Annotated in this window: 54 protein-coding genes and 1 other RNA gene (2 of these 55 cut by a window edge); 32 read left to right on the top strand and 23 right to left on the bottom strand. The window is 65.2% G+C overall.

Going from position 1 to position 56,526, the window contains the following annotated elements; genetic code table 11:
* Window positions 1–184: the 3' portion of a DUF3553 domain-containing protein gene (locus tag N826_RS45345; RefSeq protein WP_044431684.1), read on the top strand. Its footprint begins 5 nt before the window's first position; 184 of the gene's 189 nt are visible here — the last part of the coding sequence; the start codon falls outside the window, past its left edge; its stop codon occupies window positions 182–184.
* Window positions 185–202: 18 nt separating this feature from the next.
* Here the strand turns inward: N826_RS45345 and hpxZ are convergent, their stop codons facing one another.
* Genes hpxZ through N826_RS19915 form a run of 3 tightly spaced genes read right to left on the bottom strand, consistent with a single transcriptional unit; the run spans window position 203 to window position 2,186 of the window.
* On the bottom strand, window positions 203–577 hold the full coding sequence (gene hpxZ, locus N826_RS19925; protein ID WP_044431683.1) for an oxalurate catabolism protein HpxZ: 375 nt from the start codon (window positions 575–577) through the stop codon (window positions 203–205).
* 14 nt (window positions 578–591) lie between these two features.
* Window positions 592–1,956, bottom strand: a complete 1,365-nt coding sequence (locus tag N826_RS19920; RefSeq protein ID WP_044431681.1) for an AtzE family amidohydrolase — start codon at window positions 1,954–1,956, stop codon at window positions 592–594.
* Window positions 1,953–2,186 (bottom strand): DUF4089 domain-containing protein, encoded by a 234-nt coding sequence (locus tag N826_RS19915; RefSeq protein ID WP_044431678.1) that lies wholly within the window; start codon window positions 2,184–2,186, stop codon window positions 1,953–1,955. Before N826_RS19915 ends, N826_RS19920 begins: the two co-directional genes overlap by 4 nt.
* A gap of 170 nt (window positions 2,187–2,356) precedes the next feature.
* On the opposite strand from N826_RS19915, the gene N826_RS19910 reads away from it, so the two are divergent.
* Window positions 2,357–3,058 (top strand): GntR family transcriptional regulator, encoded by a 702-nt coding sequence (locus tag N826_RS19910; RefSeq protein WP_044431676.1) that lies wholly within the window; start codon window positions 2,357–2,359, stop codon window positions 3,056–3,058.
* A gap of 40 nt (window positions 3,059–3,098) precedes the next feature.
* On the opposite strand, the gene N826_RS19905 is transcribed toward N826_RS19910, so the two are convergent.
* Together N826_RS19905 and atzF are read right to left on the bottom strand one after the other, a co-directional pair.
* Window positions 3,099–3,464 (bottom strand): DUF3126 family protein, encoded by a 366-nt coding sequence (locus tag N826_RS19905; protein ID WP_308518292.1) that lies wholly within the window; start codon window positions 3,462–3,464, stop codon window positions 3,099–3,101.
* Window positions 3,465–3,484: 20 nt separating this feature from the next.
* Complete coding sequence (atzF, locus tag N826_RS19900; protein WP_044431675.1) at window positions 3,485–5,296, bottom strand: allophanate hydrolase; 1,812 nt, start codon at window positions 5,294–5,296, stop codon at window positions 3,485–3,487.
* A gap of 274 nt (window positions 5,297–5,570) precedes the next feature.
* Between atzF and N826_RS19895 the strand changes: the two genes are divergently transcribed.
* Genes N826_RS19895 through N826_RS40300 form a run of 8 tightly spaced genes read left to right on the top strand, consistent with a single transcriptional unit; the run spans window position 5,571 to window position 13,530 of the window.
* A complete protein-coding gene (locus N826_RS19895) occupies window positions 5,571–6,713 on the top strand; it encodes a BMP family ABC transporter substrate-binding protein (protein WP_044431674.1) in 1,143 nt (380 codons plus the stop codon).
* An 11-nt stretch (window positions 6,714–6,724) separates the two neighbouring features.
* A complete protein-coding gene (locus tag N826_RS19890; protein WP_044431672.1) occupies window positions 6,725–7,828 on the top strand; it encodes an ABC transporter permease in 1,104 nt (367 codons plus the stop codon).
* A 3-nt stretch (window positions 7,829–7,831) separates the two neighbouring features.
* On the top strand, window positions 7,832–8,752 hold the full coding sequence (locus N826_RS19885; protein WP_044431671.1) for an ABC transporter permease: 921 nt from the start codon (window positions 7,832–7,834) through the stop codon (window positions 8,750–8,752).
* Window positions 8,749–9,426, top strand: a complete 678-nt coding sequence (gene biuH / locus N826_RS19880) for a biuret amidohydrolase (protein WP_044431670.1) — start codon at window positions 8,749–8,751, stop codon at window positions 9,424–9,426. The genes N826_RS19885 and biuH overlap by 4 nt, the downstream gene beginning before the upstream one ends.
* Entirely contained in the window at window positions 9,423–10,961 is a 1,539-nt protein-coding gene (locus N826_RS19875; protein WP_044431668.1) for an ABC transporter ATP-binding protein, read from the top strand. The genes biuH and N826_RS19875 overlap by 4 nt, the downstream gene beginning before the upstream one ends.
* 34 nt (window positions 10,962–10,995) lie before the next feature.
* Window positions 10,996–11,679 carry a cysteine hydrolase family protein gene (locus N826_RS19870; protein WP_044431667.1) on the top strand — a complete coding sequence of 228 codons (684 nt, stop codon included), beginning with the start codon at window positions 10,996–10,998 and terminating at the stop codon, window positions 11,677–11,679.
* A gap of 30 nt (window positions 11,680–11,709) precedes the next feature.
* Entirely contained in the window at window positions 11,710–12,789 is a 1,080-nt protein-coding gene (locus N826_RS40305; RefSeq protein ID WP_052831635.1) for an Rpn family recombination-promoting nuclease/putative transposase, read from the top strand.
* A 54-nt stretch (window positions 12,790–12,843) separates the two neighbouring features.
* A complete protein-coding gene (locus tag N826_RS40300) occupies window positions 12,844–13,530 on the top strand; it encodes a tetratricopeptide repeat protein (RefSeq protein WP_052831633.1) in 687 nt (228 codons plus the stop codon).
* Window positions 13,531–13,549: 19 nt separating this feature from the next.
* Here N826_RS40300 and N826_RS19855 read toward each other — a convergent pair whose 3' ends face one another.
* Entirely contained in the window at window positions 13,550–14,917 is a 1,368-nt protein-coding gene (locus N826_RS19855) for a TIGR03013 family XrtA/PEP-CTERM system glycosyltransferase (RefSeq protein ID WP_280178486.1), read from the bottom strand.
* Between the two features lie 572 nt (window positions 14,918–15,489).
* Between N826_RS19855 and N826_RS19850 the strand changes: the two genes are divergently transcribed.
* Together N826_RS19850 and N826_RS19845 are read left to right on the top strand one after the other, a co-directional pair.
* Entirely contained in the window at window positions 15,490–17,217 is a 1,728-nt protein-coding gene (locus tag N826_RS19850) for a type I secretion system permease/ATPase (RefSeq protein WP_044431664.1), read from the top strand.
* 2 nt (window positions 17,218–17,219) lie between these two features.
* Window positions 17,220–18,605 (top strand): HlyD family type I secretion periplasmic adaptor subunit, encoded by a 1,386-nt coding sequence (locus N826_RS19845; protein WP_052831626.1) that lies wholly within the window; start codon window positions 17,220–17,222, stop codon window positions 18,603–18,605.
* Window positions 18,606–18,707: 102 nt separating this feature from the next.
* Here the strand turns inward: N826_RS19845 and N826_RS19840 are convergent, their stop codons facing one another.
* Complete coding sequence (locus N826_RS19840) at window positions 18,708–19,283, bottom strand: YqgE/AlgH family protein (protein WP_044431662.1); 576 nt, start codon at window positions 19,281–19,283, stop codon at window positions 18,708–18,710.
* Between the two features lie 139 nt (window positions 19,284–19,422).
* On the opposite strand from N826_RS19840, the gene N826_RS19835 reads away from it, so the two are divergent.
* From N826_RS19835 to N826_RS19815, 5 genes are all read left to right on the top strand, one after another.
* The gene (locus N826_RS19835) at window positions 19,423–21,552 is read left to right on the top strand and encodes a protein-disulfide reductase DsbD family protein (RefSeq protein ID WP_084720923.1); all 2,130 of its coding nucleotides are present in this window, start codon (window positions 19,423–19,425) and stop codon (window positions 21,550–21,552) included.
* A 77-nt stretch (window positions 21,553–21,629) separates the two neighbouring features.
* Window positions 21,630–22,109 (top strand): peroxiredoxin, encoded by a 480-nt coding sequence (locus tag N826_RS19830; RefSeq protein ID WP_044431661.1) that lies wholly within the window; start codon window positions 21,630–21,632, stop codon window positions 22,107–22,109.
* 76 nt (window positions 22,110–22,185) lie between these two features.
* On the top strand, window positions 22,186–23,994 hold the full coding sequence (locus tag N826_RS19825) for an adenylate/guanylate cyclase domain-containing protein (protein WP_044431659.1): 1,809 nt from the start codon (window positions 22,186–22,188) through the stop codon (window positions 23,992–23,994).
* 44 nt (window positions 23,995–24,038) lie between these two features.
* A complete protein-coding gene (locus tag N826_RS19820) occupies window positions 24,039–25,370 on the top strand; it encodes an MFS transporter (RefSeq protein WP_044431657.1) in 1,332 nt (443 codons plus the stop codon).
* A gap of 186 nt (window positions 25,371–25,556) precedes the next feature.
* On the top strand, window positions 25,557–26,702 hold the full coding sequence (locus N826_RS19815) for a TAXI family TRAP transporter solute-binding subunit (RefSeq protein ID WP_211099333.1): 1,146 nt from the start codon (window positions 25,557–25,559) through the stop codon (window positions 26,700–26,702).
* Between the two features lie 6 nt (window positions 26,703–26,708).
* Here N826_RS19815 and N826_RS19810 read toward each other — a convergent pair whose 3' ends face one another.
* The gene (locus N826_RS19810) at window positions 26,709–27,353 is read right to left on the bottom strand and encodes a glutathione S-transferase family protein (protein WP_044431656.1); all 645 of its coding nucleotides are present in this window, start codon (window positions 27,351–27,353) and stop codon (window positions 26,709–26,711) included.
* A gap of 206 nt (window positions 27,354–27,559) precedes the next feature.
* On the opposite strand from N826_RS19810, the gene N826_RS19805 reads away from it, so the two are divergent.
* The 3 genes from N826_RS19805 (at window position 27,560) to N826_RS19795 (ending at window position 30,271) form a co-directional block, all read left to right on the top strand.
* The gene (locus N826_RS19805; protein WP_044431654.1) at window positions 27,560–28,945 is read left to right on the top strand and encodes a leucyl aminopeptidase family protein; all 1,386 of its coding nucleotides are present in this window, start codon (window positions 27,560–27,562) and stop codon (window positions 28,943–28,945) included.
* An 80-nt stretch (window positions 28,946–29,025) separates the two neighbouring features.
* Window positions 29,026–29,466: a MarR family winged helix-turn-helix transcriptional regulator gene (locus tag N826_RS19800; RefSeq protein ID WP_084720921.1), complete on the top strand. Its 441-nt coding sequence runs from the start codon at window positions 29,026–29,028 to the stop codon at window positions 29,464–29,466.
* Window positions 29,435–30,271, top strand: coding sequence for a C40 family peptidase (locus N826_RS19795; RefSeq protein WP_044431652.1), 837 nt, complete (start codon window positions 29,435–29,437; stop codon window positions 30,269–30,271). The genes N826_RS19800 and N826_RS19795 overlap by 32 nt, the downstream gene beginning before the upstream one ends.
* Here the strand turns inward: N826_RS19795 and N826_RS19790 are convergent, their stop codons facing one another.
* The 11 genes from N826_RS19790 to N826_RS19740 all read right to left on the bottom strand — a co-directional run bounded on the left by N826_RS19790 (window position 30,272) and on the right by N826_RS19740 (window position 43,157).
* Window positions 30,272–31,198, bottom strand: coding sequence for a 2-hydroxyacid dehydrogenase (locus N826_RS19790; protein WP_044431650.1), 927 nt, complete (start codon window positions 31,196–31,198; stop codon window positions 30,272–30,274). It lies immediately after the preceding gene.
* A gap of 118 nt (window positions 31,199–31,316) precedes the next feature.
* Window positions 31,317–31,640, bottom strand: coding sequence for a BrnA antitoxin family protein (locus tag N826_RS19785; RefSeq protein WP_044431647.1), 324 nt, complete (start codon window positions 31,638–31,640; stop codon window positions 31,317–31,319).
* Between the two features lie 69 nt (window positions 31,641–31,709).
* The gene (locus tag N826_RS19780; protein WP_044431644.1) at window positions 31,710–32,921 is read right to left on the bottom strand and encodes a pentapeptide repeat-containing protein; all 1,212 of its coding nucleotides are present in this window, start codon (window positions 32,919–32,921) and stop codon (window positions 31,710–31,712) included.
* 251 nt (window positions 32,922–33,172) lie between these two features.
* The gene (locus N826_RS19775; RefSeq protein ID WP_044431642.1) at window positions 33,173–34,795 is read right to left on the bottom strand and encodes an ABC transporter ATP-binding protein; all 1,623 of its coding nucleotides are present in this window, start codon (window positions 34,793–34,795) and stop codon (window positions 33,173–33,175) included.
* Between the two features lie 34 nt (window positions 34,796–34,829).
* The gene (locus N826_RS19770) at window positions 34,830–35,978 is read right to left on the bottom strand and encodes an ABC transporter permease (protein WP_084720919.1); all 1,149 of its coding nucleotides are present in this window, start codon (window positions 35,976–35,978) and stop codon (window positions 34,830–34,832) included.
* Window positions 35,978–37,090: a microcin C ABC transporter permease YejB gene (locus tag N826_RS19765; protein ID WP_044431639.1), complete on the bottom strand. Its 1,113-nt coding sequence runs from the start codon at window positions 37,088–37,090 to the stop codon at window positions 35,978–35,980. The genes N826_RS19770 and N826_RS19765 overlap by 1 nt, the downstream gene beginning before the upstream one ends.
* A gap of 43 nt (window positions 37,091–37,133) precedes the next feature.
* Window positions 37,134–38,966: an extracellular solute-binding protein gene (locus N826_RS19760; protein WP_044431637.1), complete on the bottom strand. Its 1,833-nt coding sequence runs from the start codon at window positions 38,964–38,966 to the stop codon at window positions 37,134–37,136.
* Window positions 38,967–39,066: 100 nt separating this feature from the next.
* Window positions 39,067–40,884: an extracellular solute-binding protein gene (locus tag N826_RS19755; RefSeq protein WP_052831624.1), complete on the bottom strand. Its 1,818-nt coding sequence runs from the start codon at window positions 40,882–40,884 to the stop codon at window positions 39,067–39,069.
* A gap of 27 nt (window positions 40,885–40,911) precedes the next feature.
* On the bottom strand, window positions 40,912–41,556 hold the full coding sequence (locus N826_RS40295; protein ID WP_157599354.1) for a hypothetical protein: 645 nt from the start codon (window positions 41,554–41,556) through the stop codon (window positions 40,912–40,914).
* 131 nt (window positions 41,557–41,687) lie between these two features.
* Complete coding sequence (hisN, locus tag N826_RS19745) at window positions 41,688–42,524, bottom strand: histidinol-phosphatase (RefSeq protein WP_084720917.1); 837 nt, start codon at window positions 42,522–42,524, stop codon at window positions 41,688–41,690.
* A gap of 93 nt (window positions 42,525–42,617) precedes the next feature.
* Window positions 42,618–43,157: a c-type cytochrome gene (locus tag N826_RS19740; protein ID WP_044431632.1), complete on the bottom strand. Its 540-nt coding sequence runs from the start codon at window positions 43,155–43,157 to the stop codon at window positions 42,618–42,620.
* A gap of 194 nt (window positions 43,158–43,351) precedes the next feature.
* On the opposite strand from N826_RS19740, the gene N826_RS19735 reads away from it, so the two are divergent.
* Window positions 43,352–44,089, top strand: a complete 738-nt coding sequence (locus tag N826_RS19735) for a 3-deoxy-manno-octulosonate cytidylyltransferase (RefSeq protein WP_244619666.1) — start codon at window positions 43,352–43,354, stop codon at window positions 44,087–44,089.
* Between the two features lie 41 nt (window positions 44,090–44,130).
* Window positions 44,131–45,000 (top strand): prephenate dehydratase, encoded by an 870-nt coding sequence (locus N826_RS19730; protein WP_044431631.1) that lies wholly within the window; start codon window positions 44,131–44,133, stop codon window positions 44,998–45,000.
* Window positions 45,001–45,121: 121 nt separating this feature from the next.
* Here N826_RS19730 and nudC read toward each other — a convergent pair whose 3' ends face one another.
* Window positions 45,122–46,027: an NAD(+) diphosphatase gene (gene nudC / locus N826_RS19725; RefSeq protein ID WP_044431629.1), complete on the bottom strand. Its 906-nt coding sequence runs from the start codon at window positions 46,025–46,027 to the stop codon at window positions 45,122–45,124.
* 121 nt (window positions 46,028–46,148) lie between these two features.
* Between nudC and ffs the strand changes: the two genes are divergently transcribed.
* The 4 genes from ffs (at window position 46,149) to recR (ending at window position 49,223) form a co-directional block, all read left to right on the top strand.
* An RNA gene (gene ffs / locus N826_RS41280) (signal recognition particle sRNA small type) lies at window positions 46,149–46,246 on the top strand.
* 108 nt (window positions 46,247–46,354) lie between these two features.
* Window positions 46,355–48,208, top strand: coding sequence for a DNA polymerase III subunit gamma/tau (locus N826_RS19720; RefSeq protein WP_044431627.1), 1,854 nt, complete (start codon window positions 46,355–46,357; stop codon window positions 48,206–48,208).
* 3 nt (window positions 48,209–48,211) lie between these two features.
* Window positions 48,212–48,535: a YbaB/EbfC family nucleoid-associated protein gene (locus N826_RS19715; protein ID WP_044431625.1), complete on the top strand. Its 324-nt coding sequence runs from the start codon at window positions 48,212–48,214 to the stop codon at window positions 48,533–48,535.
* 94 nt (window positions 48,536–48,629) lie between these two features.
* Complete coding sequence (recR, locus tag N826_RS19710; protein ID WP_044431623.1) at window positions 48,630–49,223, top strand: recombination mediator RecR; 594 nt, start codon at window positions 48,630–48,632, stop codon at window positions 49,221–49,223.
* 50 nt (window positions 49,224–49,273) lie between these two features.
* Here the strand turns inward: recR and N826_RS19705 are convergent, their stop codons facing one another.
* Window positions 49,274–49,840, bottom strand: coding sequence for a carbonic anhydrase (locus N826_RS19705; RefSeq protein ID WP_044431622.1), 567 nt, complete (start codon window positions 49,838–49,840; stop codon window positions 49,274–49,276).
* Window positions 49,841–49,991: 151 nt separating this feature from the next.
* On the opposite strand from N826_RS19705, the gene N826_RS19700 reads away from it, so the two are divergent.
* The 5 genes from N826_RS19700 (at window position 49,992) to truA (ending at window position 54,517) form a co-directional block, all read left to right on the top strand.
* A complete protein-coding gene (locus N826_RS19700; RefSeq protein WP_044431619.1) occupies window positions 49,992–51,395 on the top strand; it encodes a DNA recombination protein RmuC in 1,404 nt (467 codons plus the stop codon).
* 67 nt (window positions 51,396–51,462) lie between these two features.
* Window positions 51,463–51,981 (top strand): peptide deformylase, encoded by a 519-nt coding sequence (gene def, locus N826_RS19695; RefSeq protein WP_044431618.1) that lies wholly within the window; start codon window positions 51,463–51,465, stop codon window positions 51,979–51,981.
* Window positions 51,982–51,983: 2 nt separating this feature from the next.
* Window positions 51,984–52,808: a class I SAM-dependent methyltransferase gene (locus N826_RS19690; RefSeq protein WP_052831621.1), complete on the top strand. Its 825-nt coding sequence runs from the start codon at window positions 51,984–51,986 to the stop codon at window positions 52,806–52,808.
* 39 nt (window positions 52,809–52,847) lie between these two features.
* Entirely contained in the window at window positions 52,848–53,783 is a 936-nt protein-coding gene (fmt, locus tag N826_RS19685) for a methionyl-tRNA formyltransferase (RefSeq protein ID WP_044431617.1), read from the top strand.
* On the top strand, window positions 53,780–54,517 hold the full coding sequence (truA, locus tag N826_RS19680) for a tRNA pseudouridine(38-40) synthase TruA (RefSeq protein ID WP_044431616.1): 738 nt from the start codon (window positions 53,780–53,782) through the stop codon (window positions 54,515–54,517). Before fmt ends, truA begins: the two co-directional genes overlap by 4 nt.
* Before the next feature lie 360 nt (window positions 54,518–54,877).
* Here the strand turns inward: truA and N826_RS19670 are convergent, their stop codons facing one another.
* Together N826_RS19670 and N826_RS19665 are read right to left on the bottom strand one after the other, a co-directional pair.
* Window positions 54,878–55,708 (bottom strand): formate/nitrite transporter family protein, encoded by an 831-nt coding sequence (locus tag N826_RS19670; protein WP_044431612.1) that lies wholly within the window; start codon window positions 55,706–55,708, stop codon window positions 54,878–54,880.
* 85 nt (window positions 55,709–55,793) lie between these two features.
* Window positions 55,794–56,246, bottom strand: coding sequence for a MarR family winged helix-turn-helix transcriptional regulator (locus N826_RS19665; RefSeq protein ID WP_044431609.1), 453 nt, complete (start codon window positions 56,244–56,246; stop codon window positions 55,794–55,796).
* Window positions 56,247–56,363: 117 nt separating this feature from the next.
* Between N826_RS19665 and N826_RS19660 the strand changes: the two genes are divergently transcribed.
* Window positions 56,364–56,526, top strand: partial view of a sialidase family protein gene (locus tag N826_RS19660; protein ID WP_044431607.1) — the beginning only. Its footprint extends 920 nt past the window's final position; the window shows 163 of its 1,083 coding nt (coding positions 1–163); it begins with the start codon at window positions 56,364–56,366; the stop codon falls past the right edge of the window.

Raw genomic sequence — 56,526 nt, 5'->3', positions numbered from 1 at the left:
CGACCCGTTCATCGTTCCGGGCGCGATCGTCCGCCACCCCGGCCAGCCCGACTGGGGCTTCGGCCAAGTCCAGTCGGCCATAGGCACCCGCGTTACCGTCAACTTCGAACATGCCGGCAAGGTCGTGATCAACGCCGCCGTCATCTCTCTGTCCGTGGTCGATCCGGAAACCGATCTGGCCTAAAAGGACTGGGCCTGAAGCCTATCCCAGCAGGCTGACATGGGCGGAGACCACCCGCCACCCGCCGGGCGTCCGCATCCAGGTCTGGCTCTGCCTTCCCGTCTTCGCGCTTCCCTCCCGGCGGAACTCGGTGTTGGCGGTCGCGAAGTCGCGGCCATAGGTGGTGATGACGGTGTTGAAGATCTCCCGCGCCAGCCCGGCCGACGGGCGGGCGGCGCGGAACTCCCGGATCTCCGCGTAGCCGTAGAGGTTCTCCCCGACGCCGAAGCGCAGGGTATGGGGACTGTCCCAGAACAGCTCGTCCAGGACGGGGACATCGTTGGTCACCAGGGCGGTTTCGTACCGGGCGAAGGCGGCGGCGACCTCCGCCAGCGTCTCGGGATCGTTGATTTCCATATCGGTGTTTTCCTTCAGTTCGGGACCGGTGCCGCACAGACGCCCGACAGTTCCAATTGGGCGGCAACCCGCAGGACCAGGTCTTCCCGGCCGGGCGCCGCGATGACCTGGACGCCGATGGGGAGCCCGCCGGGACGCTGGACCGGGACAGCCGCGATGGGCAGGCCGATCAGCGACAAGGGCTGGGTGAAGATGCCGATATTAGGCCGGACCAGCATCTCCACGCCGTCCAGCACCATGGTCTCCTGCCCGATCGGCGGCGCGGTGCAGGGAGTGGCGGGGGCCAGGATGATATCGACGTTCGCGAACAGTTCCATTACCCGGTCATGGTACCAGCGCCGGAAGCGCTGCGCCTGGAGATACCAGGACGACGGCACCATGGCGCCGGCCAGCAGGCGGTCGCGGGTGGCGGGATCGAAGTCCTCCGCGCGCGTCCTCAGCCGCTCCAGATGAAGGTTGCCGCCCTCAGCCGTGGTGATGACATAGGCCGCGGCACGGGCGCGCGCCGCTTCCGGGATCGTCACCGTTTCCGTGGCGCCCAGGCTTGCGGCCACCGTCGCCACCGCCTCGAAGGCTTCCGGCAGAGCGCCCTTGGCGAAGTAGCCGCCCGCGACGGCGATCCGCAAGCCGTCGGCGCCCCGGCCGAGGCCGGGCGTTACCGGCTCGTCCTTGCCGGCGGGGTCCAGCATCGCATCGTAGGCGGCCGCCAAATCGGCGGCGGATCGGGCCAGCGGCCCCAGATGGTCCAGGCTGTAGCAGAAGGGGAAGGTCCCTTCCCGGCTGAGGCGGCCGAAGGTCGGCTTGAGGCCGAACAACCCGCAGAAGGACGACGGCACCCGGATCGACCCGTTGGTATCGGACCCCAGCGTCAGCGGAACGAACCCGGCCGCCGCCGCCGTGCCCGATCCGCCGGACGAGCCGCCCGACATGCGCGAAGGATCGTGCGGGTTGCGGGATGGGCCGTAGTGGCAGTTCTCTCCCGTGAAGTCGTAGGCGTATTCCCCCATGTTGAGCGCGCCGACCAGCACGGCCCCTGCCTGGGTCAGCCGCCGGATCAGTACGGCGTCGGAGGGGGCCGGCGGATGATCGGCGTTGATCTTCGATCCGGCGAGGGTCGGCAGCCCGGCGACGTCGAACAGGTTCTTGACCGCGAAGGGCACGCCGGCCAATGGTCCCGGATCGCCGCCTCCCGCCATCGCCGCATCGACCTTGGCCGCCTGCGCCAGGGCGCGGTCGGACGTTACCTCCGTGAAGGCTCCGAGTCGGGGATCGTCCGCCGCAATCCGGGACAGCGCCGCCTGGGTCACGTCCATGGCGCTGACGGCACCGCTCCGGACCGCCGCCGCCGTCTCCAGCACCGTGCTCGACCGGCCGATCATGCGCCTTCGCTCCCTGAATGAGGCATGGCCGGATGGACCTGGGCCGGATGGAAGGTCGGAGCGATTTCCGTGTCGTCCGACAGGGGAAAATCGGTCACGAGCCGGGCGATTTCCGCTGTGCGGGCCATATTGCCGACGATTCCGGGCATGTAGACCGGATCGACGGCGAGACCAAGGACCGCGGCCATGTGCTCCACATGCTTTACGGCATCGAAAGTGCTATCTGGCATAGTCCCTCCCTGGTGTAGCCGAGTATACCTCAGCAACCGGCATGCCATTGGCATGGATGTAGCTGGAATGCGGCGTGCAAGCGGGTGCGGCGGCCCGGCGGCGCTGGCAAAGCGTTGCATCGATGCCCAAATTGTGGGCGGCCCTTCAAGGACCTGGAGTATGCGTCAGGGTGAGTGAACAGCGGATCGAACTAAGGCGCACGCGGGCGGACGAGATCCGCGAAGCGATTGCGGACGACATCATGAGCGGCCGGGTCTTCCCCGGAGTCCGGCTGGACGAACAGGAGCTGGCCGACCGGTTCGGCGTATCCCGCACGCCTGTCCGCGAAGCATTGAAGCAGCTTTCCTCGACCGGGCTGGTCGTCCTGCGTGCCCACAAGGGCGCCCTGGTGACGCCGATGACCACGACAGGACTGTCGGAACTGTTCGAAGCGCTGGCCGAACTGGAAGCCGCGTGCGGCAGGCTGGCGGCGGAGAAGATGACGGGAACCGAGCGCCGGACCCTGGAAGCGGTCCATCACGATGTCGGCGACCTCGTCCGGCGTGGCGATCCGGACCAGTATCACCTGGCCAATATCCGTTTCCACGACCTGATCTATCAGGGGAGCCACAACAGCTTCCTGGCGGAAACGACCGTGGCCCTGCGCAAGCGCCTGTCGCCGTTCTCCCGCGCCCAGTTCCGCAACCTGGGGCGCATGGCGAAATCCTTCGCCGAGCACGACCAGATCGTCACCGCGATCGTGCGCGGCGACGGCGACAGTGCCTTCAAGGCGATGCGCGCCCATCTGGCGACCGTCGAGCATGCCTTCGGCGACTATCTGGCGGAGGAAGGCCGCGAGGCCAAGGCACTGGCGGGCGGCGGGCGCCGCTGACCGGCGGCGCCCGCGCAGGACGGATTGAATTACGCGCGGATCAGCGCGTCGGCTTACCCTTGGTCCCGGCCGGCACTGCGCTGGCGGGGGGCAGATCCTCGGACAGGATGGTGATGTGGAGGTCGTAAGATACCTCCCCTTCATCCTCGTCACGGTGGACCACTCCGATGAACTCGTCGCCGATCAGCATTTCGATCGGCGCGCCGCGCTTGGGCGGAGGCACGATGGTGATCCGGTCGTTTCCGAAAGTCCGGCGGAGATAATCCTGAACCCTGGCGATTTCGTTGGGGGTCATCACAGTCTCGACATACAGTTGCGGCGGCTCGTACCCGATAATGATGCAGCGCTTCGGCAGGACGGCATCGGGCTGGCCCTCCGTGTTGCTGCACCGGAGGCCGTTGCGCAAGTCCGTAATGCCCTCGACCGCTACTTTGTCGTGGCTTGAAGCCGGTCCGCCGCATAGGCGCGCCATCCGCCATAATGCGAAATATCCTCGGCCCCGGCCGTCCCTCGGCTCTCGCACAGGAAGCCCTTGACGGCTCCCATCCGCTGGATCTGGACGGTGCCGATGCCGAGCGGCGACTGGATCCGGGCCATGAACTCGCCGAAACGCGCCACCGGGATTTCCCAGACCTCCGCCTCGATCGCATGACCATCCCCGTCGGCCACGCGCAGCAGGCCCGGCCTGGGTGGGTTGAAGCCCGGAAGCGCGTACAGGCGATATGCCGGCTCGGTCCGGACGGCGGCCAGCTTGCGGGCGCCAAGCTCCAGAAGCTCGTGGTTGAGGGGCAATCCTTCCATATGGCCGCCGACTACGGCGACGCTGATGCCGGAGGAGGAAACGGACTGCCCCTTGGGCGGCGGGCATTCCGCCCCGGTCGCCCCCAGCGTCAATCCCGTCTCCGCCTGCCAGCGGGCGCCAAGATCAGCCAGGGCCCGGTCATGGCAGGCCGGTGCTATGAACGTGACGCCCAGCGGTAGGCCCAGGGGGCCGAAGCCGTTGGGAACGGCGATGGCCGACAGGTCGAGCAGGTTGGTGAAGTTGGTGTAGGCGCCGAGATTGGAGTTGAGCGCCACCGGATCAGCTTCGAGCTGATCGACGGTGTAGATCGTCCCCGCCGTCGGCACCAGCAGGACATCCATGGTCTTCCACACGGCGGATGCGGCACGGCGCAACTCCTCCAGCCTGTACATCGCACGGAAGGTATCGACAGCGTTGTAGCGGTCGGCGTTGGAGGTGATGGCATAGGTGACGGGATGGATGCTGTCGGGATGGGAACGGAGGAACGGCTCGATCGCCGCCATCCGCTCCGCCACCCAGGGACCGCTGTAGAGCAGTTCTGCCGTTTCGCGGAAAGGTGCGAAATCGATGGCGACGGGGTGTCCGCCCAAGGCGGTCAGCCGCTCGACGGCGGTGGCGAACAGCGCCTCGGATGCCTCGTCGCCGAAGAAATGAAGGTTGGCGGCCTGCGGCACCCCGAAGCGGAAGGACGCCGGCAGCGGCTCGTCCCGAAGCGGGCGGGAATAGGGGTCCTGCGGATCGAAGGCGCAGGCGACGTCGAAGACGGCGGCGGCATCGTCGCTGGTCAATGCGAAGATCGAGACGCAGTCGAGCGAGCGGCAGGCCGGGACGACGCCCGATGTGCTCAGTGCGCCCCTGGTCGGCTTGAGGCCGACGATGTTGTTGAAAGCCGCCGGCACCCGGCCCGATCCCGCCGTATCGGTGCCGAGCGAGAAGCTGACCAGCCCGGACGACACCGCGACAGCCGAGCCGGAACTCGATCCGCCCGGAACGTAGCGCGCGTCGAATGGGTTGCGCGGCACGCCATAGGGCGAGCGGACGCCGACGAGGCCGGTGGCGAACTGGTCCAGGTTGGTCTTGCCTATCAGAACGGCGCCGGCGTCCCGCAGGCGCTGGACCACGGTCGCCGTCCGCTCGGGGGTATAGGCGAAATCGGGACAGGCGGCCGTCGTCGGGATGCCGGCTACGTCGATGTTGTCCTTGACCGCGAAGGGAATGCCGAACAGCGGCAGCGCCGCCGCCTCTTCCCGCGGCATGGCGTCGAGACGCGCTGCCCGGCCCAGCACTTCCTCGGCACAGCACCGCGCGATCCAGACATGATCGTCGCCGGCTGCTTCGATCCGGGCCAGGACGGTTTCCATGACGGCCGTGACGCTCAGCACACCGCTGTCATAGCCATCGGCCAGCGTCGTCAGGTCCAGACTCGTGTCGATCATCGCTCAAGCGCTCCCAAAAATCCTGTATGCGATCATGCATACACTACGCCAATATTTTTATTGTTGTAATTCAATATGATAATGAAGTTGAACATAGGCATCTGCCTATATTGCATAAATTTTAGTCTCTAACACAAGACTTCGCCCAAGGTCTGGGCATGGCGCGAACGGGCCAATACCGCGAATCCCGCTGCAATGCGGCAAAGAGCCGATGGTATGCCTTTTGCAATATTCCTCGCATCAACGAATAATCTGATCAGGATGGAGGGTGCTGATGAAGGGACATCATGGCATTTCACGCCGCACTGCCTTGGGCCTGCTGGCCGGCACCGCAGCCGGTACCGCCCTGCCCGGCGCCCTCTCAGGCGGATCGCCGTTCCCGTCCGCACTGGCCGCGAAGAACCTGACCGTCGGGTTCATCTATGTCGGGCCGCGCGACGACTTCGGCTACAACCAAGCCCATGCCGAAGCGGCTGCCATCCTGCGCAAGATGAGCGGCGTCAAGGTGGTCGAGGAAGAGAAGGTCGCGGAGACCTCCGACGTCCAGAAGACCATGGAAAGCATGATCAGCCTGGACGACGCGACGTTGGTCTTCCCGACATCGTTCGGCTACTTCGACCCGCACATGCTGAAAGTGGCGCAGAAGTACCCGGATATCGAGTTCCGCCACTGCGGCGGCATGTTCAAGGCCGGCGTCCATCCCGCCAACACCGGCAGCTATTTCGGCTATATCGACGAGGGTCAGTATCTCAACGGCATCGCCGCCGGCCATGCCACCAAGTCGAAGAAGCTGGGCTTCGTCGCGGCCAAGCCGATCCCCCAGGTGCTGCGCAACATCAACGCCTTCACGCTGGGCGCCCGCTCGGTCGACCCGACGATCACCACGCAGGTGATCTTCACCGGCGACTGGTCGATGCCGGTCAAGGAGGCGGAGGCGACCAACGGGCTGGTCAATGCCGGCGTCGACGTCATCACCTGCCACGTGGACAGTCCCAAGGTGGTGGTGGAGACATCAGAGCGGCGCGGCATCTACACCTGCGGCTACCATGCCAATCAGGCGCCGCTGGCGCCCAAGGGCTACCTGACCGGCGCCGAGTGGAACTGGATCACCGTGTACAAGGACTTCGTCGAGAAGACCAAGGCGGGCGAGAAGCCGGGACAGTTTGTCCGGGGCGGGATGAAGGACGGCTTCATCAAGACCTCCGCCTATGGTCCCGCCGTCAGTCCCGAGTCGAAGGCGGCGTCCGAAGCGGTCAAGGCGAAAATGATGGCGGGCGACTTCCCGATCTTCGCCGGCCCGATCAGGACCAACGCCGGTAAGGAGATCATCGCCGCCGGGCAATCCTATGGCCAGACCGACATGTGGCTGGAAGGGATGGACTGGCTGACCGAGGGCGTCATCGGCTCGACCTCCTGAGGGCCGGGACGATGGTCGACCAGATCGCCCGCCTGCCCCGGACGGCGTCACCGCTGTTCCCCGGCTTCTCGCTCGACTCGGTGCGTCGGGGCGCCGAGGCCATCCTCATCCCGGTCGGAGCACTGCTGGCGACGGCCATCGTCTTCGGCCTCTTCGTGGCGGCCGCCGGGGCCGACCCGCTGGAAACCTACTCACTGATGTACCGGGGCGCCTTCGGCACCTGGTTCTCCTGGCAAAACACCTTGCAGCGGACAGCCCCGCTGCTGCTGACCGCGCTGTGCGTGGCGCTGCCGGCCAAGCTGGGCCTCGTCATCATCGGCGGCGAGGGAGCACTGGTGATGGGCGGCCTCGTCTCCGCCGCTGTCGGCGCCGCCCTGATCGGCGTTCCACCATGGCTGCTGCTCGGCCTGATGGCCATGGCCGGCATGGCGGCGGGCGGCGCGTGGATAGCACTGGCCGGAGCGCTGCGGCAGTTCAGGGGCGTCAACGAGACGATCTCCAGCCTGCTGCTGGCCTATATCGCGATCGCCTTGATGAACCACATGGTCGAAGGACCGTTGCGCGATCCGGCCAGCCTCAACAAGCCCTCCACCCCGCCGCTGGGCGAGGCCAACATGATCGGCTCCATTCCAGGGCTGGACGTCCACTGGGGGCTGGTGTTCGGGCTGATCGCCTGCCTTGCCGCCTATGTCCTGATGCAAAGGACGACGTTCGGCTTCGGGGCGCGGATGGTCGGCGGCAACGTCCGGGCGGCCCGGATGGCAGGATTGTCGGTCACCACGCTCAGCATGATCACCTGCTTCCTGGCCGGAGCGTCGGCGGGGCTGGCAGGGATGGTCGAGGTGGCGGCGGTGCATGGCAGCGCCAAGGCCTCGCTGGTGGCCGGCTACGGCTATACCGGCATCCTGATCGCCTTCATCGCCCGGCAGAACCCGCTGGCAGTCATCCCGGTAGCCCTGATGTTCGGCGGGATCGCCGCCAGCGGCGGGCTGCTCCAGCGCCGGCTCGATCTGCCCGACGCCACCATCCTGGTGCTCCAGGGCATCGCCTTCGTCATGATCCTGGCCAGCGACACGCTGTATGGCCGGTTCCGCATCTTTCAACCGAGGGGCTAGGCCATGGAAGATCTCGGCTGGTGGGGCGTGGTGCTGGCAGTGTTGGCCGGTGCGATCCGGGTCAGTACCCCCTTCCTGTTCGTCAGCCTGGGCGAGTTGCTGACGGAGAAGAGCGGGCGCATCAACCTGGGGCTCGAAGGCACACTGGTGATGGGCGCCATGAGCGGCTACGCGATCTCGTACCTGACGGGATCGCCCTGGTTGGGCGTGCTGGTCGCCGGTGTGGCGGGGGCGCTGTTTGGCATGCTTCATGCGGCGATTTGCAGCCTACCGCGGGTCAACGACATCGCGGTCGGCATCGCGCTGATGCTGCTGGGGACCGGACTGGCCTTCTTCCTGGGCAAGGCCTTCATCCAGCCGCAGGCGCCGATCCTGCCCGCCATCGATTTCGGCTGGTGGAGCGACGTGCCGCAGGTGCGCGCGGCCCTGCAGATCAACGTGCTGTTCGTCATCGGATTGCTGCTGGCACCCTTCCTGCTCTGGGTGCTGACTAACACGCGCTGGGGGCTGATCGTCCGGACGGTCGGCGACAGCGCCGACGCCGCCCGCGCCATGGGCTATTCGGTCGATCTGGTCCGGTTGGCCGCCACCATGGCCGGCGGTTTCCTGGCGGGGATCGGCGGTTCGTTCCTGTCGCTCTACTATCCGGGAAGCTGGAACGAAGGCCTGTCGAGCGGACAGGGGCTGATGGCGGTGGCGCTGGTGATCTTCGCGCGCTGGCATCCGATCCGGTGCCTGGGCGCCGCATTGCTGTTCGGCGGCGCCGGCGCTCTCGGTCCGGCGCTCCAGTCCGTCGGCGTCAGTCAGGGATACTACCTGTTCAACGCCGCTCCCTATGTGCTGACGCTGGTCATCATGATCGCGACCTGCTCGCCGACCCGTACCCTGGCCGGCGCTCCGGGCGAACTGAGTATCACGAAATGACACATATCGACTCCGATCCCTATCCCTGGCCCTATGACGGCGACTTCCGGCCCGCCAATACCGCCCTGATCGTGATCGACATGCAGACCGATTTCTGCGGCAAGGGCGGCTATGTCGATGCCATGGGCTACGACCTGTCACTGACCCGTGCCCCGATCGAGCCGATAGCGCGGCTGATGGCGGCGATGCGTCAAGGCGGCTTCACGATCTTTCACACGCGGGAGGGCCACCGGCCCGACCTTGCCGACCTGCCGGCCAACAAGCGCTGGCGGTCGCAAAGGATCGGCGCCGGCATCGGCGATCCGGGACCGTGCGGGCGCATCCTGGTCCGGGGCGAGCCGGGTTGGGACATCATCCCGGAACTGGCTCCCCTCCCCGGCGAGCCGGTGATCGACAAGCCGGGCAAAGGCAGCTTCTGCGCCACCGACCTCGACCTGATGCTGCGCCAGCGTGGCATCCGCAATATCGTCCTGACCGGCATCACGACCGATGTCTGCGTCCACACCACGATGCGGGAAGCCAACGACCGCGGCTACGAATGCCTGCTGCTGGAGGACTGCTGCGGCGCCACCGACCGGGGCAACCACGAGGCGGCCGTCAAGATGGTCAAGATGCAGGGCGGGGTCTTCGGCGCCGTCGCCCGTTCCACCGATTTGCTGAGGGTGCTGTCATGAACGCCCCGTTCCTGCGGACCCACGCGAACGGCGCGCTCGGCCTGGAAGCCGTCGGCATGACCAAGCGCTTCGGCGGGCTGACCGCCCTGGACGACGTGACGATGCGGGTCTCCGCCGGCAGCTTCCACGCCTTGCTGGGAGAAAACGGGGCCGGCAAGAGCACGCTGGTCAAGTGCATCATGGGCTACTACCACGCCGACCAGGGACAGGTGGCAGTGGGCGAGCAGGAGCGGGAGATCGCCAACCCGCGCGATGCCCACGCGCTGGGCGTCGGCATGGTCTACCAGCACTTCACGCTGGTCCCCGGCATGACGGTGGCGGAAAACCTCGTGCTGTCGCGGTCGCATGTCCCGGCGGTGGTGAAGTGGGCGGACGAGCGGAGGGCGCTCGACGCCTTCATGGCGGGAATGCCGTTCCGGGTACCGCTCGACGTGCCGGTCTCGGCCCTGGCAGCGGGAGAGAAGCAGAAACTGGAGATCCTGAAGCAGCTCTACCTGAAGAACCGCTTCCTGATCCTGGACGAGCCGACTTCCGTCCTGACACCCGGAGAGGCCGACGAGGTGCTGGGCCTGCTGCGCCGCATGACACGCGAGGGCAAGCTGACGGTGCTGACCATCACTCACAAGTTCCGCGAAGTGATGGCCTATGCCGACGAGGTGACGGTGCTGCGCCGGGGCAAGTTCGCCGGGACCGGCAGGGTCGCGGACCTGTCACGCTCGGATATGGCGGAGATGATGATCGGCGCTCGGGAAATCCCGCATGGAGCGTCGCGACTCGACAATGCCATCGGGGAGCCCCGGCTTCAGATAACCGGGCTGAAGGCGCTCAACGACGGCGGGTTGCCGGCGTTGGAGGACCTGGACCTGACGGTCTGGGCGGGCGAGGTCGTCGGCATCGCCGGGGTTTCCGGCAACGGTCAGCGCGAGCTGGTCGAGGTGCTGGCCGGTCAGCGTCCGTCGGCAGCCGGCGAGGTCCGGATCGGCGGCGAGCTTTACGGCGCCACCCGCGCCGAGATCAAGCGCCACCGGCTCTGCCTCCTGCCGGAAGAGCCGCTGCGTAACGCCTGCGTTGCCCGCATGAGCGTCGCGGAGAACATGTCGTTCCGCAGCTTCGACGACCCGCCCTTCGCGCGCGGCGGCTGGTGGCTGAACGGGAGCGCCATGCGGGGAGCGGCCCGCGACCTGATCTCGCTCTACAAGGTGAAGACCCCCGGCCCGGACGCCCCGATAGGGACGCTGTCGGGCGGGAACGTCCAGCGCGCCGTGCTGGCGCGGGAACTGGCCCATGACGTCCGCGTGCTGATCGTCGCCAACCCCTGCTTCGGCCTGGACTTTGCGGCGGTTTCGGAGATCCGCTCGCAGATCATGCAGGCGCGCAACCGGGGTGCCGCCGTGCTGCTGGTCAGCGAGGACCTGGACGAGCTGTTCGAACTGGCCGACCGCATCCTGGTGATGTTCGACGGCCATCTGGTCTATGAGACGCCCACTCCCGATGCCGACCTGTCGGTGATCGGCCAGCACATGGCCGGGCATTGACCGCCCTTACACTCCTGTCGATCGACGAGGTCCCATGGCGGATTCCCTGACGGCCGTTGCCACGGCGCAGCCCTACCCCTTCGCTTTTCCGCGCGGTCGGACCGCCCTGGTCATCATCGACATGCAGCGCGACTTCGTCGAGGCCGGCGGCTTCGGCGAGGCGCTGGGCAACGACGTGCGGCCGTTGGCCGATCTGGTGCCCAATGTGAAACGGCTGCTGGAGGGTTGCCGTACTGCGGGCATCGCCGTCGTCCACACGCGGGAAGCCCACAAGCCTGATCTGTCCGACTGCCCGCCCGCCAAGCGCCTGCGCGGCAATTCGGACCTGCGGATCGGCGATGAAGGACCGATGGGCCGCATCCTGATCGCAGGCGAACCCGGCAACGCCATCGTGGACGAGCTTGCACCGATAGCTGGGGAGATCGTGATCGACAAACCCGGCAAGGGCGCCTTCTACGCCACCGGCCTGTCGGAGATCCTGGGCCGGCTTGGGACGACGCACCTGCTGTTCGCCGGCGTCACGACGGAAGTGTGCGTCCAGACGACGATGCGCGAAGCCAACGACCGGGGCTTCGAATGCCTGCTGGTCGAGGACGCGACGGAGAGCTACTTCCCGGCGTTCAAGCAGTCGACATTGGACATGATCCGGGCACAGGGCGCCATCGTCGGCTGGACCGCGACGATCGACGAGGTGCTGGCGGCACTCCAAACCGCTTGATCTACCACTTTCGTTAGAGCATACGGAGGCATGACCACTGCCTCCGCCAGCCCGCACGACCAGTTCTTCAAGGAGTTGATGACCCAGCCGGGGGTAGCCTGCGCGTTCCTGCGCGAGCGACTGCCGGAAGCCGTGACCGCGCTGTTCGCGGACACCGAACCCCGGCTGGAGGCTGGGAGCTTCGTCGATCCCGAGTTTCGCAGCCAGCATTCCGACTTGCTGTTCAGCATGGACCTGACAAGCGGCGATCCGGCACTGATCTATATCCTGTTCGAACACAAGAGCTATCCGGACGCGATGGTCGCGTTCCAGCTTCTGCGCTATGTGATCGCGATCTGGTACCGGTATCTCACCGGCGGAGGCGGCAAACCGCTTCCTGTCATCATCCCCATGGTCGTCTATCACGGAGCGGAGCCGTGGAACGTTCCCCTGGGCTTCTCCGCCCTGTTCGATCCGACCCTGTTCGATCCGGAAAGGGCGCTGGCCGGGATCGTGCCGGATTTCCGCTACTTCCTGTCCGACCTCGGCTCGCAGGCGGACCACGAACTCTCCCGATTCGCCTTGCTCCGTTCCGGCCTGATGGCGCTGAAGCATGCGACCCGAGACGCCGATCTCGTCAGCATCGAGGCGATCGTCACGGCTGAGATCTGGCACGATCTTTTCTGCGGCGTCGTGATAAAGTATATCTTCAGGGCGTTTCGGCAGATCGATCGAGACGAAGCCATACGGTTGCTGACCACGATCAAGGAAAAGGCGGGACCTGCCATGGTGTCGAATATCGCTCAGGAATGGATCGACGAAGGCAAGGCGATGGGATTGCTGCAAGGCATTGTTGAGGGAATGGAACAAGGCGTCGCGCAGGGAATGAAGCAAGGTGTCGCGCAGGGAATGGAGCAAGGCATTGCCGAGGGAAGGGAGCAAGGCGTGGCGCAGGGCCAAGCGCGTCTTCTAACCCGGCAATTGGCTCGCCGGTTCGGTCCGCTCCCCGCCGAAGTAACGTCCCGCATCAATGAAGCCGGCACCGAAACCTTGGATACCTGGGGCGAAAGATTGCTCGACGCCCGGACGCTGGACGAGGTTTTCGCTCCCGAGAAGGCCAGCCTCTCATAATCCGTCGATCCATCCCCACATTCAGCGTTCCAACGCTCAACTGACGGAACCCTGATGCTCGGCTGGGAACAACTTCAACTGATCTACGAAGCGGCGGAGGACAGCGTCGCCGCCGGCCGCTACACCAATGCGGCCAAGCTGCTGGCGAGCCTGCTGGTGCAAGACCCCGAGCCGGACCATGCCCGCATCGCCGCCGTGCTCGATGCCCTGATCGAGATGTCGCCGGAGCCGTCCGCCCTGATCAACCGGGCGGCCATGCTGCTCGACCCGGAGATGGGCGATCCCGACCCGGAACGGGCGCTGGCGCTGCTTCAAGATGCCGCCGACCAGACCGAAGATCCCCAGCACCCGGAACACGCGCTGACGGCGCTGGCGCATGGCATGATCGCCGACTGCTACATCCAAGGCGCCGGAGTGTCCGCCGATCCCGATGTCGGCTTCAGCCATTACCTGCTGGCGGCGGAGTACGGCAACACCAAGGCGGCGTTCAATGTCGGACTGGCCTATGACCAGGGGATGTTCGGTCAGGCGGTGGACCGGGACGAGGCCAAGCGGTTCTACCGGATGGCCGCCGATGGCGGCGAGGCCTCGGCGATGACACGGCTAGCAGTGCTCTACATGACCGACCAGGACCCGCCGGACGAGGTCACCATCGTCGATCTGCTGGAAGCCGCCGTCGAACAGGGTGACGAGGACGCCGCCGAGATCCTTCAGAACTTGCAGGACGACATACTGCCCTGATCGTGGCTGAAGCCCTGTCTTACCTAACCCCCTGCGGCCAGATCACGACGCGGACGGTCTGGAGCAGGATGATCAGGTCGAGCATCAGGCTGCAATTCTTGACGTAGTACAGGTCGAACTTGAGCTTCTCGCGCGCGTCGGCAATCGACGCGCCGTAGGGATAGTTGACCTGCGCCCATCCGGTGATGCCCGGCTTGACGATATGCCTGTACGGGTAGCAGGACATGTCCTTGATCAAGTCGTTGACGATGGACGGCCGTTCGGGGCGCGGGCCGACGAAGCTCATCTCGCCGCGCAGCACGTTGAAGATCTGCGGGATCTCGTCGATCCGGATCTTGCGGATGATGCCGCCGATGAAGGTCACGCGGGGATCGTTGACCGAAGCCCAGCGGGCGACCCCGTCCTTTTCCGCATCGACCCGCATGCTGCGAAACTTGATGACCGAGAACTTGCGTCCGTTCAGCCCGACCCGCTCCTGCCGGTAGAAGATCGGTCCGCCGTCCTCCAGCTTGACGGCCACCGCCGTGAAGCAGAGCAGAGGCAGGGCGAATAGCAGGAAGGCCATGCTGACAGCGATGTCGAATGTCCGCTTCGCGGCCGTTTCGAACCGTCCCATCGTGGTGCCGTTGGAGAACAGCAGCCAGTTCGGATAGGGCCGGTCGATTTCCAGCTGGCCGAACTCGCGTTCGAAGAAGGTCGCGGTATCCAGGATGCGGATGCCGCGCAGGCGGAACTGGAGCAGGGTCTCACGCGGCATGCTCAGCTCGGAGTGCTCCAGCGCCACCACGATCTCGTCGGCGCGAAGCTTCTCGGACAATGCCAGCAGGTCGTTGGCCCGCACCACCCGCTCCTCCGCGACGCAGGTGCTGCACGGCTCCACCGGGGCGAAGCCGAGGACGATGAAGTTCGCCGGCCTCAATTCCCGCTCCGCGCGCTCGATCCGCTGGGCCTGCGGCCCGGTGCCGAGCACAAGCACGCGGTTCTTGAGGGAAGAGATGCTGGAGATCCGCGTCAGCACGACCCGATTGCCGAGAAGCCCTAGGGAACTCAGGGCCAGCGCCGGGAACAGGGCGCTCATCCAGATGCGGCTGCCAGGAGCCACGTAAAAGATAGTCATCAGGCAGAGGAACGACAGGCCGAGCCCGATCAGGATGCGGAGGCACAGGACCTTAAGGGTGAGAAGGTATTTCCGCTCGTACAACCCCATCATGAAAAGACAGGGAATGGTGATGATCGTGAAGAGCGCGGTCTGGTGAAGATGGCCTTCCTGATTGGTCAGGACGATGTGAAGTGTTGCATAGCTCATGCTCAGGCACACGACCATCGCACTACCAAGGATCCCGGCGTCCGCTAGAGCCAGGAGAAGGAAAGATGTCGGAACAAACATATTAAATACGCGGATCATACTAATTCATCCCCCACTCGGCTTTTCCATACCTGAAGCCCTTTTGATGGAATTCTATAAATTCTTACGAAAAGGCTTCCAAGTTCCCGAGCCTCGACCATTGTCGTCTTGAATCGGGAGGATATCACCGGTGAGCGGATGCACACTCGTTCTTGTGCATAAAATGGGCAAACCTTTTGTCGTACCGCCTTGTCCGAAAACAAGAAATTATAGACGGGAGGCAACTTTAGCTTATCCACCCACTCAGTCCGGAAGGGCTATGCAGTTATCGGGCATTCCGGCCTTGCCGGGGATCAGCGACAATTACATCCAGGTATACTGATCAGATATTCAGGAGTCTGGCGGGGAGTGAGCCGTGTTGTGCAATGCCGCAAAATTGTTTCATCTGGTTTTCCACAAATGTTACAGATCGTTTTAGGTATCGTTTAGTGACTCGTTAACCCTGAATAGGGTACTTCTGCTTCCCAGATAGCCCCAGGGAATGCACCCGGATTCCAGGTAATTTTGCTGGATTTCCAAAATGCTTTTCCTCTTAACTCATGAAGCAAGACGGGATGACTGAAAAGAAATCGGAAGTGAAGGCGGCTCTGGCCACCTGCCGCAGTGCCTTCTTCATGACCGCGGCGTTCAGTGCGTTCATCAACCTGCTGATGCTCGTATCGCCGCTGTACATGATGCAGGTCTACGACCGCGTGCTGCACAGCAAGAGCGAAGCGACCCTGCTGATGCTGACCCTGATCACGGTCGGCCTGCTGGGCGTGATGGCCATGCTGGAAGTGATCCGCTCCAGGATCCTGGTACGGGTCGGCGGCAGGATGGACCAGCTCCTGAGCGAACGCATATTGTCGGCGCAGTTTCAGGCCAGCCTTCACCGGATCGGAGCCAATCCCGGACAGGCGAGCCGCGATTTCGACACGGTGCGCCAGTTCCTGACGGGCGCCGGCATTTTCGCCTTCTTCGATGCTCCCTGGACGCCGCTGATCCTGGCGGTCATGTTCATGTTCCACCCTGTACTCGGCATGATCGCCCTGGTCGGCGGCATTGCCTTGTTCGGTCTCGCCATCATCAACGAGGCTGTGACCAAGAAGCCGCTGGAAGAGGCCAACAAGAACGCCGTGGTGGCGGCCGGCGCCATCGACAGCAGCATGCGGAATGCCGAAGTGCTAGAAGCGATGGGCATGTTCGGCAACTTCCGCGACCGCTGGGCGGGCCGCCGCGAGGAGATCCTGCGGCTCCAGGCGATCGCCAGCGACCGCGCCGGCGTCATCATGGGCCTGACCAAGTTCATCCGCCTGCTGCTCCAGACCGCCATTCTGGGTGCGGGCGCCTATCTGGCGATCCACGAGCAGATCTCGCCCGGCCTGATCATCGCCGGCTCCATCATGATGGGCCGGGCGCTTGCTCCGGTCGAGCAGGCCATCGGCACCTGGAAGCAGTTCGTCGGCGCTCGTATCGCCCACCGCCGCCTGACCGAGCTGCTGAACCGCGTTCCCAAGTATCAGGAGCGGGTGGCGCTGCCCCGTCCGACCGGCGACCTGAAGGTCGAGACGGTCGTCGTGGTGCCGCCGGGAAGTTCCGCTCCGACCCTGTCGCGGGTCAGCTTCGACCTGCCCGCCGGTCAGGTCCTTGGCGTGATCGGCCCGAGCGGCGCCGGCAAATCGACGCTCGCCCGCCTGCTGGTCGGCGCTTGGCGGCCCTATGCCGGCACCGTCCGGATCGACGGCGCCGACCTGCACAACTGGGACCCGGAAGCGCGCGGCGACTTCATGGGCTACCTGCCGCAGGACGTCGAGCTGTTCGACGGCTCGGTCGCCGAGAACATCGCCCGCTTCGGCGAAATGGACAGCGAGGCCATCGTGACCGCCGCCAAGCGCGCCGGCGTCCATGACATGATCCTGCACCTGCCCCAGGGCTACGACACGCCGATCGGGACTGGCGGCTGCGCCCTGTCGGGCGGCCAGCGCCAGCGGATCGGGCTTGCCCGCGCCGTCTATGGCGGCCCCTGCCTCGTCATCCTGGACGAGCCGAACTCCAACCTGGACGACGAGGGCGAAGCGGCGCTGGTCTTCGCGATCACCGAGCTGAAGCGCACCGGCACCACCGTCGTCATCATCTCGCACCGTCCCAGCATCCTGGGCGTGACCGACCAAATCCTCGTCCTGGCCGAAGGCACCGTCCGGATGTTCGGCAACCGGGCCGAAGTGCTCGCCCGCTTCACCCGCCCCGTCGTAGCGACAGCCCCGGCGGCCCAGCCGGGCATCACCGCCCAGCAGGCTTCCTGACCATGACCAGCGTAATCGATACCAACGCCGCCCTTCTCCCAGGACTTCCGGGGAAGTCGGCCCTCGAAAAGCGGAACGCCAGGACGCTCCACCAGCCGAACTATCCGACGAAGTACGGCCGCACGGTGACGACCGGCTGGCTGGTCATTCTGACCGCCTTCGGCGGGCTCGCCGCATGGTCGACCTTCGCGCCGCTCAGCACCGCGGCGATCGCCAGCGGGACCATCGTGGTCGACAGCTTTCGCAAGTCGGTCCAGCACCTTCAGGGTGGCATAATCCAGGACATCCTGGTCCGCGACGGCCAGCATGTGGAGATCGGCGACGTCCTGCTGCGGCTCGATCCGACCCAGACGCGCTCGCTGGCCCAGATGCTGCGCGCCCAGGTCGACCTGTCGCTGGCCGAGGAAGCGCGGATGCTGGCGGAACGGGACGGACTTGCCACCATCAAGTTCCCGCCCCAGCTGCTGGAGCGGGCAAAGACCGAGCGCGATCTGGCGGAGACGCTGGCCGGCCAGCAACGCCTGTTCGACGCCCGGCGAGACAGCCTGACGGGCCAGACCTCGATCCTGCGCAACCGGATCGCCCAGTCGCTCGAGCAGATCTCGGGCATGGAGCTTCAGGAGAAGGCGAAACTGCGGCAGAGCGCGCTGCTGGACCAGGAACTGGCCGGCCTTCGCGAACTGGCCGAGCGCGGCAACGCCCCGACCAACAAGGTGCTCCAGTACCGGCGTGAAGTGGAAGTGCTGATCGCCGAACGGGGCGAGATCCTGGCCCGTATCGCCGGCGTCCGCCAGTCGATCGGCGAAGCCGAGCTTCAGATCACCCAGGCCCGCAAGACCTTCCTGGAGCAGGTCGAGACCGACCTTCGCACCACCCAGGCCAAGCTGTTCGAATCGTCGGAACGGCTGCATGCCACCACGGCCGAACTGAGCCGCATGGAAGTGCGCGCACCCGAAGCCGGAATCGTCGTGGACATGGCGGTCCATACGGTGGACGGCGTAATCGCTCCGGGCAGCCGCATCCTGGACATCGTGCCGCAGAACGACCATCTGGTCGTCGATGCCCAGATCCAGCCGGCCGATATCGACGGCCTTGAAGTCGGCATGCCGGCCGAGATCCGCTTCCCGGCCTTCAATCAGCGCACCACGCCGATGATCCACGGCCAATTGAAGACGGTTTCCGCCGACCGGCTGATCGACCCCAAGACCAACCAGCCCTACTTCAACGTCCGGGTTCTGGTGGACGACAAGAGCAAGGAAAGCATCGCCAACCTCAACATGATCCCCGGCATGCCTGCAGAGGTCGTGATCAAAAAGGGCGAGCGGACGTTGATGTCGTACCTGCTCCAGCCGATGAGCGAGACCATCGTCCGGGCCATGCGCGAGTAGAAAGCGGAAGTTGGATTGTGGAGTTGTTGGGCCACGGCCCAACCTACGCATCACTCGTAGGTTGGGCCGTGGCCCAACGCGTTTCATCAACTCCCACAGGATTCAAGCGTGGCCGGCTTCGCCGGACAGCATCGACAGGCTGACGCCCAGCTTGGCGATCGCGCGTTCCCACTTCGTGTCGAGATCGCGGTCGTAGAGCAGTGCGTCGTCCGCCGGGGCGTTGAGCCAGCCGTTCGCCTGCATTTCCGCATCGAGCTGACCAGGTCCCCAACCGGCATAGCCAAGCGCCAGCATGGCGTTCTTGGGGCCGCGGCCGTCAGCGATGGCGCGCAGGATATCGACGGTGGCGGTGAGGGCCACATCGTCGTCCACCGTCATGGTGCCTTCGCGCACGAAATCGGTGGAGTGCAGAACGAAGCCACGACCCGACTCGACTGGTCCGCCGAAATGCACCCGCATGTTGGCGGCATGGCCGGGCGTGTCGATTCCAAGTTGTTCCAGCAGATCGGGGAACGTAATGGACCCGAACAGCTTATTGATCACCAAGCCCATGGCGCCATCTGGATTATGGGCGCAAATATAGATGACCGAGCGCTGAAAACGCTGGTCCGGCATGGCCGGCATGGCGATCAGCAATTGGCCGGTCAGATACTGGGGCGTGCGCGTTGCTTCAGTCATTCGTGCCGTTCCGTATTCCTCAAGGCCCGAAATGTGGTGGCTGATCTCACCGTATCAACAGGCCTGACGAAAGTGTGACAGCACCTGCGACGGCTTGCCACCTATAATACCGAGCATGGAAACACAAAATCCGAGCGCCATGATCAGCAAATCCACCTTGCGCAGCGTCGCCACCGGACTTTTCGTGCTCCTGGCGGCGCTGCTCGCCGCCAACCTGCCGGCCCATGGCGCCAGCGGTCCGTGGCAACAGACCGACACGGTCGAGGGCCGGCTGATCGCCGCCGTCGAAGGTACGGGAGAGGGCGCCGGTACGCTCGACCGTGTCCCGCTCGGACTGCATCTCAAGATGAAGCCGGGCTGGAAGACCTACTGGCGCTCCCCCGGCGATGCCGGCCTGCCGCCGCAGGTGTCCTGGGACGGCAGCGGCAACCTCGCCGGCACCGATTTCCGCTGGCCGGCGCCGCACCGCTTCACTTTGTTCGGGATCGAGACCTTCGGATACGACGGCGAAGTCGTCTTTCCGATCACTGCCAGGCCGGCTCAGGCGGGCCAGCCGCTCGATCTGAAGGCCTCCGTCGATCTGCTGGTATGCAGCGACATCTGCGTTCCCCAGCACCTGGACCTGACCCTGCAAGTACCCGCCGGCCCGGCTGCGTCGAGCGGCGCCGACGCCAACCTGATCGCCCGGTTCGCGTCGTACGTGCCGGGAGACGGCACGGCATCCGGGCTTGGGATCGAGAGCGTACGGACCTCCGGCAAGGGCTTGGAGGTCGCCGCCACGGCGCGCGAGCCGTTCGTCGATCCTGACGTGTTCGTCGAAAATGCCGCAGGCGCGGTATTCGGAGCGCCTAGCGTCGCTTTCGCCGACGGCAACCGGCGGATCACCGTCACACTCCCGTCCTCCGGCCAGCCGGTGCCGCTGGACGGGCTGCCGATGACGCTGACGCTGGTGGACGGCGCCCGCAGCCTGGAAACTGTTGCTACCGTCAATGCAGGCGGCGGCGTCAGTCAGGGTTTGGGCGGAGTGCCCGGCCTGATCGCGATACTGGGTTTCGCCCTGATCGGCGGGTTGCTGCTGAACCTGATGCCCTGCGTGCTGCCCGTCCTGTCGCTGAAGCTGCTGTCGGTGGTCGGCCATGGCGGAAGTGCTCCACGGGACATCCGCGCCGGCTTCCTGGCATCCGCTGCCGGCATCCTGTTCTCCTTCATGGTGCTGGCGGGTGCTGCCATCGCGCTGAAGCTGACGGGCTCGGCGGTGGGCTGGGGAATCCAGTTCCAGCAGCCGCTGTTCCTGGTCTTCATGGTGGTGCTGGTCACCGGCTTCGCCGCCAATCTCTGGGGCCTGTTCGAAATTCCGCTGCCCCGCGCCATCGCGGACGCGGCCCTGGGCGGACATCACGGGGGCGGACATCACGGGGGCGGGCAGCACTCCACCAGCCTGGGTGGCCACTTCGCTACCGGGGCGCTGGCGACGCTGCTGGCGACGCCCTGCTCGGCCCCGTTCCTGGGGACCGCCGTCGGCTTCGCGCTCGCGCGCGGTCCGCTGGAGATCCTTGCCGTCTTCGCGGCCCTGGGGCTCGGACTCGCCCTGCCCTACCTGCTGGTGGCCGCCTTCCCGGCGCTGGCCGCGCGGCTGCCGCGCCCCGGCCGCTGGATGCTGGTGCTGCGCCGGATACTGGGCGGCACGCTGGCCCTGACCGGCGTTTGGCTGCTCACCGTCCTGGCAGTCCAGGTCAGCCCCGCGGCGGCCCTGGCGGTCGGCGCGCTGATGGCGACCCTGGTCCTGGTCCTGGCGATCCGCAAGCGCCTGCCCGGCCGTGCCCGAGTCGCGGGCGGGGCGCTGGCGGCCGTGCTTGCGTTGGCCGCTTTCGGCTTGCCGATGGCGCTGGACCGCCATGCATCGCAGGCGGCTGCCGCAATCGACGGACGATGGACGCCGTTCGACAAGGCCGCGATCAGGGAGCAGGTGGCCGCCGGGCGGACGGTGTTCGTCGATGTCACCGCCGACTGGTGCATCACCTGTCAGGCCAACAAGAAGCTCGTGCTGACGCGCGGGACCGTCGCCGAGCGGCTGTTCGGTTCCGGCATCGTACCGATGCGGGCGGACTGGACCCGGCCCGACGATCGGATATCGTCCTACTTGGCCGAGCATGGGCGCTACGGCATCCCGTTCAACATCGTCTACGGTCCGGGCGCCCCCGACGGCGTTGCCCTGCCGGAATTGCTGACGGAGGCGGCCGTGCTGGCGGCACTGGATCGCGCCCGTTGAGTGGAATGCTCCTTGCGACGGAACGCCGCACCGGTCTACATCTCTGATACCAATTACACGAAGGGAGAGCCCCAACCATGACGATTCAGGCCGGCGACAAGTTTCCGTCCGTCACGCTCAAGCACCTGACATCCAACGGCATGCAGGAAGTCAGCACCGACGAGTTGTTCGGCGGCAAGAAGGCCGTCCTGTTCGCGGTGCCCGGCGCCTTCACCCCGACCTGTTCGGCCAAGCACCTGCCGGGCTTCGTCGATCGCATCGACGAGTTCAAGGCCAAGGGCTACGACGTGGTCTGCATGGCGGTGAACGATCCCTTCGTGATGGAAGCCTGGGGCAAGTCCACCAATGTCGGCGACAAGATCACGATGCTGCCTGACGGCAACGGCGAGTTGACCCGGGCGCTGGGCCTGGAGATGGACGGCAGCGGCTACAGCCTGGGCCAGCGCAGCAAGCGCTTCGCCATGGTGATCGAGGACGGCGTGGTGAAGACGCTGAACGTCGAAGCGCCGGGAGCGTTCGAGGTTTCCAGCGCCGACGCCGTCCTGAAGGCGATCTGACCGGGTCGGGATACTGGGCCGGCGTGCTCGGTATCCCGAATGTTGCGGCCTTATGTAATGAACTCGGCTCTGGAACATGGTTAAGGCGCAGCGGCGGACTTGGGTTTGGTGGTTCGATCAGCCGCCGGAACGGCTTTGGCCGCTGCTGGCGGATACGCCGCGCTTCAACGAAGCCATGGGACTGCCGAAGTATCAGGTCGAGGAAATCCCGCGTCCCGACGGCACCGTGCTGCGAATCGGAAGCGGCACGGCCGGGGGTTTCCGGCTGGAATGGGAGGAGGAGCCGTTCCAATGGATTGCTCCCCATGGCTTTACCCAGACGAGGCGGTTCCGCAAAGGGCCGTTCTCGACAGTCAGCCCGACCCTGAAGCTGACGCCGGAGCGCGGCGGCACCGAGGTCTCCTATACGCTTGAAGCGGCCCCTTCCAATCCGCTGGGCTGGCTGCTGCTGCGGCTGGGCTTTCTCGACAAGTTCGGAACCAAGACCGAAAAGCTGGTCCGGGAAGCGGCTGCGCATGCCGCCGACACCAAGCCCCATCCCTTCGACTATGCGGCGCCTCCGGTAGATCCGGCAGTGACGCAGCGGATCGATGGCATGGTGGCGGCGCTGGAGGAAAGCGGCAACGGCCATGGATTGGCCCGGCGGCTGGCCGACCATCTTCTGACGGCGCAGGAGGTCGACCTGCTCCAGATCCGGCCGCTGGCGCTTGCCCGTAGCTGGGACTCGGCCCCGCGCCCGGTGATCGAGCTTTGCCTGGGCGCCGTCAAGACGGGGCTGCTGACGCTGCGCTGGAACCTGCTGTGCCCGCGCTGCCGAGGAGCGAAGGCGACGGCCGCCACGCTGGACCGGCTGCCGAGCGGCGCCCATTGCCCATCTTGCAACATCGACTACGGCCGTGACTTCACCCGCAACGTCGAACTGACCTTCCAGCCCGCCCCGGCACTCCGCCCGTTGACCGAAGGCGAGTATTGCCTTGCCGGGCCGATGACCACGCCGCACGTCCATGTCCAGCAGACGCTGGAGCCGGGCGAGGTCCGCAGCCTGTCGGTCGACCTGCCGGCGGGATGGTGGCGGCTGCGGACCCTGGAGCCCGGCGGGTCCGTCGATCTGGACTGGCGGGAACCCGGCGCCGCCAGCTTTCCGCTGATCGTCGCTGATGGCGACACGGTCCGCGCCGTCCCGCAGGCATCCCCTGGTCCGCTGAGCCTGGAGAACCGAGCGTCCCATCCGCTGACGCTGGTGGTGGAGCGGCGCGACTGGGTCGCGGATGCGCTGACCGCGCATCAGGTGACGGCCTTGCAGGCCTTCCGCGACATGTTCTCGGACGAGGTGCTGCGGCCCGGCGACGAGGTGGCTATCGGTACCGTCACCCTGATGTTCACCGATCTCAAGGGATCGACGGCGCTCTACGACCGGGTCGGCGACGCCCATGCCTTCCATATGGTGCGGGAGCATTTCGCCGTGCTTGCCAAGACGGTGCGGGAGCATGACGGCGCCATCGTCAAGACCATCGGCGACGCCGTCATGGCGGCCTTCGCCGATCCGGCCGATGCGGTCAGGGCGGCGCTGGCGATCCAGTCCGCACCGCCGGAAGGACTGGCGATCAAGATGGGATTGCATTCCGGCGCTTGCGTCGCCGTCACGCTGAATGGACGGCTCGATTATTTCGGCTCCACCGTCAATCTGGCGGCGCGGCTGGAAGGGTTGAGTCAAGGCGGCGATATCGTCCTGTCCGATCGTTTGGCATCCGATCCGGTCGTTTCGGCTGTGATATCACCGTTGCATTCCTTGGTGGAATCGGCGGAATTGAAGGGTTTTGGGGCACCGGTCAGCTTTCGCCGTCTTGTTCCCGACATGGTTAATTCGTATACCGCTCTGTCTTAAGGGGCTGCCGGAAGGGTGGCGCCGAACCCTTTCGGGAGGAGTGGATGTCGGATCTGCGGCAGGTATTCGCCGCCATTCTGCCGTTGCTGATCAGCCTCGGCATTCTGGTCCTGGGTAACGGCCTGTTCTCCACGCTGCTTGCCGTCCGCATGGGGATCGAGGAGTTTCCGGTCGACCGGATCGGCCTGATCATGGCGGCTTACTCGGTCGGTTTCGTCCTTGGAACGTTACGCGGCCCTGTCGTGGTCGAGCGAGTCGGCCATATCCGCGCCTTTGCCGCTTTCGCCGCCATTGCGGCGATCTCGGCGCTGGTCCACGCCATCGTGATCGACCCGATCGTCTGGCTGCTGCTGCGCGTGGTGGCCGGCTTCTGCCTTGCCTGCCTGTTCACGATCACGGAAAGCTGGATCAACGCGTCGTCCTCCAACACGGTGCGCGGGCAGGTGCTGTCGGTCTACATGACGGTCAACTACCTGTCCTACGGCTCATCCCAGTCGCTGCTGACGGTGATCGATCCCGGCGGGTTCCAGATTTTCAGTCTGGTCGCCATCCTGGTGGCGCTTTCGCTGGTGCCGCTGGCCCTGAGCCGGACCCAGACCCCCGGATCGGTCGGCACCAAGCGCCTGCGGATGATCGAGATCGTCCGGATCTCGCCCCTGGGCGTGGCCGGCTGTATCGGAGCCGGATTGATCAACGGCGCCTTCGGCAGCATGGGCCCCGTCTACGTCCAGGCGCGCGGCGGCAGCGTGGAGGATGTGGGATTGTTCATGATGGTCGCGATCTTCAGCGGCTTCGTGATGCAGTTTCCCATGGGTCGCCTGTCGGACCGGTTCGACCGCCGCACGGTCTTCCTGGGCGCCATCGCCGGGGTGTCGGCGGCGGCCCTGTCGCTCGCCTTCGCCGACGACGTCCCTAACCTGATCTTCGCGATCATGCTGGGCCTTTATGGCGGTCTGGCCTACTCGATCTACCCGATAGCACTGGCCCACGCGAACGACTTCATGCGCCTGGAGGAGGTCGTACCGGCCAGCGCCGGCCTGCTGCTGATGTTCGGCGTCGGGTCGGCGGCCGGTCCGATCCTGGCTTCCCACGTGATGGGGCTGGCGGGCTTCAACGGGCTGTTCCTGTACATCGGCGCCATCGCGGGCATGCTGGCGCTGTTCACGCTCTATCGCATGACGGCGCGGCAGGCGAAACCGCTGGAGGAACAGGGCGTCTTCGTGCCCATGCCGCAGACCGCCACCACCCCCATCGCGATGGAGCTGAGCCCGCGCGCGGAAGCCGCCAACGAAGATTCGGCGCAGCTTGCCTTCGACTTCGATGCGGCACCGGAAGCCATTTCCGATGCTACCCCCCGGGCAGAGGCGGCGGAGTGACCATCCAGGGCTTCCGCACGGCGAATTGGGGAAATAATCGAGCGTTCGGCAACGTTATTAATCCTGTAATGCCTTTGCGCCATATTGAGAACACGCCGATAGCATCAAAATTGGTGAAATGACGTTACGCGGAGCCATTCGGCTCCGTACTCAGGACGCCGCACCCCCACTGGAAGGCCGTTTGCCGTGCTTCCCCCCTCACTCGCCGACCGGCTCCGCCGCTTCGTCCCGTTTCCGCATGCCTGGACCGCGCGTGCCTTGCCGGGGCTTCTGACGGCGGCGCTGCTGTTGCTGGGATCGAGCCTGGCCGGTGCGGAAGACATCCGATTCTTCCGGATCGGAACCGGAACGACGGGAGGAACGTATTTCCCGGTCGGCGGGATGCTTGCCAATGCGATCAGCAATCCACCGGGATCTCGCCCCTGCGACCGCGGCGGAAGCTGCGGCGTTGCCGGTTTGATCGCCGTGGCGCAGGCGACCCAGGGATCGGTCGAGAACCTGAAGGAGATGCGGACCGGCACGCTCGAATCGTCGCTGTCGCAGGCCGATATCGCGTTCTGGGCGCATCAGGGGATCGGCCCCTACAAGGGTCAGCCGGCTTTCGAGCAACTGACCTCGATCGCCAACCTCTACACCGAGACGGTGCATGTCGTGGTCCGGGCCGAAAGCGATATTCGGAACATCGGCGACCTGCGCGGCAAGGTGGTATCGGTCGGCGAGGAAGGCTCCGGCACGCTGGTCGAGGCACGCGTCATCCTGGAGGCTTACGGCCTCGGCGAAAAGGACATGGAGGCACGCTACCTGAAGCCCGGTCCGGCCGGCGACCGGCTGGTCGAGCACGATATCGACGCCTTCTTCATCGTAGGCGGCCATCCCGTCGCGGCCGTGGCGGAAGCCGCGGCGCGGACTCCCGTCAGGCTGCTGTCGTTCGACGATCCGCATGGCAAGAGCCTGAAGGAGCACCTGCCCTTCTTCACCGAATCGGTAATCGACGAGGGCGTCTACGAAGGCGTCCTGGCGACCCGGACCCTGGGCGTCGGCGCCCAGTGGCTGGTGCGCGGCGACGTGCCCGAAGAATTGGTCTACGGCATCACCCGCGCGCTGTGGCACCCGAACACGCGCCGGCTGCTAGACAGCGGACATCCCAAGGGGCCGTCGATCCAGCTTGCCAACGCGCTGAACGGATTGGCGGTTCCCCTGCATCCGGGAGCCGCGCGCTACTACCGGGAGGCCGGCGTCCTGAAGCAGGCGGCCGAGCCGGAAGCGCCGCCCCTGGAGAAGGCCCCGGCCCCGGAAGAGCCGGTCACCCGCGACGACGCGCCGGCGCAATAGGCGAGCTCAGAGCAGCGCGCCCCATGGCTCCGCGGCGCCGGCGGCATACCATTCGCGCATGGCGGGCAGGCCTAGCACGGTGGAGACGTACGCCTGCGAAACCTCGTCCAGCTCGACGCAATATGTATCAAGTCGCGTGCAGACCGGCGCGTACATGGCGTCGGCTGCCGAGAACCGGCCAAACAGGAACGGACCGTCGGCGCCGAAACGGGCCCTGGCGTCGCGCCAAACCTGGGTGATGCGGGCGATATCGGCCAGGGATTCGGGCGTACGTCCCTCCTGCGGATGCTTGTCGGTCACGTCCATCGGCATGTTCCGGCGCAGATCGACGAAACCGGAATGCATTTCCGCCGCGATCGAGCGGGCGACGGCGCGGGCTCCCCGATCGTCGGGCCACAGCCCCGCCTCGGGGTAGGTTTCCGCCAGATACTCCAGGATCGCCATCGAATCATAAACGGTCAGGTCGCCGTCGATCAGCACCGGGACCTTGCCGGCCGGCGAATACCGCAGGATTTCGGCCTTGGTTTCCGGCTGGCGCAGGGGAATGGTGATCTCGTCGAACGGCACGCCGATCTGCTTCAGCGCCAGCCAGGGACGCAATGACCACGATGATGAGGCTTTATTGCCGATGACGAGGGTAAGATCGCTCATATTGTCCGCCGGTTTCTTCTGGATTGATGATTTCGCGGGAGATTAGTTGTTACCAGCCCATGCTGAAAGCATCCTGTGGATACTCCATGAAGCCATCCGGCGCTTCAGGCTTTTCAGAGGCAGCCCGGCAGGCCATGTTGGAGAACATTGCATCCTTGGGCCGCATATGTGGCTTCTACCCGTCCTCGCCATGAAGGAACAGTGACTTGCTGACCCACCTGCGCCCCATCGCCGGCGCCGATTCGGTTCCGCTCACCCCCGTAACCAAGGATGGCCTGGAAAGCTGGCTGTCCGGCCAGCCGGCGACGGTCCGCGCCTGGGTCTCCGGCATCGGCTTCAAGGGGGAGCCGGGCAAGACGGCGCTCCTGCCCGGCGCCGATGGCGGCTTCGCCCGCGTGCTGGCCGGCATCGATGCGGCGGACTTCTGGGCTTATGGCGGCCTTCCGGCATCGCTGCCCCCAGGCGATTATCATATCGACGCCGATCTCGACCGTGAAACGGCGACGCGCGCGGCGCTTGGCTGGGCGCTGGGCACCTACGCCTTCACCCGCTACAAGTCCGGCAACGGCAAGACCTTCGCGACGCTGGCATGGCCGGAACGGGCCGACCGCGCCGAAGTCGAGCGGATCGCCACGGCGACGTATCTGGTCCGTGACCTGATCAACACCCCCGCCAGCGACATGGGACCGGAGGAGCTTGCCCAAGCGGCCGAGACGCTGGGCGACGAGTTCAACGCCAAGGTCAAGGTGATCGTCGGTGACGACCTGCTCAAGAAGAACTATCCGGCCATCCACGCCGTCGGCCGGGCCAGCACGCGGGCGCCCCGGCTGATCGACCTGACATGGGGCGACAAGGACGCGCCGGGCGTGACTCTGGTCGGCAAAGGCGTCTGCTTCGATACCGGCGGCCTGGACCTGAAGCCGTCCAGCGGCATGCTGCTGATGAAGAAGGACATGGGCGGGGCAGCCCATGTGCTGGGCGTCGCCCGGATGATCATGATGGCGGAACTGCCGGTCCGGTTGCGTGTGCTGATCCCGGCGGTCGAAAACTCCGTCTCCGGCGACGCCTTCCGTCCGCTCGACGTGCTGGCGACCCGCAAGGGGCTGACCGTCGAGGTCGGCAATACCGACGCCGAGGGCCGCCTGGTCCTGTGCGACGCGCTGGCCAAAGCGGTGAACGACAAGCCAGAGGTGATCATCGACTTCGCCACCCTGACCGGCGCCGCCCGAGTCGCGCTGGGCACGGAGCTTCCGGCGCTGTTCAGCAACGACGATGCCCTGGCTGACGGGCTGCTGAAGGCGGCCGAGTCGCAGTCCGATCCGATGTGGCGCCTGCCCTTGCATCAGCCCTACGCCAAGCTGCTGGACAGCAAGGTGGCCGACCTCAACAACGTCGGAAGTGGACCGTTCGCGGGGGCTATCCTTGCGGCCTTGTTCCTGGAGCGATTCGTCGAGAAGACCACACCCTGGGCGCACCTGGACGTCATGGCATGGAATCCGTCGTCCAAACCGGGACGGCCCGAAGGGGGTGAAGCCTTGGGTATGCGTGCGGTTTACTCTTATTTGGAGAGCCGCTATGCCAAAAGCGCTTAAACTCTTGCTCAAAAGGGATCGTTTCGGCAGATTCCCGGTTGCGACCCGATACGTCCGGGTGGTGTATCGGGAGTCACGAAATGCCTCACAAGCTCCAAGCCCTCGATCTTTGGCGCAATGTTCTCGTTTCGAGTGTGAAACAGGCCGGCCCGGATCTGTCGTCGCGTCAATTAGCCCTGCTCCTGACCGTCTACCTGACGCCGCCGCCCCATACGGTGCGCGGACTCGCCGGCACTCTCAGCATTTCGAAGCCGGCGATCAGCAGGGCGCTCGACCGGCTAGGACGGCTGGGCTTCGTCCGGCGCAAACGCGACGACGCCGACCGGCGGAACGTGCTGGTTCAGCGCACCGTCAAGGGATCGGTGTTCCTGACGGAATTCTCCCAGCTGGTGCTGACGTCGCAGCAGGCCGCGATGGCGGAAGCTACCGTGGAAGCGGGGGCCGGCCCTGTGGATATCCCACCGCAACCTTTGCCGGAGGATGCATCCAATGAGCTTGTCCTTGCCGGATCCCCGGACTAATCCTTACCGCCCCGATCTGGCGGCGGCGCATCTGGAAGGCCTCGTTCAGGCCGAACGATTCATCGAAGGCGTGCCGTGCCAGCTTCGTACCGGCTTCGCAACGGTCAAGGCACAGCCGGACTTCGAGGCCCGCCAGACGACACAGGCGCTGTTCGGCGAAACGGTCACCGTCTACGAGGAGCATGACGGCTGGGTCTGGGGCCAGATCGAGACCGACGGCTATGTCGGCTACCTGCGCCTCGACACGCTGTGGGGCGAAACCCCGGTGCCGACCCATCGGGTCAGCGCCATCCGGACGTTCCTGTTTCCGGAGCCGGATCTCAAAAGCCCGACGCTCGACGTGCTTAGCCTGACCTCCCGCGTCGCGGTGACCGGCGAGACCAACGGCTTCGCCGAGCTTGAACAGGGCGGCTGGGTCTTCATGAAGCATCTGGCCGGGCTGGACGAGGTCGCACCGGACTATGTGGCGACGGCGCGCAAGCTGACCGGCGCGCCTTACCTGTGGGGCGGCAAGACCAGCATGGGATTGGATTGTTCCGGTCTCGTACAGGTAGCGCTGGATGCCGCCGGCCTGACAGTGCCACGCGACAGCGACCAGCAGGCGCAGGCGATCGGCGAGGCGGTGGCAGACGTCAGTGCCCTGCGGCGCGGCGACATCGTCTTCTTCCCCGGCCATGTCGGGATCATGACGGGGCCTGACCTGCTGCTGCACGCCAACGCCTTCCACATGATGGTGACGGAAGAGCCGTTGGCCGAGGTGGTGGCGCGGGGCGCGCAGATTACCGGCGTGCGAAGGATCGCCTGATCAGTAGCCTCGCTTGCGGTCCACCAGGTTTTCCAGCGGTTCTCCGGCTTCGAACCGCCGGATCTGCTCCGCGAGGTGACCGACCGACGTCCTGGCGTGGGTCACGGCGGCGACATGGGGGGTCACGATCACCCGTTCATGGCTCCAGAACGGGTGATCGGGCGACAGCGGTTCCTGGCCGAAGACGTCAAGGCTGGCGCCGGTGATATGGCCGCTGTCGAGAGCGGCCAGCATGTCCGCCTCGTTGACGTGTCCGCCGCGCGCGACATTGACGACGCAGGCGCCCTTCGGCAGGGCGGCCAGCGTTTCCCAGTTGAGGATGCCGGCGGTCTCCTCCGTCAGCGGAAGCAGGCAGACTAGGATCTCGGTTTGGGCCAGGAAGGCGGCCAGACCGGCGGCGCCGTGGAAGCAGGTCATTCCCGGCAGGTCCCGCGCCGACCGGCTCCAGCCGGCCACGTCGAACCGAAGCTCCGTCAGTACCCGCGCCGCATCGGCCCCAAGGACACCGAGGCCGAGGATGCCGACCCGACGCTCCCGCGCCAGCTTCTGCGGCAACTGCCGCCAGACACCGTCGCGCTGCTGTGCCCGGTAGGCTTCCATCTGGCGATGCCAGTGCAGCACCTGGAGCACGACGAACTCGGTCATGCCCTCGGTCAGCCCCGGCTCGACCATGCGGACCAGCGGCAGGTCCGGCAGTTCGGGATCGCTCAGGACGCCGTCCACCCCGGCCCCCAGCGACAGCATGACCTTCAGGTTCGGCAACTGCTTCAGCACGCCGGCCGGAGGGCGCCAGATCATGGCGTAGTCGATGTCGTAGGGATCGCCGATATCGGGCCATACCCGCACCTCGCGGTCGGGAAGCTGGCGATGCAGTTCCGGAAGCCATTCGGCGGAACTATCGGACGGGGACAGGAACAGGATCGCCATCGGCTGCAAACCTTCGGACTCTACGAATCAAGAATCGTAAAGTCCTCTCACAGCTTGCCCGATACGGCAAGCCGATGCTTGCGATGAGGCGTGAGAAGGCGACGGGTGCGTTTTCCGCTTATCCGGTCTTCCTGCTATGTTCCATGAAAGCGCGCAACATCGCGTTCATCCGAGACTGATAGCGGCTGCCGCCGCCCTTGAAGTAATCGACTACATCGGCATCGAGGCGCAACGAAATCAGCTTCTTGGCCGGCATGGTCAGCTTAGCGGACTTGAACCATGCCTCGTCGAGGATCGGGGCGGCGTCGGGATCGTCGGCAACCGCACGTTCTATATCCTCGTCTGTCAGAGCATCGACTTCGGCCCAATCGGTCTTACTCTTCCTGTCCCTCGCCTTCAGGTCGCTCAACGATACTTTGGTGATACGCGCGTCGTTCGGCATGGTTCGTTTTCCTCGCAGAGATGATGCGGCGGCTTCCTCTCCGCTAGGTGTGTCTTGCCGCGTCAATCCTTATACGGCAGCCGGTACCCTTGTCGTCGGCATCTTGGCGCCGCTGGTGTCGCTGCCCTTCATAAGGGCCATGTTGACCTTGGCGCCGGTCATGTCGGCGAAGCGGAGGATGACGCCGTCGGCGGAGCGGCAGCGGAGGTCGGCGTCGTTCAGGCGGGCGTATTGCAGGTTGGTCGGCCACGCCCGGTCCGACGCCGCCACCTGGACGCTCAGCAGGATGCTGTCGAGCAGGGTAGCCCGTGTCAGGTTGACCCGGCGCAGGCTGCATCCGGACAGGTTGGCGCCGCGCAGGTCGGCGCCCGTCAGGTTGCAGTAGCTGAGATCCGCCATCATCAGGTTGGTGCCTGAGAGATTGGCATTGCGGAGGTTGCAGCGCTGGATCTTGGCGGCGGACAGATCGACCTCTCCCAGCGGAGCGCCGCTGAGGTCGGCGAGGTCGAGTTCCAGCCGCTGTCCGGTGCGGCCTTCGCTGTCGAGCCAGTCCTGATGCAGCGACAGCAGTTCGAACAGCCGCTCACCCAGCGGGACGAGGTTGCCTTCCGGGTTGATGCCGTGCCGCGCCATGTCGGCGATGGTCTCTTCATCCAGCAGCGCGCCGCACAGCAGCGCTCCCGCCAGCGTCGTGTTCTTCAGCGTGGCGCCCGAGAGATCGGTCGAGACCAGGATTGCGCCGGTCAGATCGGCGCCGGAAAGATCGGCATCGACCAGTTCGGCGCCGGTCAGGTCGCAGTTCCCCAGGTTCGATCCGACCAGGATCGCGCGGCTGAGATTGGCATCGACCAGTTCGGTGCGCCGGCTCAGGGGCATTGCGGAAAGGGGCTGACGCTTGGTGGAGACTGCTCCCAGCGACCCGGTGCGGAGATCGGCGCCGGCAAGGTTGGCTTCCGCCAGATTGGCGCCGTTGAGGCAGGCGCCGCGCAGGTCGGCGCCCAGCAGGTCGGCCCCGGAAAGATTGGCTCCTTCGAGGTCCGCCATCATCAGGACGGTGGCCTTGAGGTCTGACTTGGACAGGTTGCTGCCGGCGAAACTCGCGCCGACGAGCTTGGCGTTGCGCAAAGCCACGCCGGCAAGCGGAAGCTGCGACATATCGTAGAAGCTGAGATCGGCGTTTATGCCGCCACGCACGCCGTTCACCCATTTTCGGTGAGAGTTCAGGCGCTTCTTCAGCTCGGCGATATAATCGGCACTGTGGCCGGTGACCGGGTTAGACATCGGTGAGCCACGCAATCTGCCCTGGAGAGGAGGCGACACCGGGTAATATCCGGCAAATTACTTAAGCATATAATAACTTGCTGCGGCGCAGCATGATGAAGCCGTTGATAGGGTTTTCGGGAAAGTTCCGACCTGTCGGGCGACTTTCAGCCATGGCGGAGTTGTTGGGCCACGGCCCAACCTACGAAGAAGGAGCCGGTAGGTTGGGCTGTGGCCCAACAACTCCGCGCGGACAAACGATCTGGGCTACCTCACATCCGTACGTCGCCGGTTTTGACCGCCACGAGGTTGAGCGCCGCTGCTATCAGCGCGCGGGTGTATGCCTGCTGGGGCGCCTCGAAGATCTGGCGGGTCGGACCCGACTCGACCACCTTGCCGTCCTTCATCACCAGCACGTCGTTGGACAGCGCCCTGACCACCTTCAGGTCGTGGCTGATGAACAGATAGGCGAGGTTGTGGCGGACCTGGAGGTCGCGCAGCAGATCGACGATCTGGGCCTGGACCGACATGTCGAGCGCCGAGGTCGGCTCGTCCAGCACGACGAAACGGGGTTTCAGCACCATGGCGCGGGCGATGGCGATGCGCTGGCGCTGACCGCCGGAGAACTCGTGCGGGTAGCGGTTGCGGCTGGACGGGTCGAGGCCGACTTCCTCCAGCGACTTCGCGATCATCGCCTCGCGTTCCTTGCCGCTGCCGATGCCATGGATCTTCAGCCCCTCGCCAATGATCTGGGCGACCGACAGGCGGGGGCTGAGGCTGCCGTAGGGGTCCTGGAAGACTACCTGCATCTCGCGGCGGAGCGGCCGCATCTTGGCGGACTGCCAACCCTGGATGTCCTTGCCGTCGAAGCGGATGGCGCCCTGGCTGGCGTGGAGGCGGAGCAGCGCCAGCCCCAGCGTGGTCTTGCCGGACCCGGATTCGCCGACGACTCCGACCGTGTGCCCTTCCCGCACTGTCACGTCGATGCCATCGACCGCGCGGACGTAATCGACGGTCCGGCGCAGCAGGCCCTTCTTGATCGGGAAATGGACCTTGATGTCGCGCGCGGTCATGACATCCGCCGCATTGGCCGGCGGCGGCGCCGGGTTGCCCTTGGGCTCCGCCGCCAGCAGGCGCTGGGTGTAGGGGTGCTTGGGGCCGGCGAACAGGGCGGCGTTGGTGCCCTTCTCGACGATCTCGCCGTGGTTCATGACGCAGACATGGTCGGCCATCTTGCGGACGATGCCGAGATCGTGGGTGATCAGCAGCAGCGCCATGCCGAAGCGGCGTTGCAGGTCCTTCAGCAGTTCCAGGATCTGGGCCTGGATCGTCACGTCGAGGGCGGTGGTCGGTTCGTCCGCGATCAGCAGGTCGGGCTCATTGGCGAGCGCCATTGCGATCATGACGCGCTGGCGCTGGCCGCCGGACAACTCGTGCGGATAGGCGGCCAAGCGCTTTTCCGCTTCCGGCAAACCTACCAGCCGCAGCAGTTCCAGCGTCCGCTTGCGGGCGGCCGAGCGGGTCAGGCCCTTGTGCAGGAACAGGGTCTCGTTGATCTGCTTCTCGATGCTGTGCAGCGGGTTGAGCGAGGTCATCGGCTCCTGGAAGATCATGGAGATCCGGTCACCGCGCACCTCGCGCAGGGTCTTCTCGTCGGCGCCGACCAGTTCGGTCCCCTTGAAGCGGATGCTGCCGCCGGGGTGGTCCGCCACGGGATAGGGCAGAAGCTGGAGGATCGACAGCGCGGTCACCGACTTGCCGGAACCGGATTCGCCAACCAGCGCCATCGTCTCGCCCGGCTTGATGTCGAACGACACGCTTTTGACCGCATGCATCGTGCTGCCGGAAAGCCGGAAATCGACGGACAGGTCGCGGACGGAAAGAAGCTCGCTCATGACCTGCGTTCCTGCTGGCAAGTTATTGGTGTCGTCATTCGGCGGCGGCCTTCTTCGCCACTGGTCTTGCCGACGGCTTCAAGGCGGAGCCGGTGCCCGGCAGCGGCCCTACGGTCTTGCGCGGGTCGAAGGCATCGCGTACCGCTTCCCCGATGAAGATCAGCAGGCTCAGCATGATCGCGAGGGTGAAGAACGCGGTCAGGCCGAGCCAGGGCGCCTGGAGGTTGGCCTTACCCTGCGCCAGCAACTCGCCAAGGGAGGGCGAGCCGGGCGGCAAGCCGAATCCTAAGAAGTCCAACGCAGTCAGGGTCGTGATCGAGCCGTTCAGGATGAACGGCATGAAGGTCAGCGTCGCCACCATGGCGTTGGGCAGGACGTGGCGGAACATGATCAGCGCGTCCCCCGCCCCCAGCGCGCGGGCCGCCCGGACATAGTCGAAGTTGCGGGCACGCAGGAACTCCGCCCGGACGACGCCGACGAGGCTCATCCAGGAGAACAGCAGCAGAAGCCCAAGCAGCCACCAGAAGTTCGGCTCCACGACGCTGGCTAGGATGATCAGCAGGTAGAGCGTCGGCAGACCGGACCAGACTTCGATGAAGCGCTGGAACAGCAGGTCGGTGGTTCCGCCGAAATAGCCCTGCACGGCGCCGGCCGCGATCCCGACGATCGAGGACAGGATGGTCAGCGTCAGCCCGAATAGGATGGAGATCCGGAAGCCGTAGATCAGCCGGGCAACCACGTCGCGGCCCTGATCGTCAGTGCCCAGCCAGTTCTCGGTCGAGGGTGGAGCCGGCGCCGGGACCGACAGGTTGTAGTTGATCGTCCGATACGAGTAGCGGATCGGCGGCCAGACCATCCAGCCCTTCTCGTTTATCAGGTCCTGGACGAAGGGGTCGCGGTAGTCGGCCTGGGTCTCGAACTCCCCGCCGAAGGTGGTTTCCGGATAGACCGTGAAGACGGGCGCGTAGAAATTACCGTCGTAGCGGACCAGCAGGGGCTTGTCGTTGGCGATGAACTCGGCGAACAGGCTGAGCGTGAACAGGATCAGGAAGATCCACAGCGACCAGAAGCCGCGCCGGTTGGCCTTGAAGTTATGAAGCCGCCGCCGGGTGATCGGCGTGATCTTCATGCCAAGGAAACGGTCCTGGGGGAGCGGCGATGCGGTAGCCGACGACGTCGCCATCACGTCTTCCTCGATTCGAAGTCGATGCGCGGATCGACCGCGACATAGGCCAGATCGCCCGCCAGATTCATCAGCAGTCCCAGCAGGGTGAAGAAATAGAGCGTGGCGAACATAACGGGATAGTCACGGTTGATCGCCGCCTCGAATCCCAGCAACCCCAGCCCATCCAGCGAAAAGATCACCTCGATCAGCAGAGACCCGGTGAACAGGATGCTGATGAAGGCGCTGGGAAACCCTGCGATGACGATCAGCATGGCGTTGCGGAAGACGTGGCCGTAGAGCACCTGACGCTCGTTCAGCCCCTTGGCCCGCGCCGTGATGACATACTGCTTGTTGATCTCTTCCATGAAGCTGTTCTTGGTCAGCATGGTCAAGCCGGCGAACCCGCCGATCACCAGGGCCACCACCGGCAGGGTGATGTGCCAGAAATAGTCCAGGACCTGTTGCCACCACGGCATAAAGGCCCAGCCCTCGCTGGTCAGGCCGCGCAGGGGGAACCAATCCAGATAGCGCCCGCCGGAGAACAGTACGATCAGCAGCACGGCGAACAGGAAGCTGGGGATGGCGTAGCCGACGATGACGACGCCGCTGGTCCAGATATCGAACTTCGAGCCGTCCTTCACAGCCTTGCGGATGCCGAGCGGGATCGAGATCAAATAGACGATCAGCGTCGTCCATAAGCCCAGCGAGATCGAGACCGGCATCTTGTCCAGCACCAGATCGACCACGCGCTGGTCGCGGAAGTAGCTGGTGCCGAAGTCGAAGACCAGATAGTCGCCCATCATCTTCAGGAAGCGCTCGTGCATCGGCTTGTCGAAGCCGAACTGCTGTTCCAGCTGCTTGATGAACTCGGGGTCGAGGCCCTGAGCGCCCCGGTACCGGCCTGTGAACTGCTCTCCTCCGCCCGACTGCTGGGCCTGCGGCGGCAGGTCGGAACCGCCCGATGTGCCGCCGATACGCGCGGTGGCGTCCACGCCGGTCCCCTGAAGCTGGGACAGCATCTGTTCGATCGGACCGCCGGGGGCAGACTGCACGATGACGAAATTGATCACCATGATCCCGATCAGCGTCGGGACGATCAGCAGCAGGCGGCGGACGATGTAGGCCAGCATCCTGGGGTTCCTTGATTTACGCCTGTTTCAGGTCCAGCGACGCCTACTGCGATGCCCGCTTGTCGGCGGCCATCCACCACGTTCCCGGAAAGCCTATCGAATACCGCGCCTTCTTCTCCGGGTAGCCGAACTTGTTCCAGTACGCCAGCCAGGACTCGTCGTTGTACCATTGCGGGATCTGGTACCAGCCCCACAGCAGAACCCGGTCGAGCGCCCGGTTGGTCGCGGCCAGGGTTGGCAGGTCCTTGGCTCCGATCAGTTCCTCGATCAGGCCGTCGACGACGGGGTCCTTTATGCCGGGAATATTGGCGGACCCCCGGACATCGGCGGCGGCAGAACCGAAATAGCTGCGCTGCTCGGCGCCCGGCGGCGGGAAGAAGTTCAGCGATACAGCCAGCAGGTCGTAGTCGAAGTCGTCGACGCGCACCTGATACTGGGACGTATCGACCACCCGGATCGACGCGTCGATCCCGGCGCGGCGCGCGTTCTGGACGAAGGGCTCGGTCACCCGCACGAGCGAGGGGCTGACCAGCAGGATTTCCATCCGCATCTGGTCGCCGGCCGCATTGACCAGCCTGTTGTTCTTCAACTCCCAGCCGGCTTCGCGGAATAGCCGCAGCGCGTCGCGCAGGTTGTTGCGGATGTTGCCGGAAGCGTCGGTCACCGGCGGTTCGTAGGCCTTGGTCAGGACCTCCGGGCGGACCTTGTCCTTGTACTTCTCCAGAACAGCCAGTTCCGCCGGGTCCGGGGCGCCGCTGGCGCCGAATTCCGAATTGGGGAACCAGCTCTTCACCCGCTTGTACTCACCGAACAGGAGCGTCCGCTGAACCGACTCGAAGTCGTAGAGCAGGTTGATCGCCTCGCGGACCCTGACATCCTGGAACTGCGAACGGCGCAGGTTGAAGATATAGCCCTGAGTGCCCCTGGGAGTCTCGTCCGGCACCACCCGCTTGATCAGGTTGCCGTCCTTGACGGCGGGCACATCGTAGCTTTGGTTCCACCGCTGCGCACGGTTTTCCTGGCGGTAATCGATCCGCCCGGCCATGAAGGCTTCGAACAGGACGGTGTCGTCCAGGTAATAGTCGTAGCGGATCTGGTCGAAGTTGTTCAGTCCGCGATTGACCGGCAGGTCCGCTGCCCAATAGTCCGTAACCCGCTCGTAGGTGACCGACCGTCCGGGATCGACCGCCTTGATCCTGTAGGCGCCGCTGCCCAGCAGCGGCTCCAGCGTCGTCTTGGTGATATCACGGCCGTTGGCGTTCCACCAGTGACGGGGCAGCGGCGAGGACTGCGCCACCGTCAGCAGCGGCTTCATGCTGTTGCGGGTCTTGAAGGTGAACTTCAGCTTGTGCGGGTCCAGCACCTCGATGCCGCTGACATCCTCGTAGAAGCTCTGGAGGAAGGGGCGTCCGTACTGCTTGATCGTGTCGAACGCGAACTTGAAGTCGTCGGCGGTGATCGGCTGGCCGTCATGCCATCGCGCCTCGGGACGGAGGTTGAAGACGATCCAGCTCTTGTCTTCGGGATACTCGGCGTTCTCCGCGATCAGGCCATAGGCGGACGACAGCTCGTCCCCCGAGCCCGTCATCAGTCCGTCGGAGATCAAGCTGATGCCTGCCGGCCACTGGCCGCGCAGGATATAGGTGTTGAGGCTGTCGAAGCTGCCGAAGGCGCCCAGCACGACCGAACCGCCCTTGGGAGCGTCCGGGTTGGCGTAGGGCCAGTGCGGCATGTCGGGGCCGTAGAGCGGCTCGCCGAACTCCGCCATCGCCCAGGTGCGGGTGACTTTCTGTTCTGCCTCCTGCGCTGCAGCGGGCAGGAGGCCCCCAAGCATCAGGAATCCTGAACAAACGGCGGCGGCTAGCAGTCTCTTCATCCGGCTCTCATCCCTCATGCGGTCTTCCCGATACATGGTGTCGGGAGTTCAGCGTTGGCAGCCGAATCCGTTTAAATCAAGGCCAAAAGACCGATCCGGCTCAACGGCTGGCCGCCTTCTCCTCCTTCGACCACCACGTGGACGGGAAGCCGGTGTCGAAGCGGGGCTTCCGGTCCGGCCAGCCGAACTTGGTCCAGTACGCGATCCAGGTCTGGTCGTTGTACCATTGCGGGATCATGGCGTGCTGCCACAGCAGCACCCGGTCGAGCGCCCGCGAGGTCGCCTGGAGCTTGTCGTAGTCCCTGGCCGCGATGACTTCCTCGATCAGGGCATCGACGACGGGGTCCTTGATACCCGCATAATTGGCCGAACCCTTCACGTCGGCCGCGGCGGAGCCGAAATAGCTGCGCTGCTCGGTGCCGGGCGGCGGGAAGAAGTTGAAGAACACCATCACGGCATCGAAGTCGAAATCGTCGGTGCGCGCCTGATGCTGGGCGCTGTCCACGATCCGGATATTGGCGTCGATGCCGACGCGCTGAAGTCCGGTGACATAGGGCTGCATGACACGGACCATCGACTGGTTGTCGTCCAGGAACTCGATCCGCATCTGCTGCCCGGTCTTCGCGTTCACCAGCTTGTTGTCGCGGGTCTCGTAGCCGGCCTGACGGAACAGCGCCATGGCCTTGCGGACATTGTCGCGGTTGTTGCCGGAACCGTCGGTGCTGGGCGGCTCATAGGCGGTCGTGAAGACTTCGTCCGGCACGCGGCCCCGGTACTTCTCCAGGATCTCCAGTTCCGCCGGGGTCGGCGGGCCGCTGGCCCCGAACTCGCTGTTAGGGAAGTTGCTCTTCACCCGGCGATACTGGCCGTACAGGATGTTCTTCTGGAGCCACTCGAAATCGTACAGATACGCCAGTGCCAGCCGCACCTTGGGATCGCTGAACTGGGGCCGGCGCATGTTGAAGCGGATGCCCTGCGCGCCGAACGGCCGCTCGTTGGCGATCGCCCGCTTCTCGATCCTGCCGTCCTTGATCTGGGGAATGTCGTAGCCCGACGTCCAGCGCTGCGCCCTGTTCTCCTGGCGGAAGTCGTAGGCTCCCCCCTTGAACGCTTCGAACATCACGTCGTCGTCGCGGTAGAAGTCGGTCCGCACGGTGTCGAAGTTGTTCTGGCCGATATTGACGGCCAAGTCCGCCCCCCAGTAGTCGGCCACCCGCTCGTAGGTGATCGAACGGCCGGGATCGACCGCCTTGACCCTGTAGGGACCACTGGTCAGCGGCGGCTCCAGCGTCGTCTTGCCGATGTCCCGGCCGTCGGCGGTCCACCAGTGTTCAGGCTCCGGCGACAAGATGCTGGCGGCCCGGATCAGCGGCTTCATCTCGCCCCTGGTCTTGAAGCTGACCTTCAGGCGGTGCTCTTCCAGCGCCTCGACCTTCTCGACATCCTCAAGGAAGCTCTTGAGGAAGGGACGGCCGTGCTGCTCGATCGCGTTCCAGCCGAACACGAAGTCGGCGGCCGTGACCGGGTGGCCGTCGTGAAACTTCGCTTCGGGACGCAGGTTGAAGACGACCCAGCTCTTGTCCTCGGGGTACTCGGCGGTTTCGGCGATCAGGCCGTAGACCACTTCCAGCTCGTCGCCCGAGGAGACGAACAGCGAGTCGGAGATCAAGCCGATGCTGCGCGGCACCTGCCCGCGCAGGATGATCGAGTTGAGGCTGTCGAAACTGCCCGGCTCCGCCGTGACGACGCCGCCGCCCTTGGGGGCATCGGGGTTCACGTAGTCGAAACGCGGAAAACCCTCGGCGTATTTCGGCGTCGTGAACTCCGCCAGCGCGTGGGTTCGGGTGATACTCTCCTCCGCCCGGGCTACAGGCGCGAGGAGGATGAGGAACGCCGCGATGGCGGAGGCAAATTTCATCAGGACGCTACCGGCTACGGACGGGTTTCAGTCTTCGTCGTCATCGATGTCGTCGTCATCCTCGTCGTAATGCTCGTCCATCATCTCGAGGATGGCTTCATAATCGGGAGTATCGTCGACGAACTTCTGGAAGCGCTTCAGGTTGGTGCCCTGCTGAAGCCACGACTGGGCGGCCTCGGTATGCTCGGGATGGCAGGACAGCAGATAGAAGGCGGCCTGCTCGGGACGTTCCAGCTTCGTCTCCCCCAGTTGCTCCAGGACGGCGCCGACATAGAACGGCAGGACCTCGGCGAAGTCCTCCACGATCTCGACCTCCTCGACCTCGTCGTCGGCGGGAGCAACGACTCCGCCGCCACCGTGCCAGCCATTGACCTTTTCGCCGGAAACAGCGCGCTCCCCGCCTTCTTCGTCGCTCTCGTCGTCGTCGAGATCGTCGTCCTCGTCGCCGACATATTCGTCGTCCTCATCCTCGTCGTCGATGAAGTCGTCGTCCAGATCCTCCTCATCGCCTTCGAACGCCAGTTCGAGAGCATCGATGATTTCAAGGAACTGGGTGCTGCGCTGTTCCCAAGAGGGCGTGGCCTTCAATTCCGCGATCATCCGGTCGAGCATTTCCCGGATGTCAGTATCTGCGTTCTCGTAGGCTGACTTGGCTGGTTTAGGGATCAGCATGGCGAACATTCCCTGGTCTTAAAGCGCGAGTTCGAGGGAGCGGTGCCGCCGCATCGGGCGACTGCACGGAATCGAGTCTTACCAGATGGCGACACGAAAAGGGCAAGGAAAGAGATACGAAAATGAGGCTATCAACCTAATGGAGCCTCACCCAGACGGGCGAGCGCCTCGGCATGGGCGGCGGCGTCACCGGCGGCGACCACCCGCCCGTCGGACCCCCTGCCGAGCGGTGCTCCGCTCCAGTCCGTCATGACGCCACCCGCTCCTTCGACCACCGGGACCAGAGCCGCATAGTCGTAAAGTTTCAGGCCGGCCTCGATCACCAGATCGACGAAGCCCGCCGCCAGCAAACCGTAGGCGTAGCAGTCGCCGCCATACATGGGTAGCTTGACGGCCGTCGCGACTCGACGGAACGCCGTGTAGTCGTCGGGTCCGAACAGATCGGGAGAGGTCGTGTTGAGCGTCGCACGGCCGAGCGACGGGCAGGCCCGGACGCGGGCCGGCTTGCCGTTGAGGGTGGTCGGTTGCCCGACGGCCCCAACCCAGCGGTCGCCGGTGATCGGCTGGTCGATCACGCCGAGTACGGGACGGCCCCGGTACAGCAGGGCCACCAGCGTCCCGAAGGTCGGGCGGCCGGTGATGAAGGACTTGGTGCCGTCGATCGGGTCGATCACCCACAGCCAGTCGGCATCGCCGTTGGTCGTGCCGTGCTCCTCGCCGACGATGCCGTCGCCGGGACGCTCGGCGGCCAGGATGGCGCGGATCGCAGCCTCGGCTTCCCGGTCCGCGATCGTGACCGGCGAGCTGTCGGGCTTGTCGTCCACCGCGAAGGGCGTGCGGTAATAGCGCCGGATCACCGAACCGGCGGCGTCGGCCAACCGCACGGCCAGATCCGCTACGCCATCAGGCAAGACGATAGGGTCCGGCAAGGCCACGGGCGGTTCGGTCGAAGGGCTTGACGCCGTCATTATCGCAAATCCAGGCCGGCAGGAGGGAAAGGCATCCTAGCGGGGCTCTTCCCATCCCGCCAGCCGGATTACAACAGCGGCGTCGTCCGGCAGTTACGGCAGCGGCTGCGGGCTGTCGGACTGCGTGTTCAGCCAGGCGATCAGGTTGGCGCGGTCCTCGTCCTTCTTGATGCCGGCGAAGTTCATCTTGGTGCCGGAGATATAGGACTTCGGGTTCAGCAGGAAGTGGTTGAGCCCTTCGAAATCCCAGTTGCCCGGGGTGTTCTTCATGGCATCGCTGTAGGCGAAGCCTTCCTGGTGACCGTGCGGACCGCCGATGACGCCCCACAGGTTCGGCCCGACCTTGGCGGCGCCGCCCTTCTCGAACGAGTGGCAGGACGCGCAAGCTCTTGACACCCGCTCGCCGGCCGCCGGGTCGGCGCTGGCCAGCAACGGGGCCACCGGCGGAATTTCGGCGGGTTCACCGCCGGCAGGCGACGCCGCCGGCGCTATGGCGCTGGTATCGACCTGATAAGCGTTCTGCTCCAAATGCTTGGGCGAAACCAGTACTTCCGAGATGAAGCCGCTCATCATAGCAACGAGGCCGCCCAGCAGGATGGCCCCTGACAACTTGTTGAATTCCATGCTCGACATGCCGCGAGTCCCCAATTCCCTTGTAATTACCGCACGATAGCGGCCGAACCGCCGGCTGTCACGCGCAACGGCTTATTGTTTCGTTAACCGCAACATAGGCCCCTGTGTCGCAGGGGTCAGCCGCTTTAGCCGCTTGACCCTCAGGGCGAAATGTCGCACGCACACCTATAACCTAAATGTCGCAGATGGCCACCATGCCAAGAAACCCGATAATCGTCATACCTGCGCGTCTCGCTTCGACCCGGCTGCCGGGCAAGCCGCTTGCCGATATTCACGGCGAACCGATGATCGTCCATGTCTGGCGCCGGGGGATCGAGGCGGGGATCGGTCCCGTCGTGGTCGCCTGCGCCGAACCCGAGATCGCCGACGCCGTCACCAAGGCCGGCGGTCAGGCTGTCCTGACGAGACCCGACCACCCCTCCGGCTCCGACCGAATCTACGAGGCGCTTCGGACCGTGGATCCCGAAGGCAAGCACGATGCCGTCGTGAACGTCCAGGGCGACCTTCCCACCATTGCGCCGGAGACGATCCGCGCCGCCTACGAGTTGCTGGAGACCGAGGGGGTCGATATCGGCACCCTGGCGGTCGAGATCACCGATGCCAGCGAGCGCGGCAATCCCAACGTCGTCAAGGCGGTGGTCGAACGGGCGCCGGGTGCCGCAACCGGCCGCGCGCTGTACTTCACCCGTGCGACGGCTCCTACCGGCGAGGCGCCGCTGCTGCACCACATCGGCCTCTACGCCTACCGGACGCCGGCGCTGGCCCGCTTCGTGTCGCTGCCGCCGTCGCATCTGGAGCAGCAGGAGAGACTGGAGCAGCTGCGGGCACTCGCCGCAGGCATGCGAATCGACGTGGCCGTCGTTGACGCGGTTCCGCTGGGTGTCGATACTCCCGCCGATCTGGCCCGCGCCCGAGTCCTGCTCGGCCGCTGAGCCAGTTTTCAGTCCCTTTCAATCGAGCAAACACCCCGGTCATGTCCAAATCCACCGCGATCGCCTTCCAGGGTTCCCTTGGCGCCTATTCCGACCTGTCCTGCCGCAACGTTTTTCCGGAGCGGCAGACCATGCCATGCGCGACCTTCGAGGACGTGTTCGCCGCCGTGCATGAGGGAACAGCCGAGTACGGTATGATCCCGGTGGAAAACTCGGTCGCCGGGCGCGTCGCCGACAACCATTATCTGCTGCCGCAGGGCGGCCTGCACATCATCGGCGAACATTACCAGCGGGTGAACCATCAGTTGCTGGCGCCTCCGGGCGCCACGCTCGATACCATCAAGGTAGTGCGCAGCCATATTCAGGCGCTGTCCCAATGCCGCAAGGTGACGCGCGCACTGGGCCTGCGGGAGATCCCGCATGCCGATACGGCGGGTGCGGCGAAGGAGATCGCCGAGCGCGGCGACATCACCGAAGCGGCGATCGCGTCGGAACTCGCCGGCCGGATCTACGGCCTGGAGACCTTGAAGCCGTCGATCGAGGACGCCCAGCACAACACCACCCGCTTCCTGGTGATGGCGCGGGAGCCGATGCAGCCGGCGCCGCATTCCGGGCCCGTGGTGACCACCTTCGTCTTCCGGGTCCGCAGCGTGCCGGCGGCGCTCTACAAGGCGATGGGCGGCTTCGCCACCAACGGCATCAACCTGACCAAGCTGGAAAGCTACATGGTGGACGGCCGCTTCACGGCGGCGCAGTTCTACGTCGACGTCGAGGGCCACCCGGAAGAGCGGCCCCTGCGGCTGGCGCTGGAGGAACTGGAGTTCTTCGCCCGCGAGGTGAAGATCCTGGGCGTCTATCCGGCCAACCCGTTCCGGCTGGAGCAGCAGAACCAGGCGATCGGCGACGACTGAGACCGGTTCGTAAGCCGTAATTTCGTAGGTCGCGCTGAAGCGAAGCGGCAGCCGACAAGCAGGCGCGTTTATGTCGGCTGCCGCTTCGCTTTAGCGCGACCTACGAACAGCGTGTGCTGCCTCAGCCGTGAAGCCAGTCCTCGATCAGGCGGCGGGAGATCGAGTCGGCTCTCGGCAGGCGGTAGGGTCCGCCCTCCTCCCAGCCCAGGATCTGGGAGCGGGTGAACCATTGGGCGTCTTCCAACTCGTCCTGCTCGGTGCGGATGTCGGTAGTCGTCGCCACGGCGTGGAAGCCCAGCATCAGCGACGACGGGAACGGCCACGGCTGGGAGGAATGGTAGGTCACCTCCCCTACCCGGATGTTGGATTCCTCGAAGACCTCGCGCGCGACGGCGCCTTCCAGGCTTTCGCCCGGTTCGACGAAGCCGGCCAGGGTCGAGTACATCCCCGGCGGAAAGCGCGGCTGACGCCCCAGCAGGCAGCGGTCGCCGTCATGCACCAGCATGATCACGGCGGGGTCGGTGCGGGGGAAATGCGACGTAGCACAGTCCGGATTGGTGCAGCGGCGGACGTGGCCCGCTTCGGCGCTGACGGTCAGGTGGCCGCAGACGCCGCAGAAGCGATGGCGGGAGTGCCACCATGTCAGGCCACGCGCGTAGGCAAGTATGTTGCCCTCGTCGTGCCCCAGCAGCGACCCGAAGCTCCGCAGATCGGCGAAGCTGCCGCGTCCGGCAAAGCTCGGATGGGTGGCGGGGTCTTCCAGGTCGGACAGGTCGACCGCGAAATAGGCGGTCTCGCCGTTGAGGCCGAGCAGGAAATACTCCGCCCCGTCCGGCAGATCGGCTGCCGTGAGCAAGCCGGCCCTGGGTGCTTCCAGGTCCCCGAACATGAAGTTCTGGGCGCGCCATACCGGCACGATCCTGGTCTCGGCCGCCGCCCGCCGGGCGTCGATCCAGCTCTGGTCCTTGCGCAGCGCCGATACCCGATCGAGCATGCCGCCGGCGTAGAAATTGGGTTTGTTTGGCATGGGATTATAGGTGGCACAGGTCGAAGCTTCTGGAAAGTACGATCATCCGGGTTTTTGCGCATGGGCGGCCGACGCGCGTTTCCTCTTGCTCCCCGGTTCGCCGCGCGCCATATAGGCGTTGGGAGGTTGGCGGCGGACGAGTCCCTCGCCAACCCGGTCAGGTCCGGAAGGAAGCAGCCGCAACGAGTTTCGGCTCGGGTCGTTTGTCCAGCCTCCCACCTCAATCTTTCCCCGACAGTTTACGTCCGACATGTCTTTCCGCTTCGACATGCGTTCATCGGGGACTAGACTGGCGGCAACGCCGTTGCCCGACGCCAGAGTTTCGTTTTGACCGATCAGACGCTTCCCCCCCTCGGCGCGCCGCCGCCGGAAACCTCCGCCGCGACCGGTGCCCCCAAGGCCTATCGGGTCCTCGCACGGAAGTACCGCCCCCGCGACTTCTCCGAACTGGTCGGCCAGGAAGCGCTGGTCCGTACCCTGACCAATGCTATCAAGTCCGGCCGTCTGGCGCATGCCTTCATGCTGACCGGCGTGCGCGGCGTCGGCAAGACGACGACCGCCCGGATCATCGCCCGCGCGCTCAACTGCACCGGTCCCGACGGCACCGGCGGACCGACGATCACGCCCTGCGGCGTCTGCGAGAACTGCAAGAGCATCACCGCCGACCGCCACGTCGACGTGATGGAGATGGACGCCGCCAGCCATACCGGCGTGGACGACATCCGCGAGATCATCGACGGCGTGCGCTACGGACCGGTGGCGGCGCGCTACAAGGTCTACGTCATCGACGAAGTCCACATGCTGTCCAAGAACGCCTTCAATGCCCTGTTGAAGACGCTGGAGGAACCGCCGGAGCATGTGAAGTTCATCTTCGCCACGACCGAGATCCGCAAGGTTCCGGTCACCGTCCTGTCGCGCTGCCAGCGTTTCGACCTGCGGCGGATCGATACCCAGACGCTGGTGAAGCACTTCAACCGGGTGGCGGAGGCCGAAGGCGTCACGGTCGATCCCGACGCCATGGCGCTGATCGCCAGGGCCGCCGATGGCTCCGCCCGCGATGGCCTGAGCCTGCTGGATCAGGCTATGGCGCTGGGCGGGGATAAGTTGGACGCGCTTCAGGTCCGCGACATGTTGGGGCTGGCCGACCGGGCGCGCGTGGTCGATCTGTTCGAAGCCGCGATGACGGGCAAGCCGCGCGACGCGCTGGACATTCTGTCCGACCTGCACCGCAGCGGCGCCGATCCGGTCGTGGTGCTTCAGGACCTGCTGGACTTCACCCATTTCCTGACCCGCTTCAAGGTCGTGCCGGAAACGGCGCTGGACCCCGGCACTCCGGAAACGGAGCGGGTGCGCGGCGGCGAGCTGGCGGGCAAGCTGGGCATGCCGGCGCTGACCCGCGCTTGGCAGATCCTGCTGAAGGGATTGGGCGAGGTCCAGAGCGCCCCGGTGCCGTTCGACGCCGCCGAGATGGTGATCGTCCGGCTCGCCTATTCCGCCGACCTGCCGAACCCGGCCGACCTGATCCGCCAGCTTCAGGGCAGCGGCGCTCCCGCCGGCGGCGGGACGCCGGCAGGCCAGAACGGCAATGGCGGCGGATCGCGCGCAATGGCGGGGCCGGCGCTGGCGGTCGCCCATTCGTCGGCGGCGCCCCGGATGGAGCCGGCGCCGCAACCAACCGCAATGGCGGAGCGCGCCTCCGCCGATGCGGACGCCGAGCCGCTGCCCGACCCCAAGACATTCCGCGAAGTCGTGATGCTGTTCGGCGAAATGCGCGAGGGCTCCCTGTACGGGCAGCTCTATAGCAGCGTCCATTGCGTCCGGATCGAGCCCGGCCGGCTGGAGATCAGGCCGAAAGACAAGGCCCAGGCGGAACTGTCCGGCCGTGTCGGCAAGCTGCTGTCGGAATGGACCGGCCGGCGCTGGATGGTGACGGTGTCGGGTGCCCCCGGTGAGCCGACGCTGAGCGAGCAGGACCACAGCGCCAAGGCCCAGGCCTTGGAGGAAGCAGCGCAGCACCCCGTGGTGCGCGCGGTGCTCGACATATTCCCCGATGCCAAGTTAGAGGTGCGGGACGTGGCCGAACCGGAACCGTTATCCGACGGGACGCTTGCGGATGAGGCCAACGACACCGATTTCTACGAGGAACCCCCGTCCGACCTGGACGATATAGGAGAATTCTAAGCCATGAAAAATCTCGGCCAAATGATGAAGCAGGCCCAGGAAATGCAGACGCGCATGCAGCAGATGCAGGATGCGCTGGCCGAGGTCGAAGTCACCGGCCAATCCGGAGCCGGAATGGTCAACGTCACGCTCAACGGCAAGGGCGAGATGAAGCGCCTGAAGCTCGACAAGTCGGTGGTCGATCCCGAGGACGTCGAAGTGATCGAAGACCTGATCATGGCCGCCTTCAACGACGCCAAGCTGAAGGTCGAGCAGCACGTCGCCGACGAGACCCAGAAGCTGATGGGCGGCATGAAGCTGCCGCCGGGCCTCAAGCTGCCGTTCTGAGCATGCTGTCTGCCGGCCGCCGCACCTTGGGATGCGGCGGCCGGACCGTTCTTTCCCATACCGTTCTTTCCGGGCCGTTCTACGTGGAGCGATCTTGAGCAGTTCCGAAATCGACCGCCTGATCCAGCTTCTGTCAAAACTGCCGGGTCTCGGCCCCCGCTCGGCCCGGCGCGCAGCGCTTCACCTGATCAAGCGGCGGGAAAGCCTGCTGACGCCGCTGGCCGACGCGATGCACGAGGCGGCGGTCGCGATCAAGACCTGCTCGGTCTGCGGCAACCTGGACACCAAGGACCCCTGCGCCATCTGCGCCGATCCCCGGCGCGATCAGGCGCTGATCTGCGTGATCGAGGAAGTCGGCGACCTTTGGGCACTGGAACGTACGGGATCGTTCAAGGGCCTGTACCACGTGCTGGGCGGCACCCTGTCCGCCCTTGAAGGCATCGGTCCGGACGACCTGAACGTCGCCGGCCTGATCAACCGGGCGCGCCGCCCGGAAGTGACTGAAGTGATCCTGGCGATGAACGCCACGGTCGAAGGCCAGACGACGGCCCACTACATCACGGACCGGCTGGCGGATTGCGACGTCACGGTATCGAGGCTGGCCCATGGCGTGCCGGTCGGCGGCGAGCTGGACTATCTGGACGACGGGACGCTGACGGCGGCGCTACGGTCCCGCCGGCCGTTCTGAGACAAGCTTTCTAAGCCGGCCTTTCTGATCCGGCCTTTCCGATAGAGCGGTCAGGCCGTGAGGGTGATCGGTTCGACCGTACCGTCCAGGCTCATCAGCAGCAACTCCACGCTCAGATCCGGGTGGCGGGTTGCGATGGCGTTGGCCACCTTGCGAAGGTGTTCGGCATGGAAATGGGTTTCCGTTTCCTTATCCCTGGTGGTTTCCGGGCCGACGAAGACCTTGTAGGCGCCGCAGTCCCGGTGATCGATTATCATCACTTTGTGGATGTGATGAAGCTGCTTCGCTACATCCACATGGTTCCAGAAGGTGGCGCCCCATTCTGGCTTTGCGTCCACGAGCGCACCCAGCGAGGCGCCGGCAAGGATCACGTGGTCATATTTATCGGTCAGACCGCGTCCGTCCATGTAGTGCGCGACTTCGTCCAGCAGACGGTAATCCATGCAGCTCAGCAGCAGCACCTCGGCTTGACCGCCGGCACGCGCCGATGCCATGGGCAGGCCGGCCGACAGCAACGCGGCCCCTGCGCCGAGTGTCGCGATCTTAAGGAAAGTGCGGCGGGGGTGCGCCGCGTGGCCGAAGCAGCCGCAATCAGACACTGTATCGTTCTTATTCATGATGCCTCCTCCTGCATACCGGGATAAGCGCCATGATGTTGGCTTAAACTTTAAATTAGATTTAATTCTAAGTATTCCGCCTCGTTCTTCTCCTGTTCTAATCTGTCTCCCGATCCGCTACCATCCCGCCGAGGTAGTGGAAGGATTGCTGATGCCGTTCGCGCTCGACGTGCTGTCGCTGGTTCTCGGCTTCGTCTTCGGGGCAGGCATCGTGCTGCTGTTGCGCAGCGGGGGCATCGGACAGGCGGAAGCGGGACGCCTGGCGGCGGAAGCCGACTTCGCGCTTCGCCAGAACGACGACCTGCGGGCCGAAGCCATCCAGCGGGAGCGGGAACTGGCGGCGCTGCGCGCCGAACTCGGCGATACGAAGACTGCCAAGGCGCAACTTCAGACGCGGCTGGAGCAGGAACGTCTGCTGTCCGCCGAGAAGATCGCCCTGCTGGAGCGTGCTGAAGCCAAGTTGGGCGACGCCTTCAAAGTGCTGTCGTCGGAGGCGTTGCGCAGCAACAACCAGAGCTTCCTCGATCTTGCCCGCACCACGCTGGAGCGGTTCCAGGAGAACGCGCGCGGCGATCTGCAACAGCGGCAATCGGCGATCTCCGACCTCGTGGACCCCGTCCGCCAGTCGCTCGACCGGATGGACGGCCAGATCCAGGCGCTGGAAAAGGAGCGGGTCGGCGCTTATGAGGGGCTGAAGCAGCAGGTGCTCTCCCTACTCGACAGCCAGCGGGAGCTGCGCAGCGAGACGTCCAATCTGGTCCGTGCCCTGCGGTCGCCGGTGGCGCGGGGCCGCTGGGGCGAGATCCAGTTGAAACGCGTGGTCGAGATGGCCGGCATGGTCGATCACTGCGACTTCTTCGAGCAGCACAGCGTTTCCGACGACCAGGGCAACAAGCTGCGCCCCGACATGGTCGTCAAGCTGCCGGGCGGCAAGACGATCGTGGTCGATGCCAAGGCGCCGGTCGAAGCCTATCTGGACGGCATCGGATCGGCTGACGACGCGGCGCGGCGAACCTCGCTGATCCGCCATGCCCGCCATGTCCGCGACCACATGAAGCAGTTGGGCGGCAAGGCTTATTGGGACCAGTTCAGCGCCTCGCCCGAGTTCGTCGTGCTGTTCCTGCCGGGCGAGAACTTCTTCAGCGCGGCCCTGGAGCAGGACCCCAGCCTGATCGAGGCCGGGATCGACGGCGGCGTGATCCTGGCGACGCCCACGACACTGATAGCGCTGCTGCGCGCCGTCGCCTATGGCTGGCGGCAGGAGCATCTGGCCCGCAATGCGCGGGAAATCAGCGACTTGGGCGCCGAGCTTTACAAGCGGCTGGGCGACCTGGGCGGCCACATGGACCGGCTGGGCGGCCAGCTTGGCAAGGCGGTGGACAGCTACAACAGCGCGGTCGGTACGCTGGAAACCCGCGTGCTGGTCAGCGCCCGCCGGTTCCGTGACCTTCACGTGGCGCCGAACAATGCGGAACTGCCGGAACTTCAACCTCTGGACCATGCGACGCGGGGACTTCAGGCCCAGGAGTGGCGGCTGCCCGCAACGACGCCTTGACGGGCGAAGCCAAAAGCCATATCTGAAAATTCGATCCTGAAAATCTTGAGATTCGTCACAGGGCTCCATGGCCATACGCCCCATTATCATTGCGCCCGACCCCGTCCTGAAAGCCAAGGCCAAGCCTGTGGAGAACATCGACGGAGGCATCGTCCGTCTGATGGACGACATGCTGGAAACTATGTACAAGGCGCCCGGCATCGGGCTGGCCGCGCCCCAGATCGGCATTCTCCAGCGCGTCATCGTGGTCGACGTCGCCGACAAGGACGAGAAGCCGCAGCCCTTCGCGATGGCGAATCCCGAGATCCTGTGGCAGTCGGACGAGACCTCCGTCCATAACGAGGGCTGCCTGTCCCTGCCCGACCACTACGCCGACGTGACAAGGCCCAAGCAGGTCCGGCTGCGCTACATCGACCGCGACGGCGAAGTCCGCGAACTGGATGCCGACAACCTGCTGGCGACCTGCGTCCAGCACGAGATTGACCATTTGAACGGTGTCCTGTTCATCGACCATATCTCCCTGCTGAAGCGCAACATGATCATGCGCAAGCTGCAGAAGGCGAAGAAGTCGCAGGAAACGGTCTGATTTTGGCGATTCCCCCCGAACCTGCCGGTTCCCAGTCGCAGCACGAGCGGATCTACGCCGCCGCCCGCTATTACGACATCGCCTTCGCTTACCGCGATTTTCCCGACGAATGCGAGTTCCTGACCCGCGCTGCGGCACGCCAGATGGGCCGCGATCCGGCAAGCGTGCTGGAACTGGCGGCGGGACCCGCCAACCATGCGATCGAACTGGCGCGCCGCGGCCTTGCCGCCACGGCGCTGGACCGCGAGCCGGCAATGGTGCAGTACGGGACCGAAAAGGCGGCGGCAGCCGGCGTGGCGCTGAACTACGCCCAGGGCGACATGACCGCCTTCACGCTGGAGAGGCCGGTCGATCTGGCGCTGCTGCTGCTGGGTTCGGCCGCCTGCCTGCTGACCAACGATGCCGTGATTTCATGCCTGCGCCGGGTGGCCGATGCGCTCAACCCCGGCGGAGTCCTGATCATCGAGCTGCCGCACCCGCGCGAGCTGTTCAACATCGACGACGCGACCGAGGATGGCTGGGAAGTCACCCAGGACGGAACGCGGGTGAAGGTGCGCTGGGGATCGGACGGCGACTCGATGAACCCGGTCAGCCAGGTGGCGCAGGTGACCACCACATTGACCATCTGGGAAGACAAGCGCAAACAGGTCATCCGCGACCGCGCGTTCCAGCGCCGTTTCACCGTGCAGGAAGTCGACGCGCTGGCCCGCGCCAGCGGCAGCCTGGAAACGGTCGCGTGGTATGGCGGGCTGGACATGGACGTCGCGATCGACGATCCGGAACAGGCGTGGCGCATGGTCGCCGTTCTCCAGAAGCCAATCGGCTGATATTTACCGATACGGTCAAGTAATCCGAGAGTGTCAGGCATGAGCCGTCTCCGCCTCGCCTTCATGGGCACGCCCGATTTCGCGGCATCCAGCCTGCGGGCGCTGATCGACGCCGGCCATGAGGTGGTCTGCGTCTACAGCCAGCCGCCCCGTCCCGCCGGGCGCGGGCATCAGGTGCAGCGCTCGCCAGTCCATGTGCTGGCGGAAGATCGGGGAATCCCCGTCCGTACGCCGAAGTCGCTGCGCAGCGCCGAAGCCCAGGCGGAGTTCGCGGCGCTCGATCTGGATTGCGCCGTCGTGGCCGCCTATGGGCTGATCCTGCCACAGCCGATCTTGGACGCCCCCCGCATGGGCTGCCTGAACATCCATGCCTCCCTGCTACCGCGCTGGCGTGGTGCCGCACCCATCCAGCGCTCGATCCTGGCGGGTGATGCCGAGACGGGCGTCACGATCATGCAGATGGACGCCGGGCTGGATACCGGCGCCATGCTGCTGAAGGGCACCGTGCCGATCACGGCGGAGACGACAGCCGGAAGCCTTCACGACGCGCTGGCGGAACTGGGCGCCGGGTTGATAGTGCAAGCGCTCGACGGTCTGGCCGAAGGCCGGCTGACGGCGGAACCGCAGCCTGCCGAAGGCGTCACCTATGCCGCCAAGCTGAGCCGCGACGACGGACGGCTGGACTGGAGCCAGCCCGCTGATTTCATCGAGCGGCAGGTCCGCGCATTGAACCCGTGGCCGGGCGTCTGGTTCGACTTGGGGCACGAGCGAATCAAGGTGCTTGCGGCGGAATTGGCTAAGGGTACTCCGGACGCCGCCCCCGGCACTCTGCTCGACGCCGACCTTACCGTCGCCTGTGCGGAGGGCGCCGTCCGGCTGACCCGCGTCCAGCGGCCAAGCAAGGCGGCGGTCGAAGGTTCCGCGTTCCTGCGCGGCTTCAACGCGGCTGTCGGAAGCGTGCTGGCGGCGTCATGAACCGGTGGAAACTGACCGTCGAGTATGACGGCAGCGACTTTGTCGGCTGGCAGCGGCAGGACAACGGCCCTTCCGTCCAGCAATCGCTGGAGGAGGCAGTCGAGCGTCTGGCCGGCGAGACCGTCCGCGTCCACGGCGCCGGCCGCACCGATGCGGGTGTCCATGCTCTGGGACAGGTCGCCCATTTCGACGTGGAGAAAGACCTGTCGGAGCGCGCCGTCCGCGACGGGTTGAACCACCACATGCGCCCGGCCCGTATCACCGTGCTGAAGGCGGAAGCGGTATCGCAGGACTTCCACGCCCGGGTTTCCGCTCGCGAGCGCGGCTATATCTATCGCATCGTCAACCGCCGGACGCCGCTGGCGCTGGACCGGGGCCGGGCATGGCAGACCGGCCGCCTGCTGGATGCGGAGGTTATGAACGAAGCGGCCGGCGTGCTGATCGGCCGCCATGACTTTACGACGTTCCGCGCCAGCATGTGTCAGGCGAACTCGCCGGTAAAGACGCTGGACGTGCTGACCGTCGTCCGCACCGGCGACGAAATCCGGATCACGGCGCGGGCACGGTCCTTCCTGCACCACCAGATCCGCAACATCACCGGCACCCTGGTCCAGGTCGGCGAAGGCCGCTGGTCGGTGGAGCAGGTGCGGCAAGCGCTGGAAGCGCGCGACCGGTCGAAGGGCGGCCCGACGGCGCCGCCGGACGGGCTTTACTTCACCGATGTGGTTTACTGAAGGGTCGGCTGGCCAAGCGAAGCTCGACGCAGGAGAATGCGTAATTGGTTGACGGACTCCATGCATAGTGCTATCGCAAATATCGAAATAGGTATGTAAAACACTCGCCTAGGACGACCACGATCAATGAACTTGGACGAAATCGAAAAGAACAAAGCCCAGTTCATCGAGCAATTGAGAGCATCGAGAAGAGCTGCATCTTTCGAAGTTCACATCGGCTCGGGCGTCCGCATAGCAGAAGACATATCGCAAATCGTCAATAATCGTATAACCGAAAAGGCGAATTGGGAGCATCTTTATCTTTGCGCGATGGAGTTCGATTAAAATCCAGGACGCGCCCGTCCTTAGCAGTTATCTCCCTCAGCTCCCCTCCTCCCTGACCTGGGCGTGGGCGAGCAGCGCCACCAGCCCTACCCCGCCGACGACGTTGCCCGCCAGGGTCGGCAGCAGGAAGCCTGTCAGGTATTCGTTCCATGTCACCGCTCCGGCAAAGGCGGCGCAGGCGACCTCAACCGAGCCGGCGATGATGTGGGCGAGTTCGCCGAGGCTGACCAGATAGGTCAGGCCGACGATCACGAAGGGTTTGGCCGCTCCTGCCAACGGCAGCAGCCAGACCAGCAAGGCAATGATCCAGCCGGCGAAGATCGCCTTGGTGAAGGTGACGGTCGCGGCGGGTTCGGCGGCGTGGCGGCCAAGCTCGATGAACTGCTCCTTGGCTTCCGGAGAGAAGACCTGCGTCGCCTCGACGCTCCAGGCGAATAGCAGCGTTCCCAGGATGTTGGCCGAGAAGACGATGGCCCATAGCCGCGCCACGTCGCGCAATCGGACCCAGCTCCGCCCGTGCAGCAAGGGCAGGACGGCGGTCAGGGTGTTTTCCGTAAACAGTTGCTGCCGGCCCAGGATGACGATCAGGAAGCCGAAGCTGTAGCCGAAGCTGCTGATCAGCGGACGCCATGGCTCGTCAGGCAGTCCGGCGCGGAGCAACCCGTCGCCGACCATGGAAAAGCCCATCGACAGTCCAGCCGCCAGCCCCGACCACATCAGGGAAGACGTGGGACGGCTCAGTTCCTCCTCGCCCTCCTTCCGGACTGCCTCGTGAACGATGAGGGTGCGCGGCGCCGTGATGTCGTCGACGTCTTCACGCTCCTGCGAGCCGAGCTGAGCGGACGGGATATGGCGGGTGTCTGTCATGGAAAGTCTGTTCCCGAAGGGTCAAGGCCGGTTGTCGGCTTTGCCGTAACAGACGGAACGGGTAATTGGTGCCGGTGCAAAGGGCTCAGGAAAGCGCCCGAAGATCGGCGCGCAACGTGTCCGGATCGGAGCTGGTGACCAGCCGGTCGATATCCTCGTGCGTCCGCTCCCACACGGGAACGGCCGAGGCAAGCAGCGCGTGGCCGGCAGGGGTCAGCGTCATCAGGCGGTTGCGCCGGTCCTTCTCATCGACCGACACCGTGACGAGGCCACGCCGCTCCAGCGGCTTCAGGTTTGCGGTCAACGTCGTACGGTCCATCGCTAGCAAGGCCGCGACGCTCGCCATGGCGGGAGGCTTGGGCCGGTTGAGCGACATCAGCAGGGAAAACTGGCCGTTGGTCAGGCCCAGCGGGCGGAGGGCGATATCGAAACGGCGCGCCACAGCGCGGGCAGCCCGCTGGACATGCAGGCACAGGCACGTGTCACGAACCTTGATCGTCACCTCGTAGGGGACGGATGTCTCTTCATGCTTTGACATGCCTTAATAATGTTGATATCAACGTAATTGTCCAGTCCTTTGCCGGTGCCGCCGCATTCGTCCCGATCGGGACCGCCAGCGCCTCCGGTCCCACTGTCGAATTCAGGGGAGGCGTCAATGACGAACAAAGTCCTCATACTGGTTGGAACGAAAAAGGGCGCATTCGTCCTGGAAAGCGATGCGGCGCGGCAGTCATGGGAGCTTCGCGGTCCTTACTGCGAGACATGGCCGATGAACCATGTGATCGCCGATCCAGCCACGGGAACGATCCTTGCCGGCG

The sequence above is a fragment of the Skermanella aerolata KACC 11604 genome, assembly GCF_000936425.1.
Lineage (GTDB): Bacteria > Pseudomonadota > Alphaproteobacteria > Azospirillales > Azospirillaceae > Skermanella > Skermanella aerolata.
Note: the sequence above shows the minus strand (reverse complement) of the source record. Positions and strands in the feature narration are given on the sequence as shown.

Coding starts and splice junctions, on each gene's coding strand:
- N826_RS19890 (WP_044431672.1), top strand. CDS start 6,725: ATGGTCGACCAGATCGCCCGCCTGCCCCGGACGGCGTCACCGCTGTTC.
- N826_RS19795 (WP_044431652.1), top strand. CDS start 29,435: ATGAGCTTGTCCTTGCCGGATCCCCGGACTAATCCTTACCGCCCCGAT.
- fmt (WP_044431617.1), top strand. CDS start 52,848: ATGAGCCGTCTCCGCCTCGCCTTCATGGGCACGCCCGATTTCGCGGCA.
- N826_RS19915 (WP_044431678.1), bottom strand. CDS start 2,186: ATGCCAGATAGCACTTTCGATGCCGTAAAGCATGTGGAGCACATGGCC.
- N826_RS19700 (WP_044431619.1), top strand. CDS start 49,992: ATGCCGTTCGCGCTCGACGTGCTGTCGCTGGTTCTCGGCTTCGTCTTC.
- N826_RS19820 (WP_044431657.1), top strand. CDS start 24,039: ATGTCGGATCTGCGGCAGGTATTCGCCGCCATTCTGCCGTTGCTGATC.
- N826_RS19810 (WP_044431656.1), bottom strand. CDS start 27,353: ATGAGCGATCTTACCCTCGTCATCGGCAATAAAGCCTCATCATCGTGG.
- N826_RS19825 (WP_044431659.1), top strand. CDS start 22,186: ATGGTTAAGGCGCAGCGGCGGACTTGGGTTTGGTGGTTCGATCAGCCG.
- hpxZ (WP_044431683.1), bottom strand. CDS start 577: ATGGAAATCAACGATCCCGAGACGCTGGCGGAGGTCGCCGCCGCCTTC.
- N826_RS19765 (WP_044431639.1), bottom strand. CDS start 37,090: ATGCTGGCCTACATCGTCCGCCGCCTGCTGCTGATCGTCCCGACGCTG.
- N826_RS19840 (WP_044431662.1), bottom strand. CDS start 19,283: ATGACTGAAGCAACGCGCACGCCCCAGTATCTGACCGGCCAATTGCTG.
- N826_RS19760 (WP_044431637.1), bottom strand. CDS start 38,966: ATGAAGAGACTGCTAGCCGCCGCCGTTTGTTCAGGATTCCTGATGCTT.
- N826_RS19740 (WP_044431632.1), bottom strand. CDS start 43,157: ATGTCGAGCATGGAATTCAACAAGTTGTCAGGGGCCATCCTGCTGGGC.
- N826_RS19770 (WP_084720919.1), bottom strand. CDS start 35,978: ATGGCGACGTCGTCGGCTACCGCATCGCCGCTCCCCCAGGACCGTTTC.
- N826_RS19735 (WP_244619666.1), top strand. CDS start 43,352: ATGCCAAGAAACCCGATAATCGTCATACCTGCGCGTCTCGCTTCGACC.
- N826_RS40305 (WP_052831635.1), top strand. CDS start 11,710: ATGACCACTGCCTCCGCCAGCCCGCACGACCAGTTCTTCAAGGAGTTG.
- N826_RS19800 (WP_084720921.1), top strand. CDS start 29,026: ATGCCTCACAAGCTCCAAGCCCTCGATCTTTGGCGCAATGTTCTCGTT.
- N826_RS19875 (WP_044431668.1), top strand. CDS start 9,423: ATGAACGCCCCGTTCCTGCGGACCCACGCGAACGGCGCGCTCGGCCTG.
- N826_RS19785 (WP_044431647.1), bottom strand. CDS start 31,640: ATGCCGAACGACGCGCGTATCACCAAAGTATCGTTGAGCGACCTGAAG.
- N826_RS19845 (WP_052831626.1), top strand. CDS start 17,220: ATGACCAGCGTAATCGATACCAACGCCGCCCTTCTCCCAGGACTTCCG.
- N826_RS40300 (WP_052831633.1), top strand. CDS start 12,844: ATGCTCGGCTGGGAACAACTTCAACTGATCTACGAAGCGGCGGAGGAC.
- def (WP_044431618.1), top strand. CDS start 51,463: ATGGCCATACGCCCCATTATCATTGCGCCCGACCCCGTCCTGAAAGCC.
- hisN (WP_084720917.1), bottom strand. CDS start 42,524: ATGACGGCGTCAAGCCCTTCGACCGAACCGCCCGTGGCCTTGCCGGAC.
- N826_RS19665 (WP_044431609.1), bottom strand. CDS start 56,246: ATGTCAAAGCATGAAGAGACATCCGTCCCCTACGAGGTGACGATCAAG.
- N826_RS19755 (WP_052831624.1), bottom strand. CDS start 40,884: ATGAAATTTGCCTCCGCCATCGCGGCGTTCCTCATCCTCCTCGCGCCT.
- N826_RS19855 (WP_280178486.1), bottom strand. CDS start 14,917: ATGTTTGTTCCGACATCTTTCCTTCTCCTGGCTCTAGCGGACGCCGGG.
- N826_RS40295 (WP_157599354.1), bottom strand. CDS start 41,556: ATGCTGATCCCTAAACCAGCCAAGTCAGCCTACGAGAACGCAGATACT.
- atzF (WP_044431675.1), bottom strand. CDS start 5,296: ATGATCGACACGAGTCTGGACCTGACGACGCTGGCCGATGGCTATGAC.
- N826_RS19850 (WP_044431664.1), top strand. CDS start 15,490: ATGACTGAAAAGAAATCGGAAGTGAAGGCGGCTCTGGCCACCTGCCGC.
- N826_RS19895 (WP_044431674.1), top strand. CDS start 5,571: ATGAAGGGACATCATGGCATTTCACGCCGCACTGCCTTGGGCCTGCTG.
- N826_RS19670 (WP_044431612.1), bottom strand. CDS start 55,708: ATGACAGACACCCGCCATATCCCGTCCGCTCAGCTCGGCTCGCAGGAG.
- truA (WP_044431616.1), top strand. CDS start 53,780: ATGAACCGGTGGAAACTGACCGTCGAGTATGACGGCAGCGACTTTGTC.
- N826_RS19715 (WP_044431625.1), top strand. CDS start 48,212: ATGAAAAATCTCGGCCAAATGATGAAGCAGGCCCAGGAAATGCAGACG.
- biuH (WP_044431670.1), top strand. CDS start 8,749: ATGACACATATCGACTCCGATCCCTATCCCTGGCCCTATGACGGCGAC.
- N826_RS19885 (WP_044431671.1), top strand. CDS start 7,832: ATGGAAGATCTCGGCTGGTGGGGCGTGGTGCTGGCAGTGTTGGCCGGT.
- N826_RS19730 (WP_044431631.1), top strand. CDS start 44,131: ATGTCCAAATCCACCGCGATCGCCTTCCAGGGTTCCCTTGGCGCCTAT.
- N826_RS19870 (WP_044431667.1), top strand. CDS start 10,996: ATGGCGGATTCCCTGACGGCCGTTGCCACGGCGCAGCCCTACCCCTTC.
- N826_RS19830 (WP_044431661.1), top strand. CDS start 21,630: ATGACGATTCAGGCCGGCGACAAGTTTCCGTCCGTCACGCTCAAGCAC.
- N826_RS19920 (WP_044431681.1), bottom strand. CDS start 1,956: ATGATCGGCCGGTCGAGCACGGTGCTGGAGACGGCGGCGGCGGTCCGG.
- nudC (WP_044431629.1), bottom strand. CDS start 46,027: ATGCCAAACAAACCCAATTTCTACGCCGGCGGCATGCTCGATCGGGTA.
- N826_RS19835 (WP_084720923.1), top strand. CDS start 19,423: ATGATCAGCAAATCCACCTTGCGCAGCGTCGCCACCGGACTTTTCGTG.
- N826_RS19775 (WP_044431642.1), bottom strand. CDS start 34,795: ATGAGCGAGCTTCTTTCCGTCCGCGACCTGTCCGTCGATTTCCGGCTT.
- N826_RS19705 (WP_044431622.1), bottom strand. CDS start 49,840: ATGAATAAGAACGATACAGTGTCTGATTGCGGCTGCTTCGGCCACGCG.
- N826_RS19790 (WP_044431650.1), bottom strand. CDS start 31,198: ATGGCGATCCTGTTCCTGTCCCCGTCCGATAGTTCCGCCGAATGGCTT.
- N826_RS19780 (WP_044431644.1), bottom strand. CDS start 32,921: ATGTCTAACCCGGTCACCGGCCACAGTGCCGATTATATCGCCGAGCTG.